Origin of the sequence: Alteromonas sp. B31-7, assembly GCF_015767655.1 — a bacterium.
GTDB classification, from domain to species: Bacteria; Pseudomonadota; Gammaproteobacteria; order Enterobacterales; family Alteromonadaceae; genus Alteromonas; species Alteromonas australica.
On the sequence record NZ_CP065233.1, the window covers coordinates 865,069 to 922,739 of the forward strand.

Genomic DNA, 57,671 nt, shown 5'->3' on the forward strand with positions numbered 1-57,671 from the left:
TGGCGTTAGTACAAGTATTGGTATCCAGTGCTCTTGGCAGGCGAACCGAACACTTGTTACTCGCAGGCGTAGCTGTTTCTTTTATGTTGGGTGCGTTCTCCCATTTTATTTTATTTATTGCTGAACCCTTCGCGGCCAACAAAGTGGTGTTTTGGTTAATGGGAAGCTTAGCGCGTGCCGAGGTATGGTATGCGTGGATAATGTTACCCATTGTTGCGTTAAGTGTTGCAATATTACTGCTTTTCGGTCGTCATTTAGATGCGTTATTACTGGGTGATGAAAGCGCCAAGTCGTTGGGGGTTAATGTCACCGTTATCCGCATGTTGTGCCTTGCTATCTGTGCGGCGCTCACGGCATGTATCGTGTCTTATTGCGGGGGCATAGGCTTTGTTGGCCTTATGATCCCACACATCATTCGACATTGGCTTGGGGTGACCAGTCGCACATTGATCATGGGATGTGTCTTGTTAGGTGGCACCTTTATGGTAAGTGTAGATATTCTCGCCAGAACCTTATTGTCTGGGCAAGAAATACCCATAGGCATTATCACCTCGGCCATCGGCAGTATTTTCTTTTTCTTGGCAATACGTCAGCGTGCATAACAATAAAAGGGCAACATTGGTGAAGTTATTTTATCTATCGTTTATTTTCGTCATGGCTAGCGTTGGGGTTAGCGCCGATGAGGGTGAAAAAGCCCCCTTGCGCATTGTGGCACTCGCCCCCCACGTGGTTGAATCTTTATTTGCCATTGGTGCTGGCAATAGCATTATTGCAACGTCGGAGCATTCAGATTATCCAGAGGCGGCCAAGCAGATACCGCGCGTGGGCAACTATGCCCGGCTGCAAATCGAACGCATTGTACAGCTATCGCCAGACATCATTATTGCGTGGCGTACAGGCAATCCGCAAGATGATTTGGCGCGCCTTAAGAAATACGGTTTAACGGTGGTGTATTCAAACCCCACCACACTGGAAAGCGTTGCAGATGAACTCATTATGTTGGGTAAGCTAGTCAACAAACAGGAAACCGCGCAACGCTTGGCGAATCAATATCTTCAGCGGTTAAATACATTGAAACTCGAATATGCCTCAGCGCCGCCGGTTACTGGCTTTTACGAACTATGGGCTCGCCCCCTTAGAACGGTTGCTAATAAAGCATGGCTTCAACAACAACTCGAAGTATGTGGCGTAAACAACCCATTTTCTCACTTGCATGAAGATTATCCTTTAGTCAGTTTAGAGCAAGTTTTGGCGATTAACCCTCAAATTGTCATTCAACCTACTCCCCATAGCGCAAAAAACGCAGACGCATTAGATTGGTCTGTTTACCCCCATATATTGGCTTCAAAAAATGATTTGATTTTTCACCCCAACGCCGACAAAACCCATCGTATGACAGTAAGAATGCTAGAGGAAGTTGAGCGACTATGCGCGTTTGTAGACCAGGCTCGGCAAAGGTATAACACAAAGTAATTGATTGACAATAACCGGCGGCGTGGATATCTTTCACGCCACTGTCACAGGTGCCTAACGACACATCATGCAAAAGTGTCTGGTTAGGTTAAACGGGAAATGTGGTTCCCATCAAACAATCTTCATGAATATTAGTGTGCTTGTACGTCATGATGGCTTACGTTTGTTGTTATTCCACTGCTGCCCCCGCAACGGTAATACGCCAAGCGCGTTAGCCCGACACCGGCCTGAAATATTATTCACAGATGACAGCTATTACGAATGAAGCGGAGGGCTTCATTGGAATGTCGACTTAGAGCATCGGATTGCACGGCGTTGCACGTGTAGTGAGTTAACTAACTTCATTCTCTTTCCCCTCCTTCAATCGTCTGTTTTTTTAAGATTGAGGAAATACACAAGTGAAAAGACTTACATTAGCGCTCGCGGTAGCGGCGGTTACATCATCGATGGTTAGCGCTGACGATGGCGTAGAAACAATCACAGTTACCGCGTCACGTGGGGCCAACGTTCAACTACCTACCTTGGCCACCCATGTTGTCATCGAGCGTTCAGACATTGAACTTGCTCAAGTGGAATCGGTACCCGCGCTACTTTCTCGTTATGCAGGCATTGATGTCGCCACAAATGGTGGCCGCAGACAAGTGGCGTCGGTATTTACCCGAGGTGCAAGTTCAGATCAAACACTGGTATTAGTGAATGGCTTACGGGTGAATACGGCAAGCAGTGGTGGAGCAACATGGAATACCATGTCACCTGAACTTATCGAGCGAATTGAAATTGTTAAAGGCCCCCGCGCCGCGGTGTGGGGATCAGATGCCATTGGTGGTGTTATTAATATCATTACGCGAGAACAAGCGCCGGGTAGCGTAACCTTAAATGCCAAATATGGGACCAATAACACACAGTCATATTATCTTGGCACCGGTGTTTCTCACGGCAATGGCGCGACCACCTTCGCAATAAACAAAGAGCGCAGCGACGGACTTGATGTACTTAAAACTTCAGAGCCTGATGATGATGGCTACGAGAATATAAGCTTTACCGTTAATGGTAATCAAACTGTCACCAACGCGTTGTCAGTGAACTGGTTGTTTAAGTCATCAAAACAAGATGTAGACTTCGATTCCACATACCTTAATACCAGTGAAAACGAAAATCGTGAATGGCAATTAGCTGGCAATTACCAGTGGACAGCGTCTGATATTCAAAACACCGCCACGCTGTCTGTGGGGGCAATCAAAGATAAAAACCTCAGTTTTGGTAACGATCGTGCAAAACAAGACGGCGATCTATTCGAAACGCAAAGCGATCAGCTCTCTGCCACCAATACCTCAATTTTCAATGAATCATTCACCCTTGTACTTGGCACCGACCAGTACAAAGAGGAAATGGTGTCGTCTACTGCATTTACGCAATCAGAGCGTCGTGTTGAAGGGTATTTTGGTCATGGTTTATTTTCTCAAAACGGACTTACTGCCGAAGTAGCATTACGTTATGACGACGTAGAAAATATTGATAGTGAAACCACCTATAATCTAGGTGTGGGTTACCAAATCACAGATGAAATTCAGCTGTCAGTGGCTAAAGGTACTGGCTTTAAAGCACCTACGTTTAATGACTTGTACTATCCCTATGGCGGTAATCCAGATTTATTGTCTGAAACCTCGGACACTGAAGAAGTGAACGTCACTTATGTGAAAGACGCCTTTGACTTAACGGTGAGCTACTACAATACAGATATAGAAAACCTGATTGAGTGGGCACCCGATGCCGACAACGTATGGCAACCCAGAAACTTGTCGCAAGCGGATATCAGTGGTATTGATATTACAGCGAACTATTCTGGTTTGGGTGGAAACCACACGTTTAATTATGGCTACTTAGATGCCGTAGATGGCGCCACGGGTTCGCGTTTAGTGAGACGCGCTAAGAACCAGTTTAGCTATCAATTTACCGCAAGCTTTGATACTACCGACCTAATGCTGAATTATGAATACAAAGGGGATCGAATGGACTCGGGTGTGGAATTAGACAGCTACCAACTAGTTGATGTGAGCGTCAATCACCGCTTCACTGATGCTATTTCCGGTAAATTGAAGTTACATAATGTGTTTGACGAAGAATACGAAACGGTTCTTAACTATCAAACACTAGGCCGAGCCGTATACTTGAGCATAAACTATCAAATGTAGGCGGCACAGCCACTAAAAAAGGGTAAGCGATTTTAACGCTTACCCTTTTTTGTTTGTGCACCGCTAAAAACTTAATGAGACAGGCATAATAGTGGGATATTAGATATGCCTGTCTTGGTTAGTGGTAGAGAAAATAACTAATGAGACAGGCATAATAGTGGGATTGTAACTATGCCTGACTCAGTTTAGGAGAAGTAAACTCTAATAATTAAAAGTTTCTAAAAAGTGAAGCAATATCTAGTTCGCGTGTACCAGATTGTAGCGCTTCGTTTATATCTTTACTTGGTAATATGTAGGCTTCAATAAGTGGATACGTTGGATGAATACCTAATTCTGATATCCCGTCACCGTCAAGATCATCCAGTATCGAGAAAGATGATGTTTGCTCGTCTAGCGATGTATTTTTTAATTCCAAAATTAATCCATCCGGAATCTGATCTAGCATGACGACCTCACCAGCGTCAATCTCGTCAAGTGCTTTTGCCAATACGATACTTATCGTTGCGTTAGGATGAACTGGGTCATCTAGATAATACGAAAACACCAAATCATCACGTCCGTCGTTATCTAAATCATCAATAAATGAGGCGGAGTGGAAGACATAACTATCAGTGATGTTAAATATTACCACGCCATCATTTCCTGCTTCAGCGACAATGGGAACACCCACTGTGCCAGCTTGAAGTTTGCTCCCCTTTATAAGCCGCACACGGTTTAATTCAGGGAAAAATGAAGGGGTAGTTATGAGAGGATCGTTAATCCCGTCGTTATCAATGTCTCCAGTTTTGTTCTTTATATCAATTTCGTAGGCCGCAGACTCAATAATAACAAGATAATCATCTTGAATATCATTAGTAAGAGTGAGTGAGTCAGGGTTTTCTTGCATAAACAACTGACTTTTTACGATAATCGAATGGCTAACTCTGAATTGTTTTTCGCCCGCTCCAATCAGTAACTCTTCACCATTGTCACCATCGATGTCACCCAATACTTGCAACTTATTTATTGGATTAGGACCGGCCAATAAAAACTCTACGTTACTGTCCACAACTAACGATGATAAATGGAAAACATCATTGGGGTCGCTTTTATCTTCAAGAACGTTAATCTGCCCTTTTGCCTTACTATTTTTAATATGATCGCCAAACACGATAAATAACTGCGATTTGTAAACGCTACTTTGGCTGTCTTCCAAGGTACTTTGTGGCGAGGATATCGCAATATCTGTAAGCCCATCCCCATCAAAGTCCCCACTTACAGACATATTCGCCGCTCTGTTCGTGCCTCCCAGCCCCCCGAGGGTAAGCCCTTGCGATGGGACTAGCGAATTTAGATCAGTTTCAGTATTGCTATCGCGCAGTGTTTCACCCCATATGACAAAAGCCAAGGGCCTTTCTACGTACGCATTATGTGAAGCGTGTACACTTGCTCTGAGCGTTACTAGTAAGTCAAGTGTACCATCGCCGTCTAGGTCGCCTAGGGGCTCAGGTATCAGCTCGTAACCAGTAAAATCTTCGATATTATTAATCATACCTAACGAAGCATACCAGCCGTACATGTGGTGTAAGACGTAATCATCAATGGAGCGGGCGATAAGTTCTTTACCACTGGGTAATTCCATATCAGACTGAATCATGCGACCATCTATTATATAGCCATGGAATTCGGGGGTTTCTGATTGGAGCGATCCATTAAATCTTCCTAAATACGTAAAATTAAACTTCATCGAATTCAAGAATAAATCGTTTACACCATCCCCGTTTATATAGTAAAGGCTTAACAAGACAGGCACTAAATAAACATGCCTGTCTCGTTTAGAAAACGGTATTGCATAAACATGCCTGTCTCAAAAGCGGGTTGCTGCACTTACCGCATTTTACGGGGTGTTGAAGATAAACCAGTTCAAATCTGTGCCGCTTTGCATTAAGGTGCAGCGCTAAAATTTTATAGCAGAAGTACGTTGTATGTCTTTACCTAAAAAACCAAGCTTGTTGCGCATGTATATGAACGGCAATATTGTTTTACAAATTGTCGTGGGCATAGTGCTGGGTGCGGTTTTAGCCTTTATTTCTCCTGAACTCGCCTCCAAAGCAAGTGTCCTTGGTACGCTGTTTGTTAAAGCTTTGAAAGCCATAGCACCTCTTTTAGTGTTTGTGTTGGTGATGGCTTCTATTGCCAATCACAAAAAGTCGCAGCAAACCTATATTAAACCTGTACTTTTTCTGTATATGGCTGGAACACTTATAGCCTCGGTGACGGCCGTGGTTTTCAGTTTTATGTTTCCCAGCACGCTAAATCTACTGACTTCAAATGTTAAACAAGTGGCACCCGAAGGCATAAGTGAGGTGCTCACCACTTTGGTTTTTAACATGGTGGACAACCCAGTGAATGCGTTAGTACAAGGCAACTATATTGGTATTTTAACCTGGGCTGCAGCCATAGGGTTTGGTCTCGGCAAGGGATCTGAAACCACCAAGAATGTGTTGCAAAACTTAGCAGATAGCGTGACGTCAGTGGTCAATATAATCATTCGTTTAGCGCCGTTTGGAATATTCGGGTTAGTGGCAAATACCCTCGCGAGCACTGGTGTTGAGGCGCTTGTAGACTATTCTCATTTACTACTGGTTCTCATCAGCGCCATGCTGTTTATTGCATTAGTTACCAACCCCTTACTCGTATTTATTGCTACACGTAGTAATCCTTATCCCCTCGTTTTCACCTGTTTAAAAGAAAGTGGGATCACTGCATTTTTTACCCGTAGTTCTGCGGCCAATATTCCTGTCAATATGGCGTTGTGTGAACGGCTAAAATTGAATGAAGACACTTATTCAGTTTCTATTCCGTTGGGTGCAACGATAAATATGGGCGGGGCGGCGATTACCATAACCGTACTGACGCTAGCCGCAGTTAATACCCTAAACATTCCGGTCGACTTTGTTACAGCGGTGGTGCTTAGTCTAGTGGCTGCGGTATCGGCATGTGGAAGCTCTGGTGTGGCGGGCGGGTCGCTACTTCTGATTCCTCTTGCTTGTAGTTTGTTTAATATTCCTAACGACATCGCCATGCAAGTGGTGGCAACAGGGTTTATTCTTGGGGTTATTCAAGACTCGGCAGAAACAGCATTAAACAGCTCAACGGATGTCCTATTTACCGCCGCAGCGTGCAAAAGCCCAAGCATAGATTAAATTTTGGGGTAATTTTTGTGGATTTCTTGCGAGGTGAGAATTTTAAACCTAACGTAGTATTGTGCGTTGCCGATAAGCTTAATTACAGTAGTGTGTCTCGCACCTAACAATGTTTAACTCACTTCGTCAAGGAAGGCCATATGTTCAATAAACACCTTGTAAAAGAAAACGCTGAGCTACGTGAAGAAGTTCATATGCTTAAACAAATCCGTGAGGGTTTGCGTGAAGAAATGATATTTGCCCACCTCGATGCTCATGCAAATATACAAGATGTAAACCACTTGTTTGAACAAGAATTGGGCTATTCACTGGCGCAAATTAAAGGGCGGAATTTTTTCGAGTTTGTTCCTGAAATTGCGAAAGAGACACCTCACTATAGAAAGCTAAAACAGTGTATTGATGAAAAAGCGCATTATTTTGGTGCCATTGAGTTTTTACGCAATAACGGTGAAGAGGCTTGGCTACGTGGTGTGGTGCAGCCTGTATTTGACGTTAACGGCAAAATCGTCAAGTATTCCGTCAACCTCAATGATCTTACTCGTACCATCTCTAAATCGAAAGAACATGAAGATTTAGTGGCGGCGCTTCATAAATCAAATGCGGTCATAGAATTTGACCTTCACGGCCATATTCAAAATGCCAATGATGCCTTTTTGCAAACCGTTAAATACAGCTTGGAACAAATTAAGGGCCAGCACCACCGTATTTTTTGTGAGCAAGAGTATGCTAATTCTGCTGAATATAAGCGATTTTGGGATCGTTTGGCCCGTGGCGAGTTTGTGGCAGGGCGTTTTGAACGCTTAGACGCACACGGGAATAAAGTTTGGCTGGGAGCCACTTATAACCCCATATGCGATTCGCACGGCAGAATGTATAAAGTGGTTAAGTTGGCAACGAATATCACCGAACAGGTAGAGCAAGAAAGGGCGGTTTCAAACGCCGCAGAAATTGCTTACCGTTCTTCAAACAGTACCGATCAAATTGCGTCCCGTGGTAAAGAAGTGATTGAAGAGCTTCTTGGAGAGATGTCTTCGTTGTCGGAACAAATGGACAAAGCCAAAGAGGGTATTCATGCCCTTGACGATCAATCTCAGCAAATCGCAACCATTATTGGCAGCATTAGCGCAATTGCCGAGCAAACAAATTTGCTAGCACTGAATGCCGCTATAGAAGCCGCTAGAGCCGGCGACCAAGGCCGTGGCTTCGCCGTGGTGGCCGATGAAGTACGCCAGCTGGCCTCGCGCACCACAGACGCTACGGAAGAAATTATCAACGTAGTTAAACATAACCAGTCTCTGGCGTCAGATGCAGTAGAGCTGGTTAATGTAGGCGATGAAAAAGCCCAAGGTGGCTTAAAGTATGCTGAAGAAGCAGGGCAAGTGATTGCACAAATTCAAGACGGTGCAAAAGAAGTGGTTAACGCCGTAGAGCAATTCACGCATCGTTTAAGTTCTAGCGAAGATGCGTAGTCAGCCTTATTGAAAACAGCGCCACCCTCCTGTGGCGCTGCTTATTTTTATTCAGTGTTGTAGTTTTACTTTCCTCAAGCCTCGCTATTCCGCGTTTTCTTCCTTTGAATTAAAACCCAGCATTTTCATACCCTCCATACGCTAACAAAGTCACCCGTTTACCCGCAATTGTACAAGGGTAATCTTGGTTGTTTGAAAAATATCCAATTGCTTCAAGGCATTCGATACGCTAACGTTAAGTGTCGATTAAAAAACAATCAAAATAAGGTCGAAAATGTTTTCAAAAGCGCAAGGGGAAACACTGGTTTCACCCGATGTATTGCTTGAGCGAATTCGCAATGGAGACAAGCAAGCTGAAGAAGCCTTAGTGAGCCAATATTGGCGGGGGTTACACTATATCGTTAACCGCCAAACCAGTGATGCAGAATTGGCTGCTGATATTGCGCAAGATGCGTTTGTGGTTGTCATCACTAAAGCCAGAAAGGGGGAAATTGAAAATGCTGCCGCCATTGCCAGTTTCATTCGAAATGTGGCAGGAAACTTACTTATTGCGAACTATCGTAAAGAAGCTCGCAGAAAAACCGACAGTAACGATCAGGTAGATCACCTGTTCGAACACCTTCAACCTGAACATGCTGAAAAGCTTTGCCAAGAGAAGCTTGTCGCAGTTGTGGCCCAAGTATTAGATGAACTGCCTACCAAGCGCGATCGCGATTTGCTTTATCGTTTCTTTGTATATGGGCAAGCTAAAACAGTGATATGCGAAGAGTTGCAACTCACTGACGCCCATTTTGACCGTGTACTTTATCGGGCAAGAAATCGATTGAAGCAAATATTACAAATGCGGTTTGGGATAGACAGCAGTAAATTCAGCCTTGGGCTTTTTCTTTCAATTGTGCTGTCTTTTACTGTCTTCGATGTCACTTCTCCAACCGTTTTTTTTCACCAACAGGTGAGAGATATACGTTCTACGCAACACATAGTGGGTATGTCAGAGATACAAAGGCCTAAGACTAAATGGGCAAACACACAGTGTAAACAATCCACTTCTTCTTCCAGTGTTGATGGTTAGCTTCGCTATGAATATGAAAGATATTGAAGAAAATGCTATCGCGCAAAAATACGCGTCTGGGCAGTTAACGCCACAAGAAACAGAAGCGTTTGAGCTGTTTTTGTTAGAAAACCCTCAATTTGTTGAGCAACTTGAACTCGACGCTGTATTAGCAAAAGGCGTGAAACTGATTGCTAAAGCGCCGGCAGCTGTGCCTCGAAAGCGCGCATTTTGGTGGTTTATTACAGGGCTGCTTAGTGGCGGTGCTGGGGTATTTGCGCTTTCTTTGTTAGTCATGCCTTTATTCACCGCGGTGAACGAGGTTGGTGATACCTCACAAATAGCTTACTTAGAAACAGTCAGGGGCGAGACATCAAACAATATGGTGGTGATAGAAAATGAGCATAAAACGCTTATTTTAGTTTTGGATACGGGGAAAACTTCTCAAACCGCATTTTCTGCCAGCCTGGCCAGTGACGGCAATCATATTATTAAGTCGTGGCAACGCAGCCAGTCAGATAGCGATGGACAAGCCGTATTACTTGTTGATACCGAATTGCTGCAAGAGGGGCATTATGAGGTGGCGGTAGAAGCCCTTGGCGAACAAGTGACACGGCTAACTTATGAACTCAATGTAGCGAGATCACCCTAGGATAAAAAGCAATGGAATGCATTAATATTAACCGGTTGTTCCCACTGTGCAGTGAAGAGCCATTGCTCTCAAACGCCCAAATAGCCACATTGTCGCGGCTGCTCACTCATCAAGGAACGAGGCTGCGAGGTATGGCATCCGCTACCTCCTCCATTCCAGCAGGATACACTTACCTCGGGCAATTTATATCTCACGATATCGTGCCCAAAACCAACCCTCGTGCTCGAGGGCGAACTGTGTCACCGGCCCTTAATTTAGACAGTGTGTATGGCAATTTAAGTAGCGACGAGCTTGCACGCTATTTTGATGATGAAGGGTATTTTAAACATAATGGACAGCCGTTTGACGTGATCAGGACACACAAAAAAGCATTAATTCCTGAAGCGCGAAATGACGAGAATAGCATTATAGTGCAGCTTCATCGGCAACTTCAGTTGCTGCATAATCGCATCGTTAAGCGCCTAACGAATGTGACAGATTCCGTGGCCAAAATTGTTTTGGCGAAAGACATTGTTACCACGCTTTTTCATATTGTGGTGGTGAATGACTTTTTACGCCGCCTTTTAGATGAGCGGGTATACAACGCGTATTTTAAAAAAACACGGCAGTATATTCTAGCGCTGAATGCGCCCTTATCATCGGTTCCCATAGAGTTTTCACTTGCTGCATTTAGGTTTGGTCATAGCCTAGTAAGAAATAACTATACCTTTTCAAAGGAGCCAACTGTTAATTTCACCATGGATCGTATTCTTAGGAGGTCCACCTCCGCGGGGCTGCAAGAAAACGAGCAAATTGATTGGTCATTATTTTTCATTGAAACGTCTCAAAAGGCCAATTCCATAGATATGTCCATTGATGTGGGGCTAGGTGATATTCCTGATGAGGGAAACATCGTGTTGATTAATTTAAACGCGGCAAACACCCTGAAACTCGCATCCGGGGACGCCACGCTTTCCTATATAAAACAATATTTTCCTCAGTTAGCGCTAGATGTTGACTTATTTAGACAGGCACCATTAGAGATAGGTGAAGAAGCGGAATTATACCGTGCATACCAAGTGTTATTAGCAAACTTCTCCCAGAGAAGGCTACCTTTATGGCTTCATGTTTTACATGAATCTCGCCATTCTTCTAATCCGTTCAACGCACTTGGAAAGCTAGGAAGTATTATCAATGCAGAAGTAGTAAGAAGCTCAATTTTGCATTGTTATGCGAATAGATCGTTAAAAGAAAACCAGTCGATGATGGCGTTTCTACAAGACGCGCCACCCCTTCAACGTTTTCTTGAGCAAACCCGTGAATCTATTCCCCACACCATGTTAGAGCTAATACACTTTCTTAAATAAGGATTATGACTATGTCTGATTACAACTGGCCGGAAGAGGTCGCTTACGTGAATGCAGTAGATTTCTCTGCTAATCAACGACTCGCCGACTACCACCCACGTGCGGTAACCGCGAACGGTAAATCTGCATACCGACAAAAAATACAACTACTCGGTAACGATAAGCTTAAAATTTTTGTTGATTCAAATGAACTCGGCGGGAAAAGTTGGGCCGATATGGCCATTGAAGTTTTTGATATCGCAGAGTTTTCGCCTACCTCTACCTTCCCCGACACCATGGAATGCGAAGAAATTTCCCTCAGTGATTTAAGGCATGCCACTCCAGCGGGTTTTAGCGCCGTAAAAATGTATGTCACCCTAGTTTCAAGGGACGCGCCAGACCCCTTAGATTTTAGTCAAACCTACAACCTCTTTTTAACTACGTTACTGTGGAAAATTGACCCAGTACCAGAAAATGCGGGGGATAATAAAGGTTTGAGTGCACCTTCTTTCGCCAAAACTTCCTATACCTGGAGAGGCTAGTAAGGGTGAGTCGAGTGTACATACCCTTAAAGGCAATAGCGGCGATAACCATCCTGTTTATCGCCGTATTTTCTTGCCCTAGGCTTGTGGCTGAAGAGTATGATATTACGCTGCCGGAGAGTGCGGCTTTCGGGGGGAAATTTGTTCGCATTTCCTATACGGGTGAGGCTATTGAGTTTATTGTTCATCATTCAACGGAACCAAGCATTCGCTTATCAGCCCCCTTTCTACTTTCACAAATTGAATACCTATACTTGCCCGCTTCTTCAACGCCCTATTCGCTAGTAGCAAAGTCTCAATATCCATTACTGTTTCGAGCAAGCGATGTGGGGGTTGAAGTCGTGGATGAAACACGGCTTTTAAAGGCCGATATCAACCAAGTTACCCAATGGAAAGAAGAAAACTGGGTAGAAGATGCGGCTAAATTTCATCAGCAGCCAAGCTGTGTGGTAAAAAAGAAAATGCTGAATGACCTTCTTGAACAAAATAGGCTTGAGGAAATTCTTGCACCTAGTGAACAACCGCAAGTCAGTGCTTTCTCAGACCAATGTGGTATTTACCCTGTGTTTGCAGCAGAAGCTTACTTCCGGCTGATGAACTTTGAAGAGGCGAGCCGTGGGTTTAAACACACACAATCGCAAAGCTGGATGTCATCAGCCCCGCCTTATGACGTGGCGTATGTCAATTTAATGCGAGGGTTCAGTGACATTCTCCGAGGTGACGAACGTGCAGACATGCACACCATTTATGAAGGATGGGAATTTCTTCAATATGCCAAATCCCTGATTGAAGCGCATCAGTTAAACGAATTATTGCCAGAATTACATAATGCCCGCGCAACCTATTTTCGGGTTACTGGCGATTTGGTGGCCGCCGCTGACGAATTAGACACCGCCATTGCAGTTAGTCGCGCCTTTGAAAAGTACAATCACGTTGCTAGCTATTTAAACAACCTGGCTGTTTTACATCGCGCATTGGGTAATTTGGCTGCTGCCCAGCGCACCTACAGCCAGTCGATACAACTGGCTCGCATGAGTAACGACGCCTTAGCGTTAACCATTCAGCACGACAACTTGGCGAGTACTTATATAGAGCTTGGCGACTTACCCGCTGCTGCGCGTTATTTTTCCTACTCGGTAGATATTAACATACAAATGGGAAGAGATGCCTACACCGCAGAGGCCTTACTAGGCTTGGCAGATGTTGCCTTAGCGCAAGGTAATGCTGGGTTAGCTGACACTTACTTAAACCAAGCCCAGCCTATTATCACACCTACGTCGTTTCGTGAGAGCAGCCAATATCATACTTTACGCTCAGCCTTTTACGCTGAAACAAAGCAACCGGATAAAGCAAAACAAGCGGCCGCGCTAGCATTTGAACAATTGGCTGCACTCAGTGATACACGGCATAAAATGAATGTGCTATTTACGTTGGCCAGAAGCGCCATTGCGATACAAGAAGTGGAAATGGCAGAGGTGTATTTGCAAAGTGCATTGGTGTATATCAAACCTAAACATCCGCATCTTATTGAATATTACGAACTGAAAAACGCCCTTTTCTTACAGCATGCTAAGCCGCTAACTGAGTCACAAAAAGCCACAGTAGAAAACAATTTTACCGCTGCACTTAGCCTGGTAAATGAGGTTGAAAATACCTTAAGTATTTATCGTTTAGGGCCCACCTTTAAAAATAAAGTACGCTTATTGATTGATAGTTATGTTGAATACCTCTTGGCAGATAACGGCAATACCAGCGCGCAAAAAGTATTGGAAGTCATGGACAATTATCAAAGTAGCATGCTTCGTAAAAGTAGACAGTTTTATTCTCAATACGGTCAAGACATTGCACTAGAAGAAAACAATACAACCGCCGAAATGGAAGTTAATCTTTTAAGTGTTGGTGAGTCGAATTTGGCGGCCCAGGCACAAATTGATATCAGCCTAGAAAAACGGGATGCGTTGAGAGCTCATGGTCGTCAAGTGAGCCTCGATGTTGACCGCACCCACGTTTATCAATTTGAGCGGCTAATAGATAAACTACAGCAGCATGAGGCCTTGGTAAGGTTAATAGATTTACCTAAACACACCCATCTTATTGTTGGTACAAAACAAGGGTGGCGGCGGTTTTCTATTGGCAAGACTATGAGAGATAAATTACACCAGCAAGAAGGAGTAGTGACGGGGATAAAGGCAGATGAATTACTTCCTTTAGAGTATTTTAAGTCGCAGTCTATTTCCAAGCTGATAGTGGTTAGCGATCATCTCACGCATACCATCGCGTTTTCCGCGCTGCCGATGCCAGATAATGCCACGCATGTTATCGACCATTTTGAAGTGGTACGCGCTTTTTCTGTTTTAGATTATTTCAATCCTGTTCCCTCTAGCGCAACGCAAGGGTCACATATCGCGGTGTTTGCTAATCCAAGATTTAATTCGCCTGCTAGCGGAATTTCAAATAAAGCTACCCTTACTTGGCGAAAGGCCATGCCACCTTTGGTCTTCTCGGAACGGGAGGCAAGCAGTATTCAACAACACTTTTCTCATGCTTCGGTCGTCACAGCTTTGGGCGCACAAGCAAACAGCGATGTCTTGATGTCTGATGAATTTGGCCATGCCAAGTTACTGCATATCGCCACTCATGGTTTTTATGACCCTGAGTATCCCGGTATCGTTGGCCTAGTAACATCTGATGCGGCAACACGCCGATATTTACCCGGTTTTGTTTCTTTAACCCAGTTACTGAGTCGGCCATTTTCTGCAGATTTAGTGGTATTAAGTGGATGTGACACGTTGCGGGGGGAAATATGGCTTAGCGAAGGACAAAATAGTTTATCGAGAGGTATGCTAGCGCAAGGCGCGGGGTCGGTATTGGGCACCTTGTGGAAGGTGCCAGACAGAGCCACCGCCACCTTTATGGAACATTTTTATGCTAGCTTGGCTACCACTCACAACGCGTCACGGGCGTTACAAATTGCAAAGCAAAAAATGAAGCGAAACCCGCGTTTTCGTTCGCCACGGTATTGGGGCGCCTTCGTGCTAACTGTGGCTCACCAAAAGGCAGAAGCAATTAAGTTTTAATAGGCTTCTTTTTACGCTGAGTGTTCGTACCTTTCAGCACGACACACTGCAAAGCACAACAAAAGCGCAGGTTAATGTACCAATGAATCTTGGTTGATGTTCGGTGCAGGCGCGGCCTTATTTTGACTGTCGCCTAACTCACTGGCCTCTTCAACTAATGCAGTCATTGCGTTGATAATATCAAGAAAGTTGGACAGTTGGTCTTGAGATAAGTCGTTAGACAGGGTTTCTATTTTGCTGATAAGTTGCTTAGTGGGTAAGCGCATAGTGTCAAATTCTCGTTGTTCAGTGCATATAAAAAGCACAATCATTTAGTTCTTATAGATGAACTTTCAAATAGCTTGCCAACTTTTTTTGACGGTGAGTAGTGTGAACATGGCAGCAGTAAAACCTTACCTGTCGCTTTGGGTAAAGCGTATAAAATAAAAAAGGCCAGCGGATATTGCGCTGGCCAGGTATTACCAATCAGTGGTGGTTAATACTTAGAAAGTGTACTTCACGCCCACTTTGATTCTCCAAGTAGATTGCTCTTCATCAAAGGTGTCGTAGTTACTGGTATCCGTACCGCCATAGGCTTCTGAATATACGTATTGCCCAAATTCGTTAATGTCGTAATCGAACAAGATTTGCTGAGGGTAGTTCATTTCGTATACCTTGCCCCAATCGTCATTGAGTAAATTAGCGAAGTTATCAATGTTGAGATAAATGCGCCCTTTATGACCTTCAACAAAGCCTGGTATTTCTTGTGAAATGGCTAAATCTACGGTGGTAATCCAAGGTTGAGTCGTTGAGTATTTGTCTACATACCCGCCTGCAGAACCTGCCACGCCAGCGGCTTCAGCAATGGCCATAATTTCGTCGTAACTCAGGCCATTTTCAAAATCAACAGCTGAGTCGTTTGCACCTGACGGAATATAAGGAAGGTAAATATCGGAATCGTCAAACGCAGACTGGTCGCCTAAGTCATTATCTTGATAAGAGCCAAGAACCCAAGAGAATGGCTGTCCTGAACGGCGTTCAAAGAACAAATTGAAGTTCGTGTTATAGCCCTCAAAGAATTGGTGAGTATAACCAAGGTTCACAACTAGTCGGTGTTTAATTTCGTAGTACGCCGTGCCAACTAATGGGTCGTTACGGTTAACGGTAACTTCATACTGATAGTTTGACTCTGCTGTAGAGCTAGTGCCTGGGTTAACCTCAGTGATGTCTTGGTGGGTATATGACGCGTTTAGGCTTAGTCCGTTATCCCACTGTTTCGCCAATGCACTAGTAAATAAAATGCTACGCCCACCGTCGTCTGAGTTAGTTAGCTGGATATCATAGTTATCTTCATACTCAGTGCCATCGTATACGTTATCCCAAATGATACGACCATCAACCGTGCTGTTGCCATTATCGATTCGAGATAAGTCTTCCCAGTAGGCGGCATTTTGTCTGTCAACATAGGTTAGCTCATTGGTCCACGCAAAGTTATCGCCCAAGGTAGGAATGTCAAAGGTGTAGTCGGCCGCAATTTGATAGCGCCAATCAGATGGAAGCTCGAAATCAGGGTCGATAGAGCTTGTGCTACCCGCGCCTTGAACCAGTGCACTTTGCGCTTCAGTTGGCACAGTGGTGAAATCTACCGAATCGGCGTCTAAACTGGAGAAGGTTACTGAGTCGTTGGTAACCCCGTCATTGGTGTAGGCATTAGATATCCACACTAGGGGCATGCCGCCATAGAAGCGCCCAACACCACCTCGTAAGGTTAAGTCATCGTTAACTTCCCAATTGAAGCTAACCCTAGGAAGTAAAATATCAAAACCGTCCAGGTTCTCTGTGTTGGTGAATCCATAGGTATTGTTAAAGTTGTCGTTAAGTTGCGGTGAGTCTTCTACAGTAAGGTACTCGTAACGCAAACCTGCGGTAACCATAAAATCGGGGAATAACTCGTACGTGGCATCGCCGTAAAAGGAGTAAACCGTGCTTTCTACATCGTAGGCAAGATCTTCAACATCGTTGGTATAGGCATTTGCATATTCAAAATAAGAAATTTCTTGGTTAGCGAAGTCTTCGGTATCGTCAAAATACCACGTACCCAAAGAATCACGCCCGTAAAGGTTGTAGTTCCATGTGTTTTCAATTTCGGTACCAAATTTATACTCGATGTCGCCCGCAAGGTAGGTTGCATGAACGGCAAAGTTCCATACCTCGTTTTCTAAAACGTTGGCGTGACGATTTTCATCTACGCCTGCCACCACAGTATAACCGCTGTCAGTGCCCGTTGCCGTGTCGACATTAATTTCACCCCAATCTGAGGCAGTAAGCGAAGCCTGTTCAAACTCTTTATAAGACAGGCTGACTTCTGTCTGCAAATTATCTGACCAGTCTGAATAAACGTGGGTGGTGTAGTAGGTATTTTTCTGCGCAAGCGTCCATGTATTCGAGGTTAAGCGAATGGTGTCAGAATCGTCATTATAATTTTGCGCAGAAGTATTTTCCTGATAGCTATAGGTAAAATCAGCGCGGTGGTTGTTGTTGATGTTCCAATCTAGCTTGATAAGGTACTTTTCATCTTCGTCGGCCTCAGGTGCGCCAGCGATAGAATCTTCTAGGCCGTAGGTGTCACTCAGCGCCGAGATCACGTCTTGCGCTGCGGCAACTAAATCTGCTGAGTAAGAATCTTCATTAAAGCCAGTATCAATTTCTTCTTCCCATTTTTCGTATGAACCAAAGAAGAAAAGCTTATCTTGAATGAGCGGGCCGCCTAATGTAAAGCCATAAGAAGACTCTTCGTTGTCTACGTCATACTCTGTGTCGTAAAGCTTGGTGTCTTTTGCCGTACCAGAAAAGGGTACTTCTTCATAAAAAACAGTGCCATGGAAGTCGTTAGTGCCCGATTTAGTCACCACGTTAACGTTACCGCCACCAAACTTACCGGCACGGGCGCTAAACGGCGTAAATTCTACGGAAACTTGGCTTATTGCATCTAACGAAACAGGAGGGCGGGAAGTAGGGTAACCATTGCTTTGTAGCCCAAACGTATCATTCACGCCTACGCCATCAACGGTAAAGGTATTGTACTTGGGGTTAGAGCCAGCAATGCTTAACTCTTCGCCATCGGCACTCACCACGGCCAAAGGGTTAGAACGGACAATATCTTTAATATCACGGTTGAAGGTTGGCATGTTCTCGATAGCCGATTCTCCAAACACGGAGTTTGAACCATTATTGGAGAAAAAGTCACGGCTACCTGTCACCGTTACGCGCTCGATATCTGACGCAGATTCAAGCGCTGCATCTAGTTCGAAGGTGTCATTTAGCTCAAGGTATACATCCTCAATAATACGACTTTGGAACTTTTCTGACTCAACCACAATCATATAAGGGCCACCTACACGCAACCCACGTGCTGAGAATACACCATTTTCGTTAACGGTGGCCTCTTTCACCGTACCTGAAGGCTGATGAATAATAGTGATAGAGCTGCCTGCAGCAGGGTTACCTTGAGGGCCTACTACGGTACCGCGCATGGCTGATGATTGACCGGTGGCTGCAACCGCTGTGGTTGCCACGCCAATAGACAAAGCTACAGCCATCGCAATGCGACTGAACTGAGTTTTCTTGTTCATGTGTTTCTCTTTATAAATAAAGGTTGATTTTTGTACTTAGCCGGGTGCGAATACCTGCTAAATACGCCGTATTATTGTTGCCTGAGGTAGCGCAATTGTTGGCTATTTTTATTTCATATATATTTCATTTGTGTAAATTGGTATTTACGTAACACAATGAAAAATAAGTGTTATTTGAAGCTTTGTTCGACTGTATAGTCAAGAGGGTTTACGTGTATTTACACGGCTTTACGAGTATTTACGCAAGGGGACGAAGGGCAAGCGGTGATGAGTGTTGAGGCAGTGCCTTTATTTTAAATGGGTTGCTACCTACGCGGGCAAACTGAGCGCAACAGCGCCCAGTTTTTTCCAGTGAGTTATTGACGGGGTACAGGTACTCTAACAGGGTCTTTTGGCTGCGCCTTAATAGGGGAGGTATAACCTTTAAGTTCTTCCAAACCAACCTCTATGGCTTTATCAAGCTGAGGATCCAATCCTTTACTGGTGAACTTAGTCCATTGCTCCACGCTAACATCAGGCATAACCCCTTCGTTTTCTACTTGCCATTGTCCATTGGTGCCATAAAAACCAGAGCGTGGTGCTGTCATGTAACCGCCATCGATGAAACCGGGTACGCCCCAAATGCCAACCAGTCCCCCCCAGGTGCGTTTGCCCACTAATTTACCCAGTCCGTAATAATTAAACATGTAGGGGAGCATATCGCCACCGGAACCCGACATTTCATTTATTAGCATGACTTTGCTGCCCCAAACGCCGCTCGCTGGGCTTGTTAAAGGCTTGCTGGGTGCTAGGGGATTGTTAAAGAAACCATTTAATTCACGGCGTAAAATGTTGATGACATAATCGGCGATATAGCCGCCTCCATTGAAGCGTTCATCAATGATGACGCCTGGTTTTTTAGCTTGAGGGAAGAAATAGCGGTTGAAGGAATGGTACCCATCATCTGCGGTGTCTGGCATCCACACGTAGGCTAATTTTCCGTTAGACTGTGCCTCAACATATTGTCTGTTTTTTTCAATCCAGTGATTTTTGCGAAGGCCATTTTCGTTGTTAATGGGTTTAACGAGGTATACCTGTCGCTTGTCTGAATTATCAATATCACCAATAGTGATCCGCGTCACGTGTCCTAAGGTGCCTTCAAATTGCGAATAGAGGTTCTTTTGGGGGGCGATAGGGGTATCGTTAACCGCTATCAGGTAAGCATTTTCGTCAATTTGATGCGCATATTTGCCCAACGGCGACTGTAAGTTCGCGCCGGCGAAAAATGACTCTCCTGTATAAATATGGCGTAATTTAACGCCCTTCTTAGTTACTTCAAAATCGATACCTAACAAGCCGACATTGGGCTTACCAATATCTGGTTTAGCCCCACTGGCAGTAAACGAATGCCCAATGGAGACTTCGCCTCCTAAGGTGTCGAGTAAATACGTTAAATCAAGCGGGTGGCGAATGGATGCCACGAGCGGTTGGTATTGCTCGTATACTGCATCCCAATCTGCTCCGTGGAAGTTCTCTACATACAAATAATCTCGTTGATAGCGCCAAGCTTCGCGAAATATCTGTTGCCATTCTTCAAAGAAATTCACCCGTTTAGATAGGGCGAGTGCAATGACTTTATCGTCATCTCCCGAGCCAGTAATGGCACTGATCAATCGATAGCTTTCTTTACTTTTGAGTAAGATTGCGTTGTTATCAGCACTAAGGCGATATTCACTTACCTTATCGGCAATTTTTGCTATGGTTCGCTCTTCGGCATCGAACTTCATTAAGTGGGTTTGGCTAGCTCCAGTATCATCTTTGAATTGACTTAAAAAATACAAATTCCCGCCTTTACCTCCTGCCAAATGACTGAAATGCCCTTTTTCACTGGTGACTGGCGTGATGCGGTCACCAAAGCCCTCGGCGACGAAGACAGAAGGTTGGGTCGGTTCGTCTTCATTGTCGGTGTTGCTATCGTTTTTCTGAGTAGGCTCTTCTTCGTCTGAACGCATTGGAAATAGCGGGGCATGGGTGGGCGAAAGGTTGGCGTAATAAAGTTGATAGGTGGCCTTAAAACTTAAGCTCGACATATCCAGCCATGGGCTTTGTGGGCCATAGTCAACACTACCTAAAAAATATAAGGTGTTACTGTTATCACTCCATGTTGGCCATGTGACTTCTGCTAAACCATGAGTGAGTTGATGGCGAGTACGTTCTTGCACAGAATATAAATAAAGCTCACGAAACATGGTTTCGTTTTGTTTTGTATAGGCAATATAACGGCTATCTGGAGACCAAGTGGCCATCATCTCCCATTCTGGATGAACCTGACGATTGGTATCTATAATTTTGGTAGAACCATTGCTTCGGTTAGCTATCCATAGTTGTTGCGCTGAGTCAGTAAATGATAGCCGTTTGCCATCTGGCGACCAAACTAACTTTTGATAAAAGCCTTCACCTGCTAAAGGAATCGTTTTGCTTTTTGTTCCATATTGATCGGCAACCACCAGTTCATATTCACCTGAGGCATCTGAAAACCAGGCAATATATTGGCCATCGTCAGACCATACAGCAGAATGCTCTCGTACGCCTGAAGAGTCGGTTAATGCACGGGCAGAGCCATGTTCAACAGGCACGGAAAAGATATCTCCACGCGCAGAGAATAAAGCCCTTTTACCCGAGGGAGATACATTAAATTCCGTGATATTTTTATGTGCGTCAACATGGGCATCACGAGCCCAATAGAAGTCTCCTATTACTTCAATGGAGAGTTTTATCGCCGCTTGTTGCTCCTGCTTCAAATATAAATCACCAAGGTATTCATACACCACATTGCTACCGTCAACCGCAAAGCCCATGACATCGTACTCGCTGTAGTCTGTAACCGGTGTTATCGCGTTAGCTGAAGGGGCATAACGAAATACATTGGTCACTTTGGAACGGTTTGAGAGAAAGTAAATATCACCGTTATTCGACCATTCAGGATCCACATCAAAGTCGTTATTAAAAGGAAGATCGTGCTCTTCCAAACTGCTTAAGTTAATCATTCGTAGCGCTTGGTTTTGCCCGCCACGATAATTGCGCCACCCGCGATCCCAAACCCCCGCTCGGCGAAACACCATGTTTTCACCCTTGGGGTCAAACGCACCGTCTGAGGCTCGTCGCATGGGTAACTGCTGAGGGTTTCCGCCTTCCACCGACACAGTATATAACTGCTGTGAATTGCGAGGGGCAGAGTACCTTGGAGAGCTGAACAACACACTTTGGCTATCAGGAGCCCAGCCAACAACAGCGTCTGAGGCTGGGTGGAATGTGAGCTGTTTAGCATGTCCGCCATCAATACTTACAATGTAGACATCTTTATTGCCTTCATACTCACCGGTAAAGGCAAGCATTTTGCCGTCAGGAGAGATCACGGGTTGTGATTCAGAGCCTTGAAAACTGGTTAAACGTGTGGCTTTACCGCCCTTAATCGTGGTCTTCCACAGATCGTTTGCATAAGTGAACACCAACGTGTCTTTGTGAAGTGTAGGTTCGCGCAGTAATTGCGTTGCATGAGTGGCAAAGGATATTGCCATGATAAATGCCCCTAAGAGCGGTTTTAGAAGAGGAGCATTCCTTATCATTGCCTTATCCTTACGCCTTAATGGCGTTTTTTATAGATTTGAATAGTACAGAGCAAACCGAAAAGGTTTGCTCTGTTAACACTGAATATGCCTTACATTAGTCTAATTATTAACCACTGTCTGTATTTATCTATTGAATAATGTGGCGGCTAATTCTTCTTCCTTGATATTGGAAGTTTGGGTTTGCGTGTCTTACACCACTTAATCAAAGCGTATCTCTTGACTAAAGGGCTTATTCACGTAAACAAGAACAAAAAATCGAAATTCAAAAGGGGATTATTGTAAAAGACGGGGTGTGCCTAATTCGATTAGTTTGTCATTCGGTAATGACTGGTATTTTCCCAGCCGCAATCAGTATTAAATGACATATAGGAGTCTTACATGACTTCCAGCGCAGTAACGAGCCTCTCGCGGATACAATTTGCTTTTTGTTTCATTTGTATGTGGAGCTTTATTCCGTTAGCTGTAGCGGAAGTCGAAGAAAGGTGGCAGCCTTTAAATCCAAAACCAAGACTATTGGTACTGACGGATATTGAAGCGGATCCTGATGATGCACAAACCCTTATTCGGCTCTTATTGTACGCAAACCAAATCGATATAAAGGGGTTGATTGCTACGACGTCGGTACATCAGAAAACTCGTATCGCACCCGACACCATACACACGCTTATCGACGCATACGGTGAGGTTCAGCCTAACCTAAATAGCCATCAACCTGGCTACCCTGATGCTAAGACACTGCATAGCATTGTAAAGTCAGGGGTGTCGGTTTACGGCATGCAAGGCGTTGGTGAAAATCATGACTCTGAGGGCTCTGACTGGCTTATTCGCGAAATAGAAAAAGCTGATTCTAGGCCGCTGTGGATTTCTGTATGGGGAGGTACTAATACATTAGCGCAGGCTCTCTACAAATTGAAAAAAACAAAGTCAGAAAACGTGTTAAAACAACTTATTAACCGCTTGCGCGTATATACCATTTCCGACCAAGATGATTCTGCGGCGTGGATAAGACAGACGTTTCCTAATCTCTTCTACATTGTCAGTCCTGGAGGCTATGGAGCAGCAACGTGGACAGGTATTAATCATGTTGTTCAAGGAATCGATAACACCAGGATTAGCAATGCCTGGATAGCCGAACATATTCAACAAGGTCATGGTCCATTAGGGGCGAAATATCCGGATGTTGCTTACGGCATGGAAGGCGATACGCCATCATGGCTAAATCTCATTAACAATGGGCTTCATGCGCCAGAACACCCGAATTGGGGTGGATGGGGAGGCCGATATGAACGCTATATCCCCAAACTGTCTGAAACTGATCCAACTGGTTTTACTGGCGGCGTGCCCGTTGTGCCAGAAACGCGGCCAATTTGGACAAATGCGGTAGATAGGTATGTGCCAGTATCTTCCAATCAGTATGGACGAACCGTCAGTCCGGGCTCCTTTGAGTTTAATGGGTATCGAGAAACGTTATGGCGTTGGAGAGATGAATTTCAAAATGACTTTGCCGCTCGCATGGACTGGTGTATGAAGCGCTACGATGAGGCCAACCATGCGCCAGAAGTTAAGTTGCTGCATGACCATTCAATAACAGTAAAGTCGGGGGAGAGTTTTCATCTTGATGCCAGGGGATCCAAAGATCCTGATGGAGATGCACTACAGTTTTATTGGTTTAATTATGCTGAAGCGGGGACGATGAAAGATCAGACCGTTAAGATCCATAGTGCAGAAAATATGGCTAGAGTACATGTTGTGGCACCTGATGTGGAGAAACCTCAAAGCATACATTTTATTCTCAAGTTAACAGATCGTGGTGAGCCTGCCCTGACATCCTATGCAAGAGTCGTGGTAAGGGTTGAACCGCACTAACACGTAAAAAAAACAACGTCGGTTGAGACTTTTCATAACAAAAAATATCAGCGAGTTACCTTATTATTTACATTAATGTTAAATAATCTTAACGCGTTGGTAATTATGAAATTGTTATTTCCCGGTGTTTTTTTTGCTATCGTCGCATCGATTTCAGGATGTATAGCTGAAAATCCAGCTTCTCTAAATCCTTCACAGTCTGATAGCACGTCAGCTATATCGAAAGGTGTGAAGTTTTTAAACTTTTCGTACACCACCCCGCAGGGTATTTTGAGTGAAGCAGCGGATGAATATAGCAATCCTATTTTACCCGGTTTTTACCCAGACCCTTCTATCACTAAAAGGGGAGACGACTACTACCTGACTACGTCATCATTTGGTTATACTCCCGGCTTACCTATATTCCATAGCAAGAACCTTACTGACTGGTCTCTCATTGGTTATGCACTTAACCGAGAGGCGCAGATGGATTTTGCAGGAGCAAATATGTCTCGGGGGATATTTGCGCCCACGCTACGTTATCACGACGGCCTTTTCTACATTATTACAACTTCGGTAGGAAATGGAGGCAACTTTATAATCACAGCCAGCAACCCCGCTGGACCTTGGTCTGAGCCCATTTGGTTACCTGAAGTTGGAGGCATCGATCCCGATCTGTTTTTTGACGAAGACGGACGAGTCTATATTGCTCACAACGATGCTCCTCCTGAAAAACCTCTCTATGACGGGCACCGTGCTATTTGGCTTTGGGAATACGATCCGATTAAGAAAAAAGTGCTGCCTAAGAGCCAGAAGTTGTTGGTGAATGGTGGGGTGGATATCTCTCAGAAACCTATCTGGATTGAAGGCCCTCATATTTACAAGGTAAATGGTTGGTACTACTTATCCTGTGCTGAAGGGGGAACAGGGCCTCAACATTCCCAAGTTATCTTTCGTTCTCGTTCACTAGATGACCCCTTTGTGCCGTACTCTGAAAATCCAATACTTACCCAGCGTGACTTGGCCTATCCACGGCCACACGCAATAGAAAATGCAGGTCATGCTGATTTCATCGAAACAGAGAATGGAGAGTGGTGGGCAGTATTCTTGGGGACGCGACCTTATGAAAGGGATCTACATAACACAGGGAGGGATACTTTCTTGCTGCCAGTAGAATGGAAGAACGGATGGCCACATATTTTACCGAAGAACACCCCCATACCTGTGCAGGTGCCGCGACCCGCTAATACTGTGAAAGAAAATGGGATGCAGTTTTACGATTGGACGGATGATTTTGATGGCACGGCCTTAGATTTGCGCTGGCAAACGCTTCGCACCTTTGACAGGCATTGGCTGTCGCTCAATGAAGGGGCACTGATAATGACACCGCTGTCAGCGCCTTTATATAGCAAAGATACCGTTAGTTATTTGGGGGTTCATCAAGCTGCGATGTCTTTTTCTGCTTCTACAACGCTGTTTTTACCTAGTGATGCTGGTGTTAGCGCAGGCTTAGCTGCATTTCAAAATTCAGATTTCCATTACTTTTTAGGACTGCGACGTGACGCAGACGGATATGTTGGTTTTGTGGAACAAGTGAATAGTGGTGAAGTTATCACCGTCTTTGAAGCAGTACTGCCCATATCTGCAAATAAGCCCGTTGAGCTCAAAATTAAAGGAAATGGTGCATCAATAGAGTTTAGCTACAAGCAAGGCGAAAAATGGAAAGTCATGGGTGAGCCTCAAGACGCAACATTACTAAGCAGTCAACGAGCTGGTGGCTTTGTCGGTACGACTATAGGGCCTCATGCAAGAAAGTAAGCTACGCGGCTGAATTATTTTCACATGACGGTTTGTTTGGTGCTTTTGCTGCAACTTAATTCTAAGGTAAATTTGTGTCTAATAGGGTTTCTATGAAATATCTCGTTTGTCTGTCCTTGTACATGCTGTCGCTAACGTGCGTGGCATCTTCGTTAATAGAAGGAGAAGATGGCTATCGATTGTGGCTTAAATACGATCGTATAAACAATGCCGCTGTGGCTACTGGGTATGACGAACAATTAAGTGATTATCACGTATTTGGTGAATCGGAGACCATTGAGGTACTAAGAAACGAAGTGGAATATGCGTTTGGCCAAATGGGTTTAAAACCACACGTGACAGAGCCCCAACGGGCACGATTGCTAATTGCTGCTGGCGTGAAGGCTGAACGATTGGCCACTGAATTTGAGATAGATATTAAGCAAGCTGCTCAGGAAGGCTATGTCATAAGACAGCGCCATAATGACGATGGAAAGTCGTTGGTATTAGTGCTAGCGAATACGGACGAAGGTGCGTTGTATGGCACCTTCAGGTTGCTTAAAGAAATGCAGTTACGCCATTCGATGAGCGCGATAAATATAGTCTCTGCACCTAAAATTAAACTTAGGGTGCTTAATCACTGGGATAATTTAGATAGACATGTAGAGCGAGGGTATGCGGGTCAATCTATTTGGGATTGGCATAAGCTACCCGAGTATCGCTACCAGCGATACATAGATTATGCGAGGGCAAATGCATCAATTGGAATTAATGGCACTGTGCTTAACAACGTCAATGCGGATCCTCTTATTCTCACGCCTCATTACTTAACAAAAGTAAAAGCTCTGGCGGATATCTTTCGCCCCTATGGCCTCAAAGTTTACTTATCTGTGAAATTTAGTTCCCCCCAACTGATTGGCAACCTATCTACGTCCGACCCGCTTAACCATCAGGTTCAGCAGTGGTGGAAAGATAAAGTAGCCCAGATTTACGCTGAAATTCCTGATTTCGGTGGCTTCTTAGTAAAAGCCAATTCTGAAGGGCAGCCGGGACCAGGCGATTTTGGACGAACCCATGCGCAAGGTGCAAATATGTTGGCAAAGGCGCTTGCCCCCTACAACGGTCACGTTATGTGGCGGGCGTTTGTTTATGCCAATGAAAAAGGCGAAGAACGCTCTAAGCAGGCTTATTCAGAGTTTACGCCGCTTGATGGTCAGTTTGATGCAAACGTATTGGTGCAGGTGAAAAATGGGCCAATAGACTTTCAGCCACGAGAGCCTTTTAGTCCCCTTTTTGGGGCAATGCCGAATACACCACTGATGATGGAATTCCAGATTACGATGGAATACCTGGGTTTCAGTACACATTTCGTTTATCTCGGGCCCATGTACGAAGAAGTACTGCAATCTGATACATACGCTAGGGGCAAGGGGGCGACGGTAGCGAAGGTTATAAATGGACAGTTATTTAATCATCAGGTTACCGGTATGGCAGGTGTATCGAATATCGGTACAGATAGAAACTGGACCGGTCATATTATCCTCCAATCTAATTGGTATGTATTCGGGCGTATGGCTTGGGATCCAGAAATAGCTTCAGTAGAAGTGGCGGACGACTGGGTGCGTCTCACCTTAAGCCAAGATGACGATGTCGTTGCTATTGTGACAGAAATGATGATGACAAGTCATCAAACTGCCGTGGATGTAATGACACCGTTAGGGTTGCACCACATTATGGGGGCGGGACATCATTACGGGCCTGCTCCTTGGGTTGATTTCCTTGGGCGCGACGACTGGAACTCTACGTATTACCACCGTGCGGATGAATATGGCATTGGATTTGACCGCTCACCAAGTGGTGAAAATGCAGTCGCTCAGTATTTTTCACCGCTGAGCGCTCAGTTTGCAGATCCGAAAACCACGCCTGAAAAGTTTCTGCTTTGGTTCCATCATTTACCCTGGAGTTATGTTGTAGCGTCTAGTCGCCGCACTTTATGGGAGGAGTTGGTTCATCGTTACTACGAAGGGGCGCAGCAAGTGCAGGCTATGGCGGACAACTGGGACAAACTGGAAGGGAGGCTTGACCCTCATCAATTTCGTCAAGTGCAAATGGCCATGGATATTCATGTAAAAGAAGCACTGTGGTGGCGAGATGCGTGCGTGCTTTATTTTCAACAATTTTCCAATCAACCCATTCCACAAGGGCTTGTTCATCCCACTAAGACATTGGATGAAATGAAACAAATGTCGTTTCCTCATGCCCCTGGGCAGGGGTAGTAAGGCGGGCAATATGCTCTTTTCGTATTTTGGATTCTTACTTTTCTAAGGAGATAGTCGATGAAAATTACCGGCGCTAAGGTTATCGTGTGCTCGCCAGGTCGAAATTTTGTTACGTTAAAAATCACTACTGATGAAGGGGTATATGGGATTGGCGATGCAACCCTCAATGGGAGGGAACTATCTGTAGTCAGCTATCTAGAAGATCACGTGATCCCTACCTTAATTGGGAAAGATGCCCATCGTATCGAAGATATTTGGCAGTTCTTGTACCGTGGGGCGTACTGGCGTCGGGGCCCAGTTGGTATGACAGCGATTGCAGCTGTTGATGTGGCACTGTGGGATATCAAAGCAAAGGTAGCCAAACTTCCTTTATACCAACTTCTTGGAGGACGAAGCCGCGATAAAATTATGACGTATACTCATGCTAATGGCGTGTGTATAGACTCAACACTCGATGCGGTCGGTCAGGCAATAGATGACGGTTATCAAGCCGTGCGTGTTCAATCTGGTATACCGGGATTGGACAGCACCTATGGCGTTGCCAAAGAAGGGAAAAAATATGAGCCTGCCGATGCAGCCCTTCCCGGTGAAAATGTTTGGAGTACGCAAAAATATCTTAACTTTGCCCCTAAACTGTTTGACGCGGTGCGTTCTCAATTTGGCAACGATATTCATTTGTTACATGACGTTCATCATCGTCTGACTCCAATAGAAGCTGCAAGGCTTGGCAAAGAACTTGAACCATTTCATCTGTTCTGGCTGGAAGATGCTGTGGTGGCAGAGAATCAGGATAGCTTTCGCTTAGTGAGAGAACACACGACAACACCCCTTGCGGTGGGCGAGGTGTTTAACTCAATTCATGATTGCCGGTCTCTCATCCAAAATCAGTACATTGATTATATCCGTGCCACAATTGTACATGCGGGTGGGATTTCTCAAATGCGTAGAATCGCAGATTTTGCGAGTCTTTATCATGTGAAAACTGGCTTTCACGGCGCTACAGATTTGTCGCCAGTGTGCATGGGCGCTGCGCTTCATTTTGACTATTGGGTTCCGAACTTCGGTATTCAAGAACACATGCCATTCAGCGAAGAAATGGAATCGGTATTTACATTTGACTATAAGTTTAGCCGTGGTTTCTTTACGCCAGGTGAAGCTCCTGGCCATGGTGTAGATATAGACGAATCTCTAGCTAAAAAATTTCCCTATAAAAGAGCAATGTTACCTGTAAATCGACTGGAAGACGGTACATTGTGGAATTGGTAGACAGGGCCAGCACAGTGTTACCCCAGCCCCGGAACTCGCTATCGCTGACCGGGGTATTGCGGTCGCTTTAGGTCTCTGGCACTACTTTTAGCGTATGATAGCGCAATACTGCTTCAGAAATGACTCATGCTCTGGTAGCTGTTTTACTCTTTGTTTTATCTCTTGCTGCCCCTTTAGCAGCGCCCGAGACAATTGGTCATCGCTCATCATTTTCGCTGCCGGATGCCACGATTTGGGTAGTATTCCTTGTCCCAACATAACTTGTGACCAAGAGTCCACGCGAAATAGCTCATCGCTTTTTTGGAATGCGTGTCCATGTTCTTCAAACAGTGCAATACGCTCAGCGAGTGAGTCAGGGATTGTCATTTCTCTGCACGCATTCCAAAATTCGGTGTCTGTTCGCTTAGTGACGTGATAGTGAAGAATGATAAAGTCGCGGATCCTTTCTAGTTCGCTTTTCGTTTGTGAGTTGTACTCTTCTCTTAACATTGCCGTATCGTCTTGTGACGGGAATAACTGCATTAGTCGGGTAATGCCCATAACGATTAAATGTATGCTGGTGGACTCCATAGGCTCTACAAAACCACTGGATAAACCAATTGCTACACAGTTTTTATGCCATGCACGGATGCGCCTACCTGTATGAAACTGCAAGCAACGAAGCTCTTGTAGCGGTGCAGTACGTAGCGATGTTCGAAACTGTTGCTGTGCGTACTCATCACTCACAAAACGACTGCTGTAAACAAAGCCGTTCCCCATACGGTGTTGTAGAGGGATTTCCCACCGCCAGCCGGCATCGTGTGCAGTGGCAACTGTATAAGGCTTTAAGGGGGGCGAAAGTTCTGTTTGCACAGCCAATGCCCGGTCACAAAAAAGCCACTTAGACCAGTCTTCGACACCAACATCCAGCGCCTCGCCAATCAGTCGTGCGCGAAATCCCGTGCAGTCGATAAAAAGATCACCTTCTATGGGAGCATGTTGTGCGACATTGAGCGCGTGGATATCGCCAGAAGTATCAAACGAGACAGACTCAATATGATCAACAAGGTGAGTGACGCCTGATTTGAGTGATAGCTTTTTCAAATAGTCTGCATAAGCCCCTGCATCCAGATGATATGCATAGTTTAAAGGTGTACTTTGTGCCGAAGTGTAAAACTTGTTTGCTTTCGCAGCCTCTAGCTCTAAACAATAGCTACCATACTCTCCTGCGAACCCTCTTTCATGGCCTTCCCTCCAAAAGTGTAGAAATTCAGCTAGCCAACTAGATTGACCTGTTTGGCCGAATGAATGCAGATAAGTTTCGTTTTTGTTACCGAAATCTGAAAACTCAATGCCCAGTTTAAATGTGGCGGATGTCTCACGCATAAATTCAGCCTCGTCAATACCTAGAAGCTGATGAAATACGCGTAAAGGTGGAATGGTCGCTTCCCCTACGCCAATCGTGGGAATGTTTGACGATTCCACCAGTGTAATGTGAAGCAACGCTCCCATTTTCCTTGATAGTGCAGCTGCCGTTAACCAGCCGGCGGTGCCACCACCAGCAATGACAACACGGGGCTTATCTAAACATTTGGTGGAAAACATAGTGGTAACCTATTTTGTTGCGCGGCGATTCAATGATGTTCTAGGGAGAGGCACGTTTTCTTCATCGAATTTTACTCGTCGCCTTTTTGTAGATGCAAAAAAGCCACAGCCGGAAACGTGCTCCGACTGTGGTTTACTATATTATGGTTCGTTTAGAAGTTATACCGTGCACCAACTTGGTAGCGGGCTCCTAAATCTTCCAAGTACCACAATTGGTTTTCAGTACGGCCATGCTCACGACGATCTTCACCTGTCAGGTTAATCCCTTCTACAAATACGGTGAGTTGTTCGTTAATCGCGTAACTCACGTTAGCATCGATTTGGGCATAATTTTCAACATATGTTGGGTTGTTAGACCCTCGATAGTTAATGCGATTGAGATACTTGTCCCGCCAGTTATACGCCACCCTCGCAGTTAGGCCGTCTTTATCGTAAATAAACACCAGATTGGCGGTGTCGCTCAGTCCGGTAAGGGCGAATTGAGAGTCGTCTGGACTACCGTTATTGTCAAATCCAATGTCTCCGCGTACCAAGGTATAGTTTGCTTGAACGCCAAAACCTGTTTCACCAAAGAAGTGTTGTACCGCTAGCTCAGCACCATACAGTTTAGCTTCTCTATTGTTTTGAGGAAGGCTCGTTCTAAATACCATTTCAGGATCGCCTTCTTCCGGTACAATATCCCACCCCGGCGTTTCACCTAGTTGTAACAGTTGTTCAGCAGAGCCTGTATAGTCATCCGCGCCATTAGGAAACGCTTCTGGGTGTTCTAACAGCACCATCATTGCAAAGAGTGACGTATCGTCAACCGCAAAGCCTCGTTCATTTAAGGCGTCAGCAGCAGCCAAAGCACGTGGGCCGTTAGTTTGATCGAGAATACCAAAGAACGTTCGGTCTTCTTGGCCTGTACCAATGAAATTTGCCACTCGTTTCTCAAAAAAGCCTACTGAAGCATAGCTGTTTTCATCGAAATACCACTCGGTAGAAACATCAAAATTATCTGATTCCAATGGCAACAACGTCGGATTAGATGAGCTAGCCGTGGGACGGGCACCATTTAACGTAGAGCCTGAAGTACCAAACCCGCTAGGGGATACACGTAAGTCTCCATACCCAGCTCGGGCGATGGTTTTGCTATAGGAAAAGCGAGCTTTAATTTCGTCGGTAAGCATAATGTCGAAATCGAAACTGGGTAAGAGGTGGTCATAATCCGCTTCTACAGAAAGGGGAATAGTGTCTGTATTGGGATCAGTAAACAGGCTGAAGTCATTGTTATTCTCCCAGATGAGGTAGCTGGGCGGCGTAACTAAAGACGTGGAAGTTACATCTGTTTGCTCATAACGAACACCCGCGAGGAAGTTGGCTCTCATTCCCCCAATCTCTCCACTCATCGCTACTTGGAAGTATGCGGCCATTGTGTCTTCTTCCACGACGTCATTGGAGGAAAAGATGTTACTTACCCCAAAGAAATTTGCATCAGAAGGGTAAAGAGCGATACCTTCACGAGCCAGTGCAATTGGGTCTGCGATAAATCCAATACCTTGACTTTTTCCTGTATCAAAATCGTCAAACAACCCTCCAATATCAATGGGTTGTAGTAGGCCATCAGAAAACTCTCCAGGGTTTGCGATCCCCCAATTTCCCAGCGTCATATTGTCGCCTGCGGTTTGACGAGCGGTCATTTCCATGGCTCTAGTTTCAACACCAAAATCTAACTCACCGTTATCGAACATCCATTTGCCATCGAGTTTCAATTGGGAAATTTCGGTTTCCTGAGATGCATGACGGAAGCGCAAAATTGAAGAACCAACATCATCGGCGTCGAGTATTCCGTTATCATTACCTCGGGTACTATCATCATATACATTAAGGTATGTGGGTAGCTCAGAGTCGTACCACCATTCTCTAGATGTTACTGTGGGAGCGCCTATACCCACGGCTATCTCGCCGGTGGCTGCATTATCACTAGGGCCACTAGGCAGGCTTTCCATTTTCGAATTATGGGCATCCAATGAAAGTAACAGATTATCAGAAGCAAAGTATTCTAGATTGAAACCTACTGAGTTTAGCGTGTTGGTTTGTTCTCGCCATTGCTGTTCATAACCTTCGTCTACTGTGCCAGGATACGATTCAGCAATATAAATAGGGGTAGCAATAGCGCCGTCGTCGAAAATCACAGAGGTGACGTTGGAGCCGTTTTGAACCCAGTTTGTAATCTCTCCACGGTGTTCCTGAATATCATTTTCTGCAAATAAGTAATCCACAGTAGCGACCAAATTATCCGATGCTGCATATTGCATTGTTAATTGCGCATTGGTTCGTGTTCTCTCTGTGTCAGAGAACGCATATCGTATATCATTAGGTCGAGCGTAGAGTTGGCCTATTTCAGGTGCATTCTCGTATATATCACCACTATTATTAAACAGTGTATCTGGATCATTTGGATCGCCCCATGTCCCGATGTTCCAGTCGTTGACGGTAGCCCCCACATACCCTGAGTGGCGCTCTTGCACACTCCCTGTCAATGAAACCCCAAATTTTGCATCATCATCGGTCCAGCTCATTAAGCCGGATAGCTCTGGAGTAACGTCGCTACCTGCGCGATTGGTAGTATCATGAACGGCTTTAACACCAACGGTAGATCTAAATCCCGGCATAGAAAGGGGGCGTGCGGTTTTAATATTGACGGTTGCGCCAATTCCACCTGTAGCAATACTGGCTTTACTTGTTTTATATACTTCGACGCCGCGAATACCTTCAGACGCCAAGTTAGCAAAGTCGAATGCGCGAGTGCTGCCTCCACGGGTCGTTCCATCGGCACCACTTCCACCACCATAGGTTTGAGCTGCGGGCATCATGCGGCCGTTTAGCGTAATCATGTTATTTCCGCCACCAAACCCCCTAACCGTTATTTCGTTGCCTTCACCGTTGGTTCTGCTTATAGACACCCCCGTAATTCGTTGCAGTGATTCTGCAAGGTTTGTATCAGGGAACTTACCAATATCTTCTGCTGAAATGGCGTCGACAACCCCGATGGATTCACGTTTTATTGAGGCCGCTTCTGCCAAACTCGATCGAAGTCCAGAAACTTCGATCACTTCAATAGGTTCATCGCTTTGTGCTATTGCCGGAAGGGCAACGACGGTACCGAGTATGACGGATACTGCTTTGTTCACCATAGATTGTCTAAACGGGTGGTTCTTATTCATTGTGTGCTTCCTGTTAAGGTTTACTCGTGTTGTGTGAGCTTGCTTGTTCCAGTGAGTTTTTTCGTTAACAGAATTGCTCTGGGTGCAATCGACAATACAGGTTAATTTGAAGATTTTAATGCGCACCAGATATGTTAACGATATGTGAATTTTTCCACGTGAACCGCTTTTTTACCTATTATTTTTTTTTACATATGGGGTGTTTTTTTGCGCGGTAGAGCCGCGCAAAATTGTTGATGAAGAAGGCTAGGGAGAAACGGTAAGCTCGAAAGGTGCTGCGGGAAGGCCTTCGCGATTGTACAGTGAAGCCGCGGGGTTATTTCCCCACGCGTAGCGTAATTTTACGGCTTTGTTTATAGACGGATGTTGAAGGTAGACCTGATTGCCATTCACCGTTGCTTTCACCCAGAAGAATGCATCATCCATTCCTGCAGCGGCGAAATTATGATCTAGGCCATCTTCTATTCTGTCTTTGTCTAATTCAGTGTCAAATGTGACGACTATCTTGTTATCTTTGTGCTCTACAGAGAGAACCTTAGGCCCTTGATATGAAACGTCACGCTGATAGACCATGTTCTTTGCTGCAAGTGCTAGTCGACGACCTACCTCGCGCTTGTTGACAGGATGAATGTCATTCCACTCGCCAATATCTATCGTAACAATTAATGCGGTGTTGGGGTGCTTTGACGCTTTTGCTTGCTGTTCTCGCAATTCAGCCCAGCTACTTTCAACAGGCTCGGATTGCCGTTGCATAAAGTTAGTTAACTGCACAATGAAAAAAGGTAAATTAGGTCGTTGCCACCGACTTCGCCAGTGGTCCATCATCGCGGTCAATTTATCACTGTAATCAGCAGGTCGTGATGCATTCGATTCACCTTGATACCAAAGCACACCTGACAGCGGGAAACCCGCGGCTGGGGCAATCATGGCATTGAACAGACCCATGGGTTTCCAGCGAATAAACGTGGTTGAGGGGGTATTGGACGTTTGATGAGAAACTTTGTATTGCCAAGTGCCCTCGAGTGAAACTGAATGTTCCTCATCGGTGCCTAAAAAGTAAGGTTTATCAGTTATAAACCCACTGTTACCGCCATTTGAGATAACACGAACAGCAATGATGTTATCTCCTTTTTTCAATGCGTATTTTGGCACTGTATATCGTCTAGGAGGGTATTGATACGTGGTATTGCCCACTTTTACGCCGTTGACATAGGCCTCATCGGCATCGACGATACGCCCTAAACGCAGAATGACAGGTTCATCGGGTATGTCGTTAAGGTGAACATGTTTTCTTAACCACCACACGCCAGCAAAACCCGAGTTAAACCCCGGTAAATTACCGGGCATGTCAATATTCTGCCAGTTGCCATCATTCAATTCTGGTGAAAACCAGGACGTACCTTGCAGTCCTTTGTCGTTTGCGTTCACATTTTTATACCAGTCGTCTTGCGCTTTGCGCTCACTCTCCTTGGTTGTTTTGATATTGTCAGGGTTTGCATAATATTCGCCAGCAGCAATATCCTGTGGGTATGGTTTCAAAGATGACTTGGCCATCCAAGCCTCGATGGGAGAACCGCCCAGCGCGGCATTGATTATGCCGATAGGGACGTTTTCAGACAGATGTAAGTGTCTGGCGAAATAGTACGCTACGGCAGAAAGCTGCCTGATATTTTCAGGGGTAGCCTGAAGCCATTGGCCTTCAGCGTAGTCGCTGTTTTCTGCGTCAAAACGATAAGTATCTGCCACTGTGAACTCGCGGACGAGAGGTAAATTGGCGTCATTGACATCATCTGGGTAGGCTTCTTCAATTCGCGCCATGGTCAGTTCCATATTTGATTGCCCTGACGCAAGATAGACATCCCCAAAGTAGACATCATTTATTACCCGTTCCTCATCGGCTTTTATTGTTAAAGTGAAGGGACCTCCTGCCGGCTGCGGGGGGAGAGTGACAATCCACTGATTGTCCGATGTGCTAATCGTTTCAATCTTTTTATCGTTAAGCCACAAGGAAACGTATTGGCTGTTTGTTGTACCTTTAACGGGAATCGGTTGGTTTCGTTGTAATACGACACCATCAGAAATAAGTTGGTGAACAGTTAATGCCTGACTCGGAAAGCAAAGCAGCAAAAGCAAATACAAATAGAAACGAGTCATAGACCCTCCTGTGATATAAACTGAATCTGCAAAAGGGCAGCTGAATAAGCCGCCATTTGCACACGTTAATTCTTAGTTTGCACGCAGTGTCAGGACTGCAGGCTCTAAAGCTTGGCTGCTCGCGGTAAGCTTTAATTCTCCAGGCTTGTTGTGCTCACTTTGAATGATAACAAGTAGCTTTCCACTAAACGCCTTCCTTTCGTGAGAAGGAAATGGAGTGAAGTTTGTCGAATCTCCATTATCTGTTGCGACTATCCGGCCAGGCCCAGTGAGAGAAAAGTGAACGCGGTGAGTCGCAGTGGGTACTGGATTACCCTTTTTATCTATGATATCAACGGTAACAAATGATAGATCCTTTCCGTCGGCATTGATGATATTGCGATCTGCGGATAAACGTAAACCCGAGGGGGCGCCAGAAGTTGTTACGCTGTCGGTTGCCCATCGCTTGCCGTTCTTATAGGCAACTACTTCTACTGTTCCTGGCGTGTAGCGAACATCATCAAAGCGAAGTCGATATTCAAAGGGGCCTTTCTTTTTCTTCCCTTGGGATTGCCCATTAATAAATAGCTCTGCTTCATCTCCGGAGGTAAACACATGAATAGGGGTGATTTCTCCCTCTCTACCGGGCCAATTCCAATGGGGAAGAATGTGAGCCATAGGCAGATCCGGTCGCCATTCGCTCTGATAGAGGTAGAAGCGATCCTTTTTGAAACCAGCCAGGTCGATCATCCCGGAATAAGAGCTTCGCGCGGCATAGTAGGGCGTGGGTTCACCTAGGTAATCAAAACCATTCCATACGAACTGGCCAGCAACAAAAGGGTAGGTATCTAGATAGCGAAAAACTTTATCGGCTGATGCCCCAAAATCTACGGCATGTAGCTCGTAGCTACTGACTTGATGAATTTTTGAATTTCCACCAAGACCATCGCGAACCGGAGCACTGGTTTTCGGTGTAACAGGAAAGAAGTAAAGCCCTCTAGAGCTGTAAGCGGAGGCTGTTTCACTAGATAAAATTACTTTATCGGGGTGTGCTTCGCGAAAAGCGGGATAAGAGGGGGGAGTGCGAATACGGTCGGTATTTTTAAACTCAGGCTCTTGGCGGATGCCTTCCCCTTGATAGTTTAGGCTTATTACGTCCATAGCTGCGCTAAACGGGAAATCAGCCTTAGCCCAATTCATAGATGCAGTAACAGGGCGGGTGGGGTCCTCACTCTTAACAATACTTTTTAGTTTTAAGGCGATTTCAGCCCCTTCTTCTCCGGTATATTGTTCTCCAACTTCATTACCGATATACCACATGATCACCGAAGGATGGTTCTTGTCGCGTCGAACTAGCGCGCGAAGATCTTGTTCATGCCAATCGGCAAAAATAAGGTGAAAATCAAGTGGTGTCTTTTTCTTGTACCAACTGTCGAACGACTCGTTTAATACTAGAATTCCCATTTTATCCGTTAACGTCAGAAGTTCGGGCGCGGGAGGATTATGTGCCATGCGAATAGCGTTTACCCCCATTTCCTGAAGAATGTTTAATTGTCTCTGGGCGGCCCGCAAATTAAATGCAGCGCCCAGGGCGCCCAAATCATGGTGCTGGTTAACACCTTGTAGCGGAATGTGCTCACCATTGACGACCACGCCGGTATCAGGGTTGAACGCCAACTTGCGAACACCGAAGGGCGTGGTGTATTGGTCAAGTGTTTTTCCATTCTGTATGACTGACGTAACCACTGCATAGCGATGGGGTGTTTGATGGGGTATAGGCCCCCATAACTTGGGGTTCTTTAACACAGAAGTCGCTTGGCTTTTTTGTTCTTCTCCAGAAGCTAACGTTAAAGCTTGGGAAGGAAGCTTTAATACCGGCTTTTCGCTAAGGGTATCTTGCGTTGAAAGCTCATAAATATGATGTTGAAGACTCACGTTCTGATTATTTTTCGTATGATTTCTGATTGATGTGGTAATCGATATCATGGCCTTGTCCTTAGACACGGTAGGTGTGATCACCTGCGTTCCCCACTGACTGACATGAATCTGTGCGGTTTTTTCTAACCATACATTTCGATAGATACCGCCGCCGGGATACCAGCGAGAAGATTTCGGCGGGTTATCAAGTCGAATAGCAAGTTGATTGGTTTGTCCAACAGTGACATAGGGCGTAAGATCAAGTTGATAAGAGCTATAGCCATAAGGCCAGCCCCCGACAAGATGGCCATTTAACCATACCATTGAGTAAGACATTGCGCCGTCTATATGCAGATAAATGCGTTTATTTTTATCGTCATTAGCAAGCGTAAACTGCTTTCTATACCACGCCACCCCATGGGAGGGTAGACGACCCATACCGCCACCCACTTTAGGGTTGTTGCCACTATAGAATGGTCCAGCGATGGCCCAGTCATGAGGTAAATTCACCACTTTCCAATGGCTGTCATCGAACGCTTTCTGAACAAATGGAAAATCTTTGCCTGGTTCCCCTTCGGGTCTTATATGACGCTTATTGGGGTTAGCAATAAACGCATTTCCCGTGGGGAGAATCCAGGGTTTTAATACGCCATCTTGGCTATTAACTGTTATCGCATCGGAAGGGCGAGTATCCGCCGCTTGACTGTCGTTAAACTGGTGAACGTTGGGGCGAGTGTCGTAAATCAAACTATCAGGCGTTTGATTATCGGCATAGCGGTAAAATCGCCATTCTCCAGTAAGATCAATTTTTTCTCGTTGGCTGGCTGTAACATTCGTGGCTAACAGTAGCATGGTAAGGGCAAGCAGCCCCTTATAATTGCGAATAAATAGCATACCTAGAATTCCTGTTAATAAAATGTGACCTATCGTCGTATCAAGCAAATATACAGCGAAGCAATTCATTTAAAAGACAATAACTAATTAAGTAAATGGCATACGAAATTTCTCAAATACCCCTGTATTAACAGAGGAAAAACCAAAATACGAAACTAAAAAAACATAATGCATACTTGTATACTAGTTGTTGTTATGGCGCAAATACTGTGTTTACATTTTATAAACAACCCCGTTATTTGAGTGAATAATCCATATGAAAGCGATCATAAAGTCGGTACCCATACTTTGCGCACTATTTTCACCGGTAATTTTTGCCTGCGAAAAACCAGCATCTGTTTGTTTCCAAGATAATGAAGGACTGCCATTAATTAGTGACGGTCAACCATTACCTATCATTATTTCTCCTAGCGCTGATTCCGCTGTTAAGCGAGTCGCTAAGGCATTTTCACAGGATATTCAGCGGGTGGGGGGCACACCAGCAGGTATATCGCAAAGCCAGTCAATTTCTCAGCCAGCTGTGATAATTGGTGTGCTAGGTGAAGATATATTGATTGATGAACTAGTACAAAAAGGCAAGTTAGATGTATCGCAGATTAAAGGGCAATGGGAGGCTTACCAAATAGCCGTAGTCGAAGAGCCATCACCCGGCGTTGAGCACGCATTAGTGGTTGTAGGGGCTGACCGTCGAGGTGCTATTTTTGGTACCTTTGACATATCAGAGCAAATGGGGGTCTCGCCCTGGTATTGGTTTGCCGACGTTCCCACAGAGCTGAAGAGCAATGTTTTTATTACTGCAGGGAGTACGCAGGATAAACCCAAGGTTCGCTATAGAGGGATCTTCATCAATGACGAAGACCCTGCTTTAAAAGGATGGGCTCAGAAAAAGTTTGGCGGCGTTAATGCGGGTATGTATGAACATGTGTTCGATTTAATTCTGCGATTAAAGGGGAATTACATTTGGCCAGCAATGTGGGGTAAAGCGTTTCATCTGGACGACCCTCAAAATACAGCGTTAGCGGATAATATGGGAATGGTTATGGGGACGTCACACCATGAACCTATGACTCGTGCACATGCTGAATGGCACCGCAAGTCAGAAAATCCAGCCGGTGGTGGCGCCTGGAATTACGAAACAAACCGGGAAAGTATTAAAGAATTCTGGCGCGGTGGTATCGAGCGTATGATGTCAAAGGGGAACGGAAAGCCCTATGAGTCACTCGTGACTGTTGGAATGAGAGGGGATGGCGATGAGCCCATGTCTGAAGGAACCGCAATAGAACTACTAGAAAAAGTTGTGGATGACCAACGCGCAATTATTGCTGATGTGACAGGAAAACCCGCTGAGCAAACTCCGCAGGTTTGGGCGTTATACAAGGAAGTTCAAGATTACTATGACAAGGGAATGACAGTGCCGGACGATGTTACGCTGCTTTTTGCCGACGACAACTGGGGACTTGTACGACGCCTGCCAACAAAGAATGTTGATAGAGAAGGTGGTTTTGGTGTGTATTACCATTTTGATTACGTCGGGGTTCCTCGCAACTATAAATGGACCAATACCGTGCAAATTGGCAAGGTATGGCAACAAATGAATTTGTCTTATGAACGCGGTGCAAAGGACTTGTGGGTCGTGAATGTAGGGGATCTCAAGCCCATAGAGTTTCCCATTGATTTCTTCTTAACGATGGCATGGGATCCTCAAAAAATGGACACACAGGCACTGCAAGACTACGCAAGTGACTTTGCTAAGCAATCGTTTGGCGTGGATTTAGCGAATGATATTGGCGACTTATTAGCGCGCTATGGCACCTATGCCGCAATGAGAAAGCCCGAGTTGCTTAATCAAGATACATTTGCGGTAGGAGAGGTATCGGCGCCTGCATTAAAAGCGGGGGAGTTTTATCAGCACTATAGTAAATGGCAAATACTTGAGGCTGATATGGAAAAAGTAAAAGCTAAAATAAGCGATACACATTACTCAGCATTTTTTCAACTCGTAGAATGGCCCATTGCATCAATGAGCAATCTTTATGAAATGTATTTTGCCGCTGCTTGGAATCAAAAATTGGTGGATGCAGGTGATGCTCGCGCTAATTATTTCAAAAATATCGTTGAAACGAATTTTGCGAGAGATAAAGCATTGACGGACAAATACCATTCAATTAACGATGGAAAGTGGGATGGTATGATTAACCAAGTACATATGAATTATGTGACTTGGAACGACCCTGAACAGCAGACCATGCCTGTCGTATCCACTATTTATGGTGGAAAAAATGATATTGATGTTGAATTTGAAGAGGTGCCGTTACCCGAGAGCAAGCAGGTCATTCATGCTGCTGACTATGTAAAAGCGAATAACAATAAAAAGTTGGGGTGGGCGAAGGTGGAGCATCTCGGCCAAGCCAAAGCTGGTGTTATCGTATTGCCTCAAGGCGAGGGGCCTACCCGCATTGAGGATAACGTGTCACTCACCTATGAAATCGATCAGCCTTTTTATGGTGATGCGATTATTACAATAGAATTGAGTCCCACACTAGATACCTATGCCCGCGGTGGTATTAGAATGGGAATTGCAATTGACGATAGACCAGCAGAAATCCTCAGTTTTGATTTGCATGCTACAGGGGGCGCACAACGAACGGCAGAGGAAAAGGCATGGGCAAAGGCGGTAATCAATAATAAGCAAACATTACAATGGGAGGTGAATGATCTGGATAAAGGTATTCATAACCTTACTGTGTATCGTATTGATGATAACCTAGTGCTTGAAAAGCTGAAAATTGCGTTCACGCGAAAATCAAAGCCAGAGACTCAGTCTGCTATCAGTCGTTTTTTTAGTGAGCTATTTGGTACGGAGTAGGTAATATAGTTAGTGCGTGGATTATGTGATGTAGTCTATGTGACATTTCCACGCCTTTCGACCTGTGCTTTCGCATAAGCTTTAGAAAGATGCGTTGAAAGACCGTGAACTACCTTTAAACACTTAGTAAACTACAGCGATAGTCGACTCGCTATGTAGGAGGTTATCGCTGTGAGTAGTAAGTCAGTTCAGTTCTTAGAACACGTTACAGAATATGCAAAGCAAATAGATTATAGCCGTCCTGCAGGTAGCCAGGTATACGGGTTCATTCGTGATGCAATCGTCAGTATGCAACTCGAACCCGGACAGCTTATATCGGAAACCGCGTTAGCAACACATTTTGGTGTTAGTCGAACACCGGTGAGAGAAGCATTAATTAAGCTTGCTAATCTGGGCTTTGTTGACGTGCGTCCACAGCGTGGAACTTACGTTTCTCGCTTAAGCAAAGAAGCCATTTTAGAAGCAAGGTTTATTCGTGAGGCGCTCGAAATTTCAGTCGTCAGCTACTTGGCAGAGCATGCAAAACCTCAACTTTTTTCACAAGCCGAAGCAATAATCCAAAAGCAGGAAGCGGCAGCGGCTATTGATGATGCGCTCTTGTTTCAATCGCTTGATGATGATTTTCACCAGCTCCTCGCGAACCATACAGGGTATGCACGGGTCAGTAACATGATTGAGCAAGAAAAAGCGCATATGGATCGTGTGCGAAACCTGAGTCTTCATATGGCAGGCCAATATAGAAGAGTAATCGAACAACATCGCGTCATTGTTGATGCTATGCGGTCAGGTAATCGACAGGCAGTCATTGCAGCCATGGCTGTTCACCTACGTGAAGTCTACAAAGTACTGGATCGCCTGCCCATCGACCATCCAGAGTTTTTTATCTAATCGTTTGACCGTTCAAAAGTATACTTATCAGCCACACCGCCGTTGCTAAGTTAAGCCCTCATTTAATACTCTTTTCTCTGAGGAATTTGCTGCAAACACCCTGATGGATAAATTCATCATTTTTATCGATTAAAAATCTGCTTTTACCCCGTTTTTACACCATTTCTTCAAACAAAAGTAACCTTGTTGTTAATAAAAGTAACTTTTTTGTTAATTTAATGAGGGATAATGCAATGGTCCAATACGAGTTGTATACAAGTATGTTTGTTGGGCGTCCAGGGTTACATATGAAGCACAATGTCAGGTTGGGGCCTGATATCAACCAATGTGGAGGGCTGCTGCAATGCCTAGTTTTAGAACAATAAAATCTCACCCCCTTGATACAAAAATAGACACAACGAAAAAGACATATCCAAATTTTAAACTTTCGCTATTGTCTTTAGCGATCATGTCAATGACTACGCCTGCATTTGGGCAAAGTACGAATGAAGAAGACGTAGAAAAGGATAAAAAGACGGTACAAGCCTCTAAAGAGGAAAACGGTAAAATAGAACCGACATCAGACACTGAAACAGAGGACGTTGAACTGATCACCGTGACGGGGCAACGGCAATCATTAGAAGATGCTATCGACTTGAAACGTGCCGCAGATACTATTGGTGATTCTATTGTTCTTGATGAAGCAGGTAAGGTACCGAGCACATCTTTGTTAGAAATTCTTGAGCGTTCACCTGGTGTGACAATGAACAGAATTAGAGCCGGAGCAGAAGGCTCACCCGATGGTTATGCCTTCGAAGGCTCAGGTGTACAAGTGCGGGGGCTAAGTAAAACGAAAACACTGATTAATGGGCGCGAAGTGTTTTCTGCCAATGGAGGATCGGGCCTAAGTTGGGCAGATGTGGGTCCAGAATTACTTAAAGCCGTTACTGTTTATAAGGCAAGCCGAGCCGATCTTATTGAAGGGGGGGTATCCGGTACCGTTGATTTGCAAACACGCATGCCTTTTGATTTCGAAGGCTTCAAAGCTGATGCGTCAGTCACTGCAGATTACGGTGATTTTTCTGAAGAGGTGACACCTGCTTTATCGGGGATGGTTTCAAACCGCATTGATACCGATATGGGAGAATTCGGTATACTGGTTAACCTTGCCTATTCAAAAATAGCGTCTCACGATAGCAACGTTATTCTTCCACCGTATCAAGCAACAAGCTATAACGGAGACCGCGTGTATGTACCCGCAGGGATTCGTTATACTCAAGATCAGTTCGAAAGGGTGCGAAATGGTTATTATGTTGCCTTGCAGTGGAAGCCCTCAGAGGGACTAGAACTGTATCATACCAGTTTTGTTTCTGAGCGTGACAGCGACCGCCACAGTCAGATTTTGTCCATTGAACCTGGCACCTCTGTGGGGGTACTAGATGGCGCTGAATTCGATAGCGATGGTGTATTCCAAAGTGGTGTGATCTCCAGTACGAATTTGACTTCTGGATTGAACGCTTCGCCTAACTCAAGTTTTAGTCCCTCTTCAAGTAAAACTGCAGATCATACTTTCGGATTTGATTATATTGCAGATTACTGGGATTTGAGCGGTAGCTATCAATACGTTAACGCGAAATCCAGTTCTGGAAAATACAGCTTGGGCACCACCGTTTTGCCTGTTGTTGCCGAAACCTACCTCGATATATCGGGTCGCATCCCCAGAGCAACATTTGGTGAGGCATTATCGACCAATCCTGCCGATGCAGGCCTTTCAAGAATAAACTGGCTGGATCGTTCAAATGACGGTGAAGCACATGCCTTCCAGCTTGATGGCAGCATGTTTCTAGAGCATGACTTTTTTAGAAAAGTGGCGGTGGGCGCACGTGCTGCGGACAGAAGTGAAAGTGACAATTTTGTCGGTACGTGGTGGTCGGCCACGGGGCGTGGTTGGAATGGTGTGCCTAGACCTTTTGTTGACACAACGCCAGAAGGTGATTTTTATCTAGAGGAATTTTCGGACTTCTTCAAGGGAGACACCGCTGTACCAGGTGCCGTTTGGGTAGGTAGCCCACAGTTAAATGATTCAAGTCAATTTGAACGCGTATATAACACGTATACAGCATGTGGTCCGGATCTTTATTATCAGTGCTCAGATCCTGAGCAATCTAACTACGTGTATGGTGAAACCCCAAATCCGAACTTTGATCAAATGCCGGCATTTTATGAGACTAAGCATAAAACGCAGTCATTATATGCCATGGTTGGCTTTGAAAATTACGGAGACAGCTGGTGGTCCAATTTCAGTGGTAACTTCGGCCTTCGTTGGGTTAATTATGATATTGAAAGTAAGGGGAACTTCGTGTTCAGGGGGGGCTCACGTTACTATGCAAGCTTAGAAGATGCTCAAGCATCAATTGACGCCATGGGTGGTTTGGAAAATGTAGCCACGTGGCAGGAGGAAAATGAAGGGTCTCAGCCACCGTTGACTCGCGAAAGCGTGGGGTATGAAATTGATCGAATCGGGGAGTTTTCCAATAGTTACTGGTTACCTTCATTAAACGTCAAATTCGAACTTACCGAAGAGCTTATCGCGCGTTATGCTTTGACGAAAACACTCACACCTCCACGTTACCCAGATATTCGTGCTCAAGGTACTGCGAGTGTTCAAACCACAGACAATCCAATAAACGAAGATCTTAATGCACAATACCCAGATCAAGACGTGTCTATTCCTGATATTTTCTCAGGGTACAGTAATACCACGGGTAACCCATTCCTAGAACCAGAGATATCCTACAATCACGATATTTCTTTAGAGTGGTATCCTCAGAAAGGTTCTTCGATGCACTTGTCGCTATTCCACAAAACCATCGAAAACTACATAACGTTCAATAACTTTTCTGCACCCGCCAGTGGGTTCTTTTCAGAAGAAGATTACCCCCAGTCTGCCTTGGTGAGTAGTGATGAAAGCGTCTTTCTTGATGGGCCGGTATCGAGTCGAACGAATTTCAACGCCGATGAAGATACAAAAATTGCAGGCTTCGAATTGGGGGGACGCACCTATTTTGACAACCTACCGGGTTGGCTAAGCGGTTTTGGCGTAGATAGCAACGTAACCTTTATCGATAACGATGCCCCCAATGCGTTTGCCTTGGATATTAACGGTGATTCGCTGAATGTTCCCGTAATCGGTTTGTCTGAGTGGTCATATTCAGCAACATTGTTATATGACAAAGATAATATAAGCGCTAGGTTAGCTTATAACTGGCGTGATCGTTACCTAACAACAACTAACGATTCTGGTACAACGAGGGTGTACACCGATCCTACCTCCGGAGAAGATATACAAATCGGCCTACCCGTTTACGCGTCAGCTATAGGTCGATTTGATGCAAGTATTTCTTACCGATTTAGTGATAGGTTTAATATAAAACTCAATGTACAAAACCTTACCGATGAGGAACAACGCACAGAGATGGAAATTTTGGACGGCGTATTTGTAGACCGTGCTGTTTTCATTGCTGACCGTCGAATAAGTTTGCACGTAGGGTTTGATTTTTAATTACTCAATAGGTGTGTGAACACAAGAATAATTGAAATCAGAGGTATTGATATGAAAAAGCGTGTATTGATCGTTGGCGGTGGAACAGCGGGTTGGGTGACTGCAGCCTACATGGCGCGTATGTTAGCGACGGATACCTCCGGTGGCGTATCAATCACGCTTATTGAGTCAGATGAGATTGGTATTCTCGGAGTGGGGGAAGGGACTTTTCCTATTATTCGAAAAACCATGAAGCGTATTGGTATTGATGAGAGTGATCTGATTAAGCATGCGGACGCCACGTTTAAACAAGGGATCCGGTTTAACAATTGGAAATACAATCCTGCGGATAAACCCGATGATAGTTACCTTCATCCATTTCAGGTCGCGTCACAGCATACCGATATGGACTTGCTTCCCTATTGGTTGTTAGGGGTAGCAGGTGACGTACCATGGGCTCAAGCATGTACTGTTCAAGATACGGTCATTAAGAAGAGATTAGCGCCAAAGTTAATCACTCATCCAAACTATGATGCGCCATTAAATTATGCTTACCATTTTGATGCTACAAAACTGGCAGAGCTACTGAAAAATAAAGCAATGGAAGGTGGGGTAAGGCGGCTTGTTGATACTATCGAAAAGGTTAATTTAGATAGTGAAGGGGCTATCGCTTCTGTTGTTGCTCGTCAAAACGGTGAACTAACCGCAGATTTATACATCGATTGCACGGGCTTCAGAGCCCGCTTAATTGGTGACGCCATGGGTATACCTTTTACCTCCTATAAAAAAGAGTTGTTTTGCGATCGCGCTGTAGCGTTGCAAGTACCTTACGATAACCCTCAGGCAGATATTCCGTCATGTACGTATACCACGGCACAGGAAGCGGGTTGGATATGGGACATAGGTTTGCATCAAAGGCGAGGCGTTGGTTACGTCTATTCGTCTGAGCATTGTGATGAAGCAACTGCAGTAAAAGCACTTAAAAAATACATAGGACCAAGTGCCGAAGGACTTCAGCATCGCTTGTTGAAGTTTGAACCCGGCTATCGGAAGACTCAATGGCATAAAAACTGTATTAGCGTAGGTTTGTCTGCGGGATTTATTGAGCCATTGGAAGCCACAGGTATTAGTTTTGCTGAAGTGGCTGCACTAATGATATGTAATCTATTTCCTTGGTCTGGAGATTACGAGCAATCCGCTGAACAGTATAATAAAGCCATGTGTACTCGTTTCGAGCACGTGAAAGACTTTATTAAGCTCCATTATTACCTGAGTGAACGCGATGACACCCCATTCTGGCGTGAAAACCGTCTTCCAGAAACCGCTTCAGATTACCTAAAAGGAAAACTATCACAATGGAGGCATAGGCCGCCCTCATTTCTAGATATCGACGCCAGTCACGATATTTTTGATGAAAACAGCTGGCAGTACATTCTTTATGGTATGGGGTTTAAAACGGATATCAGCGCGAGGGCAGGTGCACTACGTTTTTACGATGATGCGCGTCATGAATTTGAGAGCATTCGTCAGCAAAGCCTCCATGCTATGTCGGCGGTACCAAGCCATAGGGCGTTGATCAGTGATGTTGTGGAAGGTGGTTTCCGGCCTAGCCAAGGAGGTCGCCGATGACAAAGGTTGTTATTGTAGGCGGCGGTACGTCGGGATGGATGTGCGCGGCAGCTTTAGCTCGAATTTCCCCCCCAGATACCGATGTAACACTTATTGAATCGGACGAAATTGGTATCATTGGCGTAGGTGAAGCAACAATTCCTCTACTGGCTGAGTTTAATCAATTTCTTGGCATTGACGAGCATCACATGCTTAGTGAATGCTCAGGTACCTTTAAACTAGGTATTGAATTTATAGATTGGTATCAAAAAGAAAAAAGCTATTTTCACCCTTTTGGCTTTTTCGGCAAAGATATGCCCCAAATTCCTTTTCATCAACTTTGGCTAAAGCTCAATAAACTAGCTAGGGAAGGTGTGATTTCAGAGGGCATAGGCAGTGATATTTGTGACTTCAATCTATGCACAGTCGCCGCCAAGTTAGGCCGCTTTTCACAACCGAGTGGTAGCGCCAACACCATTATTTCAACCATGCGTCATGCTTATCACTTTGATTCCGCAGCCTACGGAAAACTGTTACGTCGCTACGCAGAAAAAAGGCAAGTTACTCGTATTGAAGGAAAGGTCGTAGATATACACCAAAATGTGGCCAGCGGGGATATTCAATCTGTAGTGCTAGAAAATGGACGAGTGGTTAAAGGGGATCTGTTTATTGATTGTAGCGGCTTTCGTGCTTTGCTAATAGGAAAGTGTTTAAACAGTGAATTTATTGATTGGTCAAGTTACCTCCCTTGTGACCGCGCTATAGCAGTACAAACGAAAAGCGATACAAACCCTCAGCCATTTACGCAAGCTTATGCACAAGACGCGGGGTGGCGGTGGAAAATTCCTCTGCAGAATAGAACCGGAAATGGTTATGTCTATTGCAGTAAGTACTTGAGTCAGGATGAAGCACTAGCGTCGTTAATGGACAATCTTCAAGATGAACCATTACATGAACCAAGGCACCTGAAATTCCAAACAGGCCACCGGCGAAATTTTTGGCAAAATAACTGTGTTGCCATTGGCCTGGCGGGAGGATTTATTGAACCACTTGAATCAACCAGTATTCACTTGGTGCAGGTGGGTATTCAGCATTTGATAGAATTATGGCCACTACGTGGTGGGAATGGCGCTGAAAAAACACGTTATAACCAGGTGATGGCTTCTGAATACCAAGATATTCGAGACTTTATTGTACTTCACTATAACGCTACATCACGCAACGATTCTGCGTTTTGGCGCTATGTTCGTGATATGCAAATCCCTCAATCTCTGAAAGACACAATGACACTATTTCAATCTAGCGGAGAGGTCGATATTAAACCAGATGCATTGTTTACTCCCCATAGCTGGGTTGCCGTTATGCTTGGCCAAGGCATTTATCCTACTCAATATAATGGGGTGGTGGATAGCATTCCGCAACAAGCGCTGATTCATAATATGGAAGGGTTGCGAAAAAGCGTGCGTAGAACAGCAGAAGCGATGCCGACACACAAGCACTATCTCAATACATATTGTGTATCTTCTAAGCAGGTGATGATATGAACAATTGGCGAATTGGCGTGTTAGTTACGGTTTTTATTAGCTTACAAGTGATTGTTTGTATGAGGCCCAGCTATGCAAACACTTATGTTACTGAAGAGCAAAATATTCAGGGAGCATTCCCTCTTGTCCATAAAGGGCGTGCAGCACCACTTTGGATTAGCACAAAGGATTTTTCTGGCGTCCAAAAGGTGATTGGTCATTTGCAAAAAGATATCGAACGAGTGACTGGGGTGACCCCAACAATTGTTAACGGTGATATTCAAGCGAAAACTGCTGTTATCATTGGCACCATTGGCCACAGCCCGCTAATAGATAAACTGATTTCAGAGGGAAAAATTAACGCCCGCGAGATTAGCGGAAAGTGGGATAGTTATGCATTGCAAACGGTAGATAATCCCACGTCAGACATAGACAGCGCTTTGGTGATATTTGGCAGTAATAAACGAGGCACTGTTTATGGTATGTATGACCTTAGTGCAAAGATTGGCGTATCTCCTTGGTATTGGTGGGCTGATACGCCGATTCAACGTAAGAAAAATGTGTATGTCAAACCGGGCTATTACTCTCCGGGAGAACCGAAGGTTAAATACCGTGGAATTTTTATTAATGACGAGAACCCATCACTCACTCGTTGGGTCGTCGAAAACTATGGTAGCTACAATCACCAGTTTTACGACAAAGTCTACGAACTTATTTTGCGCAATAAGGGAAACTTTCTGTGGCCTGCAATGTGGCCTGGCCCAAGAGAGGTTTCCGCCCATGCCTTCTTTGCCGACGACCCCTTGAATCATCAGCTAGCTGATGAATACGGCATTGTTATTTCTACCACTCACCATGAGCCTATGATGCGCGCCGCAGATGAGTGGTATCGTGGAGACTACGGTCCATGGGACTATAAAACAAATAAAGCCTTTTTCCAGGAATACTGGCGTGGTGGTATTGAGCGAATGAAGGACTATGAGAGTCTTGTTACGGTGGGGATGCGAGGCGATGGTGATACCGCATTGCCAGGCGGTACGCAGGTAGAATTGATGCAACGCATCGTTGAGGATCAACGTGAGATTATCCAGAGTGTTACCGGTAAGCCAGCAAATGAAACGCCACAAGTATGGGCAATTTATAAAGAGATGCAGGATTACTGGGACAAAGGAACCCGCGTCGCCGAAGATATCACTATTTTGTTTTGCGATGATAACTGGGGGAATATCAAGAGCCTTCCTAAAAAATCAGATCTAGAACGAAGCGGCGGGTTTGGTATCTACTATCATTTTGATTACGTAGGGGGACCAAAATCTTATAAGTGGGCGAATGTCACGCAAATAGAGAAGGTATGGGAGCAGATGAATCTTGCGTACCAACATGGTGCCGATAGAATATGGGTGGTAAATGTAGGTGATATTAAGCCTCATGAGTTACCTACCAGCTTCTTTCTAGATTTCGCATGGAACCCAGAAGCTATCAGTCACCAAGATCTACCGAATTATTATGTAAAGTGGGCAACACAACAGTTCGGAGAAAAACACGCACAACAGATTGCTGATATTCTGGCGATGTATACTAAATACAATGCGCGCCGAACCCCTGAAATGCTAACCTCAAAGACTTATAGCGTAGAGCACTACCGCGAAGCTGACCGTGTTGTAGATGATTACTATGCGTTAGTTGATAAGGCACAGGTAATCTACAATCAATTGCCTCAATCACATCAAGCAGGCTTTTATCAATTGGTGCTATTCCCGGTTCAAACCGCAGCGAACATTAATGCCATGTATGTGGCGGCGGCTAAGAATAAGTTTTATGTTGAGCGGGGGGCGTCACGGTCTGCGAATTACTACGCTGATATGACTAAGCAACTGTTTTACAAAGATGAAGTATTGCACAGGGAGTATCACGAAGAACTACTCGATGGAAAGTGGAACCATATGATGGCGCAAACGCATATTGGTCATCCAAACTGGTACTCGCCTTCTATTAACAGCATGCCCGCAGTTCAGTATACCCACAATACCGGCGACAAAGCGGATCTTGGTTTTCATGTCGAGTACGGCACCATTTATCACTTTGGGGGGGTGAGGTTTGATGGACTGAAGTGGCACTATCACAACCGCTTGCCTCAGTTCGACCCGGCAAATGATCAAGCATATTACATTGAGGTATTCAATAAAGGGGCGGCGGCTCTGGCGTATCAGGTAAAAGCTAAGCAAGACTGGATAAAGTTAAGTCAGACTGCAGGTGTGGTTGCGACTGAGGAGCGCATTTTTGTCTCCATTGATTGGAAAAAAGCGCCAGTGGGGTATAGCGAAGGCGAAATCATACTTTCCGGTGGTGATGCCACGTATTCTATTTCAGCACCGATAAGAAACGAATTCCCTAACGGCAAAGGATTTGTTGAAAATAATGGTGTGGTTGCCTTCAATGCAGAAGACTATGATCATGCTATAGGTAAGAGTGGATTGTCATGGATAACAATTCCAAACTATGGGCGTACACGTTCAGCCGTAACGGTATCTCCTGGAAATTTAGCTGCGCAGTCGCTTACTCAGAACTCCCCACATTTGAGCTATACGTTTACGCTATTCGACGATACCGATATTACCCTTGAGAGCTACCTTGCACCTACCTATAACTTTAAACGAGGAGAGGGGCTAAAGTTCGCTGTTTCCATTGATGACGAACCGCCCCAAATCTTGAATTTACATGATGTAAAGGGCATTTGGGGGGAGCGAGTGAGCAATCATATCGCAATCGAAAAATCGGAGCACAAAGGGTTACTTGCCGGTGAACATACCTTGAAAGTATGGTTGATAGACAGTGGAATAGTATTTCAAAAATTTGTTATTGATACAGGAGGGTTGAAAACGCCAGCAATAAAATCTGAAGGCGCTTTTCATAGCCCCGTTACCAATTTGGGGGGCGTAAAACCGAGTTATCTGGGCCCGCCTGAAAGTAAACGCCTCAACTAGTGAGGCGTTCAACAATTATTAGTTTTCGACATCTATTTCGGCTGTCACGACCGAGGTAGTTTTCTGATAGTTTTTTAGTCTAATCAGAACTTCCCTCTAAAGCCTACGTTGTAGCACGGGCCATATGTTTCATAGTCGATAAGCTGATTGCTAAACCGGCCGTGACGGCGGGTACTTTCGTCAGTGATATTAATACCATCTAGAAACACAGAAACGTATTCGTTTATGTCATAACTGGCGGAAATGTCGAGTTGGCTGTAGGCCTCTGTAAAGGTGGGTTCTAAACCGCCAGAAAGTAAGAACTCATCGCGCCAGTTATACGCCGCGCGAACTTGATAATTGTCTTGTTCATAGAACACCACCCAGTTGGCAGAGTCACTTAGCCCCGTTAGCGCAAAATCATTTTCTAATGAATAGACATCATATTCATCTGCGCTATTTACCATGGTGTAATTCACGATAGTGCCGAAGCCGGTCTCGCCAAACAGATGCTGTACGTTAAATTCCCAACCATATACGCGAGTGGCATCGAGGTTTTGCGGCGTAGAAATTTCCCATAGGATAATAGGGTCACCTGGCTGAGAAACACAATCAGCGATAGGATCTGAGGCAGTACCTGTAGGGCAGTCACCCCGCGGGTTAATGCTTGGGTCGGTTAACGGTCCGTTAGGCCCTTCTAATTCGCTTTCTATCTGCCCGGTGGCAATGAAGTTGTCTACTTGTTTACGGAAGTGACCCAAAGAAACATAGCTCCCCTCTTGATAGTAATACTCCAACGATAAATCGATATTTTCTGATTCAAAAGGAAGTAGATTCGGATTACCTCTTGATGCTCTAAAGGGGCCGCCCGCGCGATGTAAATCTAAGCTGGTGGCCGGGAACATGGCACCAATGCTGCTTCTGGCGATGGTTTTGCTGTACGAAAACCGCGTTATCAGATCATCAGTAATGTTCATACTAATGTCTAGATTGGGCAGGAAGTGCTCGTATGCACCTTCTAGGATTTCGGTGACTTCTTCGTCTGCTAATACTTTTGAAAGTTGAATTGGCGTGATCCAATTAAAGCCAGCGACCGGGCGCTGTACTGAGTATGACTCAACATCTGTTTCTTCGTATCGAACCCCAAAACTGGCATTAATCTGCGTATTAGGCATTTCCCGATCACTAATTCCGGCCTCTCGATCACCCCAATTCTGATACACCCGATCACTGGTATTATGGCTTGCCCGATCAGTAGTTGTGGCAGACCGCAGTCTGCCACAGGTATTTACCTCATGGTTTGTTGCTTTCTCATTGACTCCCCAGTGAGGGTTATCCGGTGAGCATTGTGGATGAGGCGATCTAGTAGCGCATCGGCAACCGTGCCGTTACTTATCATTGAATGCCATTGCTCTACAGGTAGCTGACTACAGATGATGGTGCTACTTACGCCGTGCCTGTCTTCTACCACCTCCAGTAAGTCTGTTGCCTGTTTGACGGTGAGTTTTTCCAGTCCCCAGTCATCCAGGATCAGTAGCTGTTGTTTCGCTATCGTTGCTAGCTGCTTGGTGTAACTGCCATCAGCGTGACCGATGTGTAAGTGCTCGTTTAATCGTGGTAATCGCCAGTAACCAACACGTATTCCCTGGCGACACGCTTGTTCACCAAGCGCACAAGCTACATAGGTTTTACCGCCACCTGTGGCTCCGGTAACAATGATATTCTGATGATGACTAAGATATCCGCCATTTAATAAATCGGCCATTCTTGGCTTTTGTAATCCGCGGCCATTGTCGTATGACAGTTCTTCCGGTGTTGCATTTAACCTGAGTCGTGCCTGTTTACGAAGTCGGTTGATGCGGTTTGTCCGTCTTTGGTTCATTTCATGGTCAACCAGCAGGGACAACCGTTCCTCGAAGGCTAATTCACAGTAGGTGTTGGGTTGAGCGCGTTGCTGTTTTAACATATCCGCAATCCCTGTCATGCGCAGTTGCTGTAATTGTTGGATGAGTAGATCGTTCATTTGAGTTCCTTATTTGTAATATTTAGGGCCGCGGATGTTGTGATGAGTGAGATTGGGCGTTTCAACGTCATCCACTTTCGGGGCATTATCAAGGTGGGTGTGCAACAGCGATTTCACGCTGGCTCGACAGGGATTACCTATATCAATAGCCCGGCGACAGGCTTGTTCCAGGCGACTTTCGCCGTATTTCTTTGCAAGGTTAAGTAGCCCAAGGCAGGCCCGATAACCTTGCTCTGGATGTGGTTTGCTTTGCAGAATGGCGTCGGTGACTTCAAGTGTGGAAGGGCCGATCTGCTTTGCCCAGTTCTTGAGTCTTCCGGGTGACCATTTCTGATGCTGATGATTGGCAGGCATATGCTCATCAACACAGGTAAAGCCACCTTTTCGGTCACTACGCATGTGTTGTGCAATGCACTCGCGTTGGTAGTAAATCCGAATAAGCCGCTTAGAAGCCTGTATTTCAACTGACTTGCCGACAAAGAGGTGAGGAACTGAGTAGAAATGGTCTTTGTACAAGACATGGTAATCAATACCGACTCTGGCAATATGGATTTCAGTGTATTCCCATGGTGTTGTGGGTAACGGGGCCAGCTCTGGTTTATCCAGCGATTCAAACAAGGTTTGTCGGTTTCCCGGTAATCGCTGGAATGGTTTCTGATTCAGTTCATGCAGTAACGCCCGAATAGCAACATTAAGGCCTGATAAGGTATGGAAGACCTGATGCCGCAATTTTGCCATTATCCATCGTTCCACAATGAGTACGGCATTTTCTGCTTTCGCTTTATCTTTTGGCTTCAGAGGTCTTGCAGGCATCACGGCGCAGCCATAATGATTCGCTAATGACTGGTAAGCTGTATTCAACTGAGGTTCAAATCGACAGGCTCTGGTGACCGCTGACTTGAGATTGTCCGGTACCAGCAATTGCGGCACGCCGCCGAAGAAGGCAAACATAGCCACATGCGCCTCCAGCCAGCTTTCGAGCTTCTGGTTTTCTGTGGCAATCGCAAAGGTGTAGTTTGACGCGCCCAGTACCGCAACAAAGACCTGGGCATTACGCACTTCTCCGGTGCCGGGATTTACAATCGGTAATGTCGGCCCACAGAAGTCGATAAATAGCTTCTCGCCTGCTTTATGCGTAAATCGCATCGAGCGCTTTTGCTGGGATTTCCATTCACGATAATTGTCGCAAAACTGGCTGTAGCTATAGCAAGCATCAGGGTAATTAGCCTGATATTCCTCCCAGAGCAGCAGTTTAGTTACACCTTTACGCCGCAGTTCAATATCCATCAGGCCATAATCAGGTTTAATACGGCCCGCTTTCCTGTCAGGATAAAGTGACTGATGTAGCCATTGATCGGAGGCATGCTCAGGTAACGGCCAGCCACAATCCAGGGTTCTGAATTTACCGAGAATATCAGATATAGTGGCAGCCCCCACATTCAGTCTCCTGGCGATGTCCCGGTTACTGAGGTTTTCATCAAGCTTAAGATAGAGAACCGCTTTAACGCGTTCTATGTCAGTAGGTTTTGACATACTTGTTTCCTCTTTAAAATTAAAAGAAGTTAACAAGCATAAAAGACTGATCGGGTGGTGAAGAAAAAGTCTGTGATCGAATGACCGGAATAGAGTTGATCGGGCTAGCCAGAATCAGCGATCGAGAACATCAGAATACGCAATTAATCGGCATATTGTTGAAATCGGTAACAAAGTCAAAAGAAAGGTAGGCAGCAGTGGTTTCTTCTGTGATACCGTCTTTTTTTACCTCAGGTTCACTAGCTAATCAAGACAGGCACGACACCAGCTACCCACTTATTGAATTAGCCTTCAGAGTAAACAAGAGCAAAATTGAAACTCAAATTTAAAAGTGTTTGTGTCGTTCAGCGTTCGTGAAGATAGTGCGAATGCGAGATAAGATAGAGAATGGCCTTTACTTTTAGTTTTCCACTCTCATTCGATGAATTGGGCTGTTGCAAATCTTAGTTACGAAGAGCAGCTATAGTGCGCAACCCCACCAGCGCTGAAAAACTCAATGGGGCGACGTTGGTAATACGTGGCCTCTACCTCTTTTGATTGCTCGTTATACGGGGCAGTGAGTATCTTTTGTAAACGGTGTATTAAGGTAAAGTCCCCTTTTTCAGCCGCTTTGTATGCTGGCACAATAAGCCATTCTCGCCAGATGAACTTAGGGTTGGCCTGGCGCATGGCTTCCGATATTTTGGCTAAACTCCCCTCAATCTTAACGCTTTTTGCTATACTTTGACGCCACGCTTGAAGCCAGTTTTGCCATTCTTTCATTACCTCGTCTTTGGGGGGGTGATAAAAGCTTCTGGTCAAACTGGTCACATCATCGGGTAACGCCGACAGCTCACGGAAAAACAGAGAATAGTCTACGCCAGTACGTACCATTAATTGCAGTAACTTTATCAGTAAATCGTGGTCATAATCAGCTAAACCTAGCTTGCTTGCCCACATGTTTGCCATGGCTCGCTCCATGACCTCAGAGAATCCCTCGTTAATGCTATTAAGCGCAGTGAGATGCTTACTATCGTCTGCAAATAAAGGCATTAACGATCGACAGAACATATCAAAGTTCTTTTGTGCCGCTAGTGGCTGATTTAAAAACGAGAAGTGACGGCCGCCGCCAGTCCATGGCTGATAATCGGTTTCAAAAAATTCACAAAACCCAAAGGGCCCATAATCTAAGGTAAATCCGCCAGCTGCACAGTTGTCGCTGTTAAAGTTGCCCTGACAATACCCTACGCGTATCCATTGCGACACCAAGAAGGTTAATCGGTCACGAAATAGCGTGGCGAGCTTAACAACTTGTACATCAAACGGCTCTGTTGTATCTATTTCTTCTGCATACTCTCGCTCTATTAAATGTATGACAATGGCTTTTAACTCGTCGTGTGCGTTGTCATGTTCATGACAGCGCGCACGTCGGGCAAAGAGTTCCAACTGACCCACGCGCAAAAATGACGGTGCCACACGGGTGGAGATAGCGATGGGATTTTGTACCATTACCTCTGGCTCGTATGCGTGTGAGCCTTCGCGATACCAAGGCCTATCTACCGTGTCTGACGTTGACATAAATAGGCTTAATGAGCGGGAAGTGGGAATACCCAGCGCGTGCATATGTTCTTGCACTAAAAATTCGCGCACACTAGAGCGGAG

At 45.1% G+C, this 57,671-nt stretch carries 32 protein-coding genes and 1 riboswitch (2 of these 33 only partly in view); of the genes, 20 read left to right on the plus strand and 12 right to left on the minus strand.

What is annotated here, in order from left to right:
- The 3 genes from IUA53_RS03700 to IUA53_RS03710 form a co-directional block, all read left to right on the plus strand.
- Positions 1–602 carry the 3' portion of a FecCD family ABC transporter permease gene (locus tag IUA53_RS03700; protein WP_156141840.1) on the plus strand. 418 nt of this gene lie to the left of the window's left edge, so the window shows 602 of its 1,020 coding nt (coding positions 419–1,020); its start codon lies off the left edge, out of view; its stop codon occupies positions 600–602.
- A 19-nt stretch (positions 603–621) separates the two neighbouring features.
- On the plus strand, positions 622–1,473 hold the full coding sequence (locus IUA53_RS03705) for a cobalamin-binding protein (RefSeq protein ID WP_332309674.1): 852 nt from the start codon (positions 622–624) through the stop codon (positions 1,471–1,473).
- Between the two features lie 31 nt (positions 1,474–1,504).
- Positions 1,505–1,718, plus strand: a riboswitch (cobalamin riboswitch).
- A gap of 153 nt (positions 1,719–1,871) precedes the next feature.
- Positions 1,872–3,665 carry a TonB-dependent receptor domain-containing protein gene (locus IUA53_RS03710; RefSeq protein ID WP_044448575.1) on the plus strand — a complete coding sequence of 598 codons (1,794 nt, stop codon included), beginning with the start codon at positions 1,872–1,874 and terminating at the stop codon, positions 3,663–3,665.
- A gap of 208 nt (positions 3,666–3,873) precedes the next feature.
- Here the strand turns inward: IUA53_RS03710 and IUA53_RS03715 are convergent, their stop codons facing one another.
- A complete protein-coding gene (locus IUA53_RS03715; RefSeq protein ID WP_156141795.1) occupies positions 3,874–5,301 on the minus strand; it encodes an FG-GAP repeat protein in 1,428 nt (475 codons plus the stop codon).
- Positions 5,302–5,629: 328 nt separating this feature from the next.
- Between IUA53_RS03715 and sstT the strand changes: the two genes are divergently transcribed.
- The 7 genes from sstT (at position 5,630) to IUA53_RS03750 (ending at position 14,966) form a co-directional block, all read left to right on the plus strand.
- Entirely contained in the window at positions 5,630–6,850 is a 1,221-nt protein-coding gene (gene sstT / locus IUA53_RS03720) for a serine/threonine transporter SstT (protein ID WP_044448571.1), read from the plus strand.
- A 140-nt stretch (positions 6,851–6,990) separates the two neighbouring features.
- On the plus strand, positions 6,991–8,319 hold the full coding sequence (locus IUA53_RS03725) for a methyl-accepting chemotaxis protein (protein WP_044448570.1): 1,329 nt from the start codon (positions 6,991–6,993) through the stop codon (positions 8,317–8,319).
- A gap of 274 nt (positions 8,320–8,593) precedes the next feature.
- Positions 8,594–9,391: an RNA polymerase sigma factor gene (locus tag IUA53_RS03730; protein WP_044448567.1), complete on the plus strand. Its 798-nt coding sequence runs from the start codon at positions 8,594–8,596 to the stop codon at positions 9,389–9,391.
- Between the two features lie 7 nt (positions 9,392–9,398).
- Complete coding sequence (locus tag IUA53_RS03735) at positions 9,399–10,022, plus strand: hypothetical protein (RefSeq protein WP_156141794.1); 624 nt, start codon at positions 9,399–9,401, stop codon at positions 10,020–10,022.
- An 11-nt stretch (positions 10,023–10,033) separates the two neighbouring features.
- Positions 10,034–11,368 (plus strand): peroxidase family protein, encoded by a 1,335-nt coding sequence (locus IUA53_RS03740; RefSeq protein ID WP_156141793.1) that lies wholly within the window; start codon positions 10,034–10,036, stop codon positions 11,366–11,368.
- Between the two features lie 11 nt (positions 11,369–11,379).
- Positions 11,380–11,889, plus strand: a complete 510-nt coding sequence (locus IUA53_RS03745) for a hypothetical protein (RefSeq protein WP_044448564.1) — start codon at positions 11,380–11,382, stop codon at positions 11,887–11,889.
- A gap of 14 nt (positions 11,890–11,903) precedes the next feature.
- On the plus strand, positions 11,904–14,966 hold the full coding sequence (locus IUA53_RS03750) for a CHAT domain-containing protein (RefSeq protein ID WP_044448562.1): 3,063 nt from the start codon (positions 11,904–11,906) through the stop codon (positions 14,964–14,966).
- A 71-nt stretch (positions 14,967–15,037) separates the two neighbouring features.
- Here the strand turns inward: IUA53_RS03750 and IUA53_RS03755 are convergent, their stop codons facing one another.
- The 3 genes from IUA53_RS03755 to IUA53_RS03765 all read right to left on the minus strand — a co-directional run bounded on the left by IUA53_RS03755 (position 15,038) and on the right by IUA53_RS03765 (position 22,134).
- A complete protein-coding gene (locus IUA53_RS03755; RefSeq protein WP_231401251.1) occupies positions 15,038–15,277 on the minus strand; it encodes a hypothetical protein in 240 nt (79 codons plus the stop codon).
- 171 nt (positions 15,278–15,448) lie between these two features.
- Positions 15,449–18,577 carry a TonB-dependent receptor gene (locus tag IUA53_RS03760; RefSeq protein WP_196898414.1) on the minus strand — a complete coding sequence of 1,043 codons (3,129 nt, stop codon included), beginning with the start codon at positions 18,575–18,577 and terminating at the stop codon, positions 15,449–15,451.
- A 356-nt stretch (positions 18,578–18,933) separates the two neighbouring features.
- Positions 18,934–22,134, minus strand: a complete 3,201-nt coding sequence (locus IUA53_RS03765) for a S41 family peptidase (RefSeq protein WP_044448558.1) — start codon at positions 22,132–22,134, stop codon at positions 18,934–18,936.
- Positions 22,135–22,563: 429 nt separating this feature from the next.
- Here IUA53_RS03765 and IUA53_RS03770 point away from each other — a divergent pair, with 429 nt between their 5' ends.
- The 4 genes from IUA53_RS03770 to manD all read left to right on the plus strand — a co-directional run bounded on the left by IUA53_RS03770 (position 22,564) and on the right by manD (position 29,372).
- Positions 22,564–24,051, plus strand: a complete 1,488-nt coding sequence (locus tag IUA53_RS03770) for a DUF1593 domain-containing protein (RefSeq protein ID WP_196898416.1) — start codon at positions 22,564–22,566, stop codon at positions 24,049–24,051.
- Positions 24,052–24,156: 105 nt separating this feature from the next.
- Positions 24,157–25,848: a glycoside hydrolase family 43 protein gene (locus IUA53_RS03775; protein WP_196898418.1), complete on the plus strand. Its 1,692-nt coding sequence runs from the start codon at positions 24,157–24,159 to the stop codon at positions 25,846–25,848.
- Between the two features lie 92 nt (positions 25,849–25,940).
- The gene (locus IUA53_RS03780; RefSeq protein ID WP_044448556.1) at positions 25,941–28,103 is read left to right on the plus strand and encodes an alpha-glucuronidase family glycosyl hydrolase; all 2,163 of its coding nucleotides are present in this window, start codon (positions 25,941–25,943) and stop codon (positions 28,101–28,103) included.
- Positions 28,104–28,163: 60 nt separating this feature from the next.
- Positions 28,164–29,372: a D-mannonate dehydratase ManD gene (manD, locus tag IUA53_RS03785; RefSeq protein ID WP_044448554.1), complete on the plus strand. Its 1,209-nt coding sequence runs from the start codon at positions 28,164–28,166 to the stop codon at positions 29,370–29,372.
- An 87-nt stretch (positions 29,373–29,459) separates the two neighbouring features.
- Here the strand turns inward: manD and IUA53_RS03790 are convergent, their stop codons facing one another.
- The 4 genes from IUA53_RS03790 to galB all read right to left on the minus strand — a co-directional run bounded on the left by IUA53_RS03790 (position 29,460) and on the right by galB (position 39,106).
- Positions 29,460–30,956, minus strand: a complete 1,497-nt coding sequence (locus IUA53_RS03790) for a tryptophan halogenase family protein (RefSeq protein WP_044448552.1) — start codon at positions 30,954–30,956, stop codon at positions 29,460–29,462.
- A gap of 152 nt (positions 30,957–31,108) precedes the next feature.
- The gene (locus IUA53_RS03795; protein ID WP_196898420.1) at positions 31,109–34,162 is read right to left on the minus strand and encodes a TonB-dependent receptor; all 3,054 of its coding nucleotides are present in this window, start codon (positions 34,160–34,162) and stop codon (positions 31,109–31,111) included.
- 246 nt (positions 34,163–34,408) lie between these two features.
- A complete protein-coding gene (locus IUA53_RS03800) occupies positions 34,409–36,316 on the minus strand; it encodes a sialate O-acetylesterase (RefSeq protein WP_044448547.1) in 1,908 nt (635 codons plus the stop codon).
- Between the two features lie 72 nt (positions 36,317–36,388).
- A complete protein-coding gene (galB, locus tag IUA53_RS03805) occupies positions 36,389–39,106 on the minus strand; it encodes a beta-galactosidase GalB (RefSeq protein ID WP_044448545.1) in 2,718 nt (905 codons plus the stop codon).
- A 256-nt stretch (positions 39,107–39,362) separates the two neighbouring features.
- Between galB and IUA53_RS03810 the strand changes: the two genes are divergently transcribed.
- The 6 genes from IUA53_RS03810 to IUA53_RS03835 all read left to right on the plus strand — a co-directional run bounded on the left by IUA53_RS03810 (position 39,363) and on the right by IUA53_RS03835 (position 52,495).
- On the plus strand, positions 39,363–41,972 hold the full coding sequence (locus IUA53_RS03810; protein ID WP_196898422.1) for a glycosyl hydrolase 115 family protein: 2,610 nt from the start codon (positions 39,363–39,365) through the stop codon (positions 41,970–41,972).
- A gap of 171 nt (positions 41,973–42,143) precedes the next feature.
- Entirely contained in the window at positions 42,144–42,860 is a 717-nt protein-coding gene (locus IUA53_RS03815) for a GntR family transcriptional regulator (RefSeq protein ID WP_052806715.1), read from the plus strand.
- 454 nt (positions 42,861–43,314) lie between these two features.
- Entirely contained in the window at positions 43,315–46,401 is a 3,087-nt protein-coding gene (locus IUA53_RS03820; protein WP_196898424.1) for a TonB-dependent receptor, read from the plus strand.
- Positions 46,402–46,452: 51 nt separating this feature from the next.
- Positions 46,453–48,009, plus strand: a complete 1,557-nt coding sequence (locus IUA53_RS03825; RefSeq protein WP_044448541.1) for a tryptophan halogenase family protein — start codon at positions 46,453–46,455, stop codon at positions 48,007–48,009.
- A complete protein-coding gene (locus tag IUA53_RS03830; protein ID WP_196898426.1) occupies positions 48,006–49,532 on the plus strand; it encodes a tryptophan halogenase family protein in 1,527 nt (508 codons plus the stop codon). The genes IUA53_RS03825 and IUA53_RS03830 overlap by 4 nt, the downstream gene beginning before the upstream one ends.
- Positions 49,529–52,495 (plus strand): glycosyl hydrolase 115 family protein, encoded by a 2,967-nt coding sequence (locus IUA53_RS03835; RefSeq protein WP_196898428.1) that lies wholly within the window; start codon positions 49,529–49,531, stop codon positions 52,493–52,495. The genes IUA53_RS03830 and IUA53_RS03835 overlap by 4 nt, the downstream gene beginning before the upstream one ends.
- 83 nt (positions 52,496–52,578) lie before the next feature.
- Here IUA53_RS03835 and IUA53_RS03840 read toward each other — a convergent pair whose 3' ends face one another.
- The 4 genes from IUA53_RS03840 to IUA53_RS03855 all read right to left on the minus strand — a co-directional run.
- Positions 52,579–53,649 (minus strand): TonB-dependent receptor domain-containing protein, encoded by a 1,071-nt coding sequence (locus IUA53_RS03840; RefSeq protein WP_231401252.1) that lies wholly within the window; start codon positions 53,647–53,649, stop codon positions 52,579–52,581.
- A gap of 113 nt (positions 53,650–53,762) precedes the next feature.
- The gene (istB, locus tag IUA53_RS03845; RefSeq protein ID WP_071979584.1) at positions 53,763–54,497 is read right to left on the minus strand and encodes an IS21-like element helper ATPase IstB; all 735 of its coding nucleotides are present in this window, start codon (positions 54,495–54,497) and stop codon (positions 53,763–53,765) included.
- A gap of 9 nt (positions 54,498–54,506) precedes the next feature.
- A complete protein-coding gene (istA, locus tag IUA53_RS03850) occupies positions 54,507–56,030 on the minus strand; it encodes an IS21 family transposase (RefSeq protein WP_071979583.1) in 1,524 nt (507 codons plus the stop codon).
- 447 nt (positions 56,031–56,477) lie between these two features.
- Positions 56,478–57,671, minus strand: the 3' portion of a protein-coding gene (locus tag IUA53_RS03855; protein ID WP_044448537.1) for a protein adenylyltransferase SelO. The gene runs 498 nt beyond the window's last position; the window shows 1,194 of its 1,692 coding nt (coding positions 499–1,692); its start codon lies off the right edge, out of view; the stop codon is at positions 56,478–56,480.

What these genes read in the sequence shown, in the direction of transcription:
- IUA53_RS03765 (WP_044448558.1), bottom strand. Translation starts at nt 22,134, where the DNA reads ATGGCAATATCCTTTGCCACTCATGCAACGCAATTACTGCGCGAACCT.
- IUA53_RS03715 (WP_156141795.1), bottom strand. Translation starts at nt 5,301, where the DNA reads ATGATTCAGTCTGATATGGAATTACCCAGTGGTAAAGAACTTATCGCC.
- istB (WP_071979584.1), bottom strand. Translation starts at nt 54,497, where the DNA reads ATGAACGATCTACTCATCCAACAATTACAGCAACTGCGCATGACAGGG.
- IUA53_RS03760 (WP_196898414.1), bottom strand. Translation starts at nt 18,577, where the DNA reads ATGAACAAGAAAACTCAGTTCAGTCGCATTGCGATGGCTGTAGCTTTG.
- IUA53_RS03795 (WP_196898420.1), bottom strand. Translation starts at nt 34,162, where the DNA reads ATGAATAAGAACCACCCGTTTAGACAATCTATGGTGAACAAAGCAGTA.
- IUA53_RS03775 (WP_196898418.1), top strand. Translation starts at nt 24,157, where the DNA reads ATGAAATTGTTATTTCCCGGTGTTTTTTTTGCTATCGTCGCATCGATT.
- IUA53_RS03780 (WP_044448556.1), top strand. Translation starts at nt 25,941, where the DNA reads ATGAAATATCTCGTTTGTCTGTCCTTGTACATGCTGTCGCTAACGTGC.
- IUA53_RS03790 (WP_044448552.1), bottom strand. Translation starts at nt 30,956, where the DNA reads ATGTTTTCCACCAAATGTTTAGATAAGCCCCGTGTTGTCATTGCTGGT.
- IUA53_RS03740 (WP_156141793.1), top strand. Translation starts at nt 10,034, where the DNA reads ATGGAATGCATTAATATTAACCGGTTGTTCCCACTGTGCAGTGAAGAG.
- manD (WP_044448554.1), top strand. Translation starts at nt 28,164, where the DNA reads ATGAAAATTACCGGCGCTAAGGTTATCGTGTGCTCGCCAGGTCGAAAT.
- IUA53_RS03810 (WP_196898422.1), top strand. Translation starts at nt 39,363, where the DNA reads ATGAAAGCGATCATAAAGTCGGTACCCATACTTTGCGCACTATTTTCA.
- IUA53_RS03730 (WP_044448567.1), top strand. Translation starts at nt 8,594, where the DNA reads ATGTTTTCAAAAGCGCAAGGGGAAACACTGGTTTCACCCGATGTATTG.
- IUA53_RS03735 (WP_156141794.1), top strand. Translation starts at nt 9,399, where the DNA reads ATGAATATGAAAGATATTGAAGAAAATGCTATCGCGCAAAAATACGCG.
- IUA53_RS03770 (WP_196898416.1), top strand. Translation starts at nt 22,564, where the DNA reads ATGACTTCCAGCGCAGTAACGAGCCTCTCGCGGATACAATTTGCTTTT.
- galB (WP_044448545.1), bottom strand. Translation starts at nt 39,106, where the DNA reads ATGCTATTTATTCGCAATTATAAGGGGCTGCTTGCCCTTACCATGCTA.
- sstT (WP_044448571.1), top strand. Translation starts at nt 5,630, where the DNA reads ATGTCTTTACCTAAAAAACCAAGCTTGTTGCGCATGTATATGAACGGC.
- IUA53_RS03800 (WP_044448547.1), bottom strand. Translation starts at nt 36,316, where the DNA reads ATGACTCGTTTCTATTTGTATTTGCTTTTGCTGCTTTGCTTTCCGAGT.
- IUA53_RS03840 (WP_231401252.1), bottom strand. Translation starts at nt 53,649, where the DNA reads ATGCCTAATACGCAGATTAATGCCAGTTTTGGGGTTCGATACGAAGAA.
- IUA53_RS03725 (WP_044448570.1), top strand. Translation starts at nt 6,991, where the DNA reads ATGTTCAATAAACACCTTGTAAAAGAAAACGCTGAGCTACGTGAAGAA.
- IUA53_RS03745 (WP_044448564.1), top strand. Translation starts at nt 11,380, where the DNA reads ATGTCTGATTACAACTGGCCGGAAGAGGTCGCTTACGTGAATGCAGTA.
- IUA53_RS03755 (WP_231401251.1), bottom strand. Translation starts at nt 15,277, where the DNA reads ATGATTGTGCTTTTTATATGCACTGAACAACGAGAATTTGACACTATG.
- IUA53_RS03830 (WP_196898426.1), top strand. Translation starts at nt 48,006, where the DNA reads ATGACAAAGGTTGTTATTGTAGGCGGCGGTACGTCGGGATGGATGTGC.
- istA (WP_071979583.1), bottom strand. Translation starts at nt 56,030, where the DNA reads ATGTCAAAACCTACTGACATAGAACGCGTTAAAGCGGTTCTCTATCTT.
- IUA53_RS03820 (WP_196898424.1), top strand. Translation starts at nt 43,315, where the DNA reads ATGACTACGCCTGCATTTGGGCAAAGTACGAATGAAGAAGACGTAGAA.
- IUA53_RS03835 (WP_196898428.1), top strand. Translation starts at nt 49,529, where the DNA reads ATGAACAATTGGCGAATTGGCGTGTTAGTTACGGTTTTTATTAGCTTA.
- IUA53_RS03825 (WP_044448541.1), top strand. Translation starts at nt 46,453, where the DNA reads ATGAAAAAGCGTGTATTGATCGTTGGCGGTGGAACAGCGGGTTGGGTG.